This is a genomic window from Streptomyces sp. NPDC004788, assembly GCF_053601115.1.
Map to the genome: position 1 here is coordinate 1 of NZ_JBSGBF010000015.1, position 57671 is coordinate 57671.

50 protein-coding genes are annotated in these 57671 nt (G+C 70.5%); 22 read left to right on the forward strand and 28 right to left on the reverse strand.

The features are described 5' to 3' along the window. Positions 1-107: 107 nt before the first annotated feature. A complete protein-coding gene (locus tag ACWEJX_RS09660) occupies positions 108-1391 on the reverse strand; it encodes an adenylosuccinate synthase (protein WP_451606969.1) in 1284 nt (427 codons plus the stop codon). A gap of 143 nt (positions 1392-1534) precedes the next feature. Between ACWEJX_RS09660 and ACWEJX_RS09665 the strand changes: the two genes are divergently transcribed. Further along, the gene (locus ACWEJX_RS09665; RefSeq protein ID WP_451606970.1) at positions 1535-2350 is read left to right on the forward strand and encodes a diacylglycerol kinase family protein; all 816 of its coding nucleotides are present in this window, start codon (positions 1535-1537) and stop codon (positions 2348-2350) included. A 44-nt stretch (positions 2351-2394) separates the two neighbouring features. Beyond that, a complete protein-coding gene (locus ACWEJX_RS09670) occupies positions 2395-3681 on the forward strand; it encodes a hypothetical protein (protein ID WP_451606971.1) in 1287 nt (428 codons plus the stop codon). 45 nt (positions 3682-3726) lie between these two features. On the opposite strand, the gene ACWEJX_RS09675 is transcribed toward ACWEJX_RS09670, so the two are convergent. Further along, a complete protein-coding gene (locus tag ACWEJX_RS09675) occupies positions 3727-4167 on the reverse strand; it encodes a GbsR/MarR family transcriptional regulator (RefSeq protein ID WP_451607049.1) in 441 nt (146 codons plus the stop codon). Between the two features lie 255 nt (positions 4168-4422). On the opposite strand from ACWEJX_RS09675, the gene ACWEJX_RS09680 reads away from it, so the two are divergent. Both ACWEJX_RS09680 and ACWEJX_RS09685 read left to right on the forward strand, forming a co-directional pair. Continuing rightward, positions 4423-5316, forward strand: a complete 894-nt coding sequence (locus ACWEJX_RS09680) for an ABC transporter ATP-binding protein (protein ID WP_451606972.1) — start codon at positions 4423-4425, stop codon at positions 5314-5316. Next, complete coding sequence (locus ACWEJX_RS09685; protein ID WP_451606973.1) at positions 5313-6905, forward strand: ABC transporter permease; 1593 nt, start codon at positions 5313-5315, stop codon at positions 6903-6905. Before ACWEJX_RS09680 ends, ACWEJX_RS09685 begins: the two co-directional genes overlap by 4 nt. A gap of 68 nt (positions 6906-6973) precedes the next feature. On the opposite strand, the gene ACWEJX_RS09690 is transcribed toward ACWEJX_RS09685, so the two are convergent. Beyond that, positions 6974-7426, reverse strand: coding sequence for a MarR family winged helix-turn-helix transcriptional regulator (locus ACWEJX_RS09690; protein WP_451606974.1), 453 nt, complete (start codon positions 7424-7426; stop codon positions 6974-6976). 129 nt (positions 7427-7555) lie between these two features. Here ACWEJX_RS09690 and ACWEJX_RS09695 point away from each other — a divergent pair, with 129 nt between their 5' ends. Further along, positions 7556-8419 carry an alpha/beta fold hydrolase gene (locus tag ACWEJX_RS09695; protein WP_451606975.1) on the forward strand — a complete coding sequence of 288 codons (864 nt, stop codon included), beginning with the start codon at positions 7556-7558 and terminating at the stop codon, positions 8417-8419. A gap of 20 nt (positions 8420-8439) precedes the next feature. Here the strand turns inward: ACWEJX_RS09695 and ACWEJX_RS09700 are convergent, their stop codons facing one another. The 7 genes from ACWEJX_RS09700 to ACWEJX_RS09730 all read right to left on the reverse strand — a co-directional run bounded on the left by ACWEJX_RS09700 (position 8440) and on the right by ACWEJX_RS09730 (position 15272). Next, positions 8440-9642: a cytochrome P450 gene (locus ACWEJX_RS09700; RefSeq protein WP_451606976.1), complete on the reverse strand. Its 1203-nt coding sequence runs from the start codon at positions 9640-9642 to the stop codon at positions 8440-8442. A 40-nt stretch (positions 9643-9682) separates the two neighbouring features. Next, positions 9683-10345 carry a response regulator gene (locus ACWEJX_RS09705; protein WP_451606977.1) on the reverse strand — a complete coding sequence of 221 codons (663 nt, stop codon included), beginning with the start codon at positions 10343-10345 and terminating at the stop codon, positions 9683-9685. After that, positions 10342-11655 (reverse strand): sensor histidine kinase, encoded by a 1314-nt coding sequence (locus ACWEJX_RS09710; protein WP_451606978.1) that lies wholly within the window; start codon positions 11653-11655, stop codon positions 10342-10344. Before ACWEJX_RS09710 ends, ACWEJX_RS09705 begins: the two co-directional genes overlap by 4 nt. A gap of 180 nt (positions 11656-11835) precedes the next feature. After that, the gene (locus ACWEJX_RS09715) at positions 11836-12705 is read right to left on the reverse strand and encodes an alpha/beta hydrolase family protein (RefSeq protein ID WP_451606979.1); all 870 of its coding nucleotides are present in this window, start codon (positions 12703-12705) and stop codon (positions 11836-11838) included. A 97-nt stretch (positions 12706-12802) separates the two neighbouring features. Further along, the gene (gene kynU / locus ACWEJX_RS09720; RefSeq protein WP_451607050.1) at positions 12803-14071 is read right to left on the reverse strand and encodes a kynureninase; all 1269 of its coding nucleotides are present in this window, start codon (positions 14069-14071) and stop codon (positions 12803-12805) included. Positions 14072-14093: 22 nt separating this feature from the next. After that, complete coding sequence (locus ACWEJX_RS09725; protein ID WP_451606980.1) at positions 14094-14957, reverse strand: tryptophan 2,3-dioxygenase family protein; 864 nt, start codon at positions 14955-14957, stop codon at positions 14094-14096. A 189-nt stretch (positions 14958-15146) separates the two neighbouring features. After that, complete coding sequence (locus ACWEJX_RS09730) at positions 15147-15272, reverse strand: hypothetical protein (RefSeq protein ID WP_451606981.1); 126 nt, start codon at positions 15270-15272, stop codon at positions 15147-15149. A 68-nt stretch (positions 15273-15340) separates the two neighbouring features. On the opposite strand from ACWEJX_RS09730, the gene ACWEJX_RS09735 reads away from it, so the two are divergent. Continuing rightward, positions 15341-15766, forward strand: a complete 426-nt coding sequence (locus ACWEJX_RS09735; RefSeq protein WP_403793972.1) for a DUF3151 domain-containing protein — start codon at positions 15341-15343, stop codon at positions 15764-15766. Between the two features lie 61 nt (positions 15767-15827). Here the strand turns inward: ACWEJX_RS09735 and ACWEJX_RS09740 are convergent, their stop codons facing one another. The 8 genes from ACWEJX_RS09740 to ACWEJX_RS09775 form a co-directional block, all read right to left on the reverse strand. After that, a complete protein-coding gene (locus ACWEJX_RS09740) occupies positions 15828-17285 on the reverse strand; it encodes an MFS transporter (protein ID WP_451607051.1) in 1458 nt (485 codons plus the stop codon). A 182-nt stretch (positions 17286-17467) separates the two neighbouring features. Further along, on the reverse strand, positions 17468-18625 hold the full coding sequence (locus ACWEJX_RS09745) for a MalY/PatB family protein (RefSeq protein WP_451606982.1): 1158 nt from the start codon (positions 18623-18625) through the stop codon (positions 17468-17470). 88 nt (positions 18626-18713) lie between these two features. Further along, a complete protein-coding gene (gene fbaA, locus ACWEJX_RS09750; protein ID WP_451606983.1) occupies positions 18714-19736 on the reverse strand; it encodes a class II fructose-bisphosphate aldolase in 1023 nt (340 codons plus the stop codon). 367 nt (positions 19737-20103) lie between these two features. Further along, entirely contained in the window at positions 20104-20652 is a 549-nt protein-coding gene (pyrE, locus tag ACWEJX_RS09755) for an orotate phosphoribosyltransferase (RefSeq protein WP_403793976.1), read from the reverse strand. A gap of 37 nt (positions 20653-20689) precedes the next feature. Next, positions 20690-21481: an aldose epimerase family protein gene (locus tag ACWEJX_RS09760; protein WP_451606984.1), complete on the reverse strand. Its 792-nt coding sequence runs from the start codon at positions 21479-21481 to the stop codon at positions 20690-20692. A 113-nt stretch (positions 21482-21594) separates the two neighbouring features. Then, positions 21595-22458 (reverse strand): SRPBCC family protein, encoded by an 864-nt coding sequence (locus ACWEJX_RS09765; protein ID WP_451606985.1) that lies wholly within the window; start codon positions 22456-22458, stop codon positions 21595-21597. Positions 22459-22529: 71 nt separating this feature from the next. Beyond that, positions 22530-24272, reverse strand: a complete 1743-nt coding sequence (locus tag ACWEJX_RS09770; protein WP_451606986.1) for a spermidine synthase — start codon at positions 24270-24272, stop codon at positions 22530-22532. Between the two features lie 127 nt (positions 24273-24399). Beyond that, on the reverse strand, positions 24400-24918 hold the full coding sequence (locus ACWEJX_RS09775) for a DUF2617 family protein (RefSeq protein ID WP_451606987.1): 519 nt from the start codon (positions 24916-24918) through the stop codon (positions 24400-24402). 992 nt (positions 24919-25910) lie between these two features. Here ACWEJX_RS09775 and ACWEJX_RS09780 point away from each other — a divergent pair. Both ACWEJX_RS09780 and ACWEJX_RS09785 read left to right on the forward strand, forming a co-directional pair. Further along, entirely contained in the window at positions 25911-27083 is a 1173-nt protein-coding gene (locus tag ACWEJX_RS09780) for a pyridoxal phosphate-dependent aminotransferase (protein WP_451606988.1), read from the forward strand. Positions 27084-27407: 324 nt separating this feature from the next. Further along, a complete protein-coding gene (locus ACWEJX_RS09785; protein ID WP_451607052.1) occupies positions 27408-28619 on the forward strand; it encodes a glycosyltransferase family 39 protein in 1212 nt (403 codons plus the stop codon). Between the two features lie 34 nt (positions 28620-28653). On the opposite strand, the gene ACWEJX_RS09790 is transcribed toward ACWEJX_RS09785, so the two are convergent. Next, complete coding sequence (locus ACWEJX_RS09790; RefSeq protein ID WP_403793992.1) at positions 28654-29196, reverse strand: type III secretion system chaperone family protein; 543 nt, start codon at positions 29194-29196, stop codon at positions 28654-28656. A 104-nt stretch (positions 29197-29300) separates the two neighbouring features. Here ACWEJX_RS09790 and ACWEJX_RS09795 point away from each other — a divergent pair, with 104 nt between their 5' ends. Beyond that, the gene (locus tag ACWEJX_RS09795) at positions 29301-29744 is read left to right on the forward strand and encodes a hypothetical protein (protein ID WP_451606989.1); all 444 of its coding nucleotides are present in this window, start codon (positions 29301-29303) and stop codon (positions 29742-29744) included. Positions 29745-29830: 86 nt separating this feature from the next. Here the strand turns inward: ACWEJX_RS09795 and clpB are convergent, their stop codons facing one another. Next, positions 29831-32443 (reverse strand): ATP-dependent chaperone ClpB, encoded by a 2613-nt coding sequence (gene clpB, locus ACWEJX_RS09800; protein WP_451606990.1) that lies wholly within the window; start codon positions 32441-32443, stop codon positions 29831-29833. A 135-nt stretch (positions 32444-32578) separates the two neighbouring features. On the opposite strand from clpB, the gene ACWEJX_RS09805 reads away from it, so the two are divergent. Beyond that, a complete protein-coding gene (locus tag ACWEJX_RS09805) occupies positions 32579-32992 on the forward strand; it encodes a pyridoxamine 5'-phosphate oxidase family protein (RefSeq protein ID WP_451606991.1) in 414 nt (137 codons plus the stop codon). Between the two features lie 108 nt (positions 32993-33100). Here the strand turns inward: ACWEJX_RS09805 and ACWEJX_RS09810 are convergent, their stop codons facing one another. Next, the gene (locus ACWEJX_RS09810) at positions 33101-33430 is read right to left on the reverse strand and encodes a (2Fe-2S)-binding protein (RefSeq protein ID WP_451606992.1); all 330 of its coding nucleotides are present in this window, start codon (positions 33428-33430) and stop codon (positions 33101-33103) included. A gap of 325 nt (positions 33431-33755) precedes the next feature. Here ACWEJX_RS09810 and ACWEJX_RS09815 point away from each other — a divergent pair, with 325 nt between their 5' ends. After that, positions 33756-34739, forward strand: a complete 984-nt coding sequence (locus ACWEJX_RS09815) for a helix-turn-helix transcriptional regulator (protein WP_451606993.1) — start codon at positions 33756-33758, stop codon at positions 34737-34739. A 102-nt stretch (positions 34740-34841) separates the two neighbouring features. On the opposite strand, the gene ACWEJX_RS09820 is transcribed toward ACWEJX_RS09815, so the two are convergent. Further along, complete coding sequence (locus tag ACWEJX_RS09820; RefSeq protein WP_451606994.1) at positions 34842-35783, reverse strand: helix-turn-helix transcriptional regulator; 942 nt, start codon at positions 35781-35783, stop codon at positions 34842-34844. Between the two features lie 640 nt (positions 35784-36423). On the opposite strand from ACWEJX_RS09820, the gene ACWEJX_RS09825 reads away from it, so the two are divergent. From ACWEJX_RS09825 to ACWEJX_RS09860, 8 genes are all read left to right on the forward strand, one after another. Further along, positions 36424-36900 carry a hypothetical protein gene (locus ACWEJX_RS09825; protein ID WP_451606995.1) on the forward strand — a complete coding sequence of 159 codons (477 nt, stop codon included), beginning with the start codon at positions 36424-36426 and terminating at the stop codon, positions 36898-36900. Continuing rightward, positions 36900-37847 (forward strand): hypothetical protein, encoded by a 948-nt coding sequence (locus ACWEJX_RS09830; RefSeq protein ID WP_451606996.1) that lies wholly within the window; start codon positions 36900-36902, stop codon positions 37845-37847. The genes ACWEJX_RS09825 and ACWEJX_RS09830 overlap by 1 nt, the downstream gene beginning before the upstream one ends. Before the next feature lie 188 nt (positions 37848-38035). Beyond that, entirely contained in the window at positions 38036-38530 is a 495-nt protein-coding gene (locus ACWEJX_RS09835; protein ID WP_451606997.1) for an AMIN-like domain-containing (lipo)protein, read from the forward strand. A gap of 102 nt (positions 38531-38632) precedes the next feature. Continuing rightward, positions 38633-39166: a DUF2690 domain-containing protein gene (locus ACWEJX_RS09840; protein WP_451606998.1), complete on the forward strand. Its 534-nt coding sequence runs from the start codon at positions 38633-38635 to the stop codon at positions 39164-39166. A gap of 26 nt (positions 39167-39192) precedes the next feature. Then, complete coding sequence (locus tag ACWEJX_RS09845; protein WP_451606999.1) at positions 39193-42177, forward strand: hypothetical protein; 2985 nt, start codon at positions 39193-39195, stop codon at positions 42175-42177. 366 nt (positions 42178-42543) lie between these two features. After that, positions 42544-43017, forward strand: a complete 474-nt coding sequence (locus ACWEJX_RS09850; RefSeq protein ID WP_451607000.1) for a hypothetical protein — start codon at positions 42544-42546, stop codon at positions 43015-43017. Positions 43018-43104: 87 nt separating this feature from the next. Further along, entirely contained in the window at positions 43105-47046 is a 3942-nt protein-coding gene (locus tag ACWEJX_RS09855) for an SGNH/GDSL hydrolase family protein (RefSeq protein ID WP_451607001.1), read from the forward strand. A gap of 2 nt (positions 47047-47048) precedes the next feature. Then, complete coding sequence (locus tag ACWEJX_RS09860) at positions 47049-47804, forward strand: hypothetical protein (RefSeq protein ID WP_451607002.1); 756 nt, start codon at positions 47049-47051, stop codon at positions 47802-47804. A gap of 216 nt (positions 47805-48020) precedes the next feature. Here the strand turns inward: ACWEJX_RS09860 and ACWEJX_RS09865 are convergent, their stop codons facing one another. The 4 genes from ACWEJX_RS09865 to dnaK are packed head-to-tail and all read right to left on the reverse strand — an operon-like array spanning position 48021 to position 52175. After that, a complete protein-coding gene (locus ACWEJX_RS09865; protein WP_451607003.1) occupies positions 48021-48476 on the reverse strand; it encodes a heat shock protein transcriptional repressor HspR in 456 nt (151 codons plus the stop codon). Positions 48477-48480: 4 nt separating this feature from the next. Beyond that, positions 48481-49662 carry a molecular chaperone DnaJ gene (gene dnaJ / locus ACWEJX_RS09870; protein ID WP_451607004.1) on the reverse strand — a complete coding sequence of 394 codons (1182 nt, stop codon included), beginning with the start codon at positions 49660-49662 and terminating at the stop codon, positions 48481-48483. Between the two features lie 33 nt (positions 49663-49695). Next, a complete protein-coding gene (grpE, locus tag ACWEJX_RS09875; RefSeq protein ID WP_451607005.1) occupies positions 49696-50331 on the reverse strand; it encodes a nucleotide exchange factor GrpE in 636 nt (211 codons plus the stop codon). Further along, positions 50331-52175 (reverse strand): molecular chaperone DnaK, encoded by a 1845-nt coding sequence (gene dnaK, locus ACWEJX_RS09880; RefSeq protein WP_451607006.1) that lies wholly within the window; start codon positions 52173-52175, stop codon positions 50331-50333. Before dnaK ends, grpE begins: the two co-directional genes overlap by 1 nt. 217 nt (positions 52176-52392) lie before the next feature. Here dnaK and ACWEJX_RS09885 point away from each other — a divergent pair, with 217 nt between their 5' ends. The 3 genes from ACWEJX_RS09885 to ACWEJX_RS09895 all read left to right on the forward strand — a co-directional run bounded on the left by ACWEJX_RS09885 (position 52393) and on the right by ACWEJX_RS09895 (position 56402). Further along, positions 52393-52950 carry a sugar transferase gene (locus tag ACWEJX_RS09885; RefSeq protein WP_451607007.1) on the forward strand — a complete coding sequence of 186 codons (558 nt, stop codon included), beginning with the start codon at positions 52393-52395 and terminating at the stop codon, positions 52948-52950. A gap of 135 nt (positions 52951-53085) precedes the next feature. Then, entirely contained in the window at positions 53086-55350 is a 2265-nt protein-coding gene (locus ACWEJX_RS09890; RefSeq protein ID WP_451607008.1) for a (Fe-S)-binding protein, read from the forward strand. A 167-nt stretch (positions 55351-55517) separates the two neighbouring features. Beyond that, on the forward strand, positions 55518-56402 hold the full coding sequence (locus tag ACWEJX_RS09895) for a Yip1 family protein (protein ID WP_451607009.1): 885 nt from the start codon (positions 55518-55520) through the stop codon (positions 56400-56402). 97 nt (positions 56403-56499) lie between these two features. Here ACWEJX_RS09895 and ACWEJX_RS09900 read toward each other — a convergent pair whose 3' ends face one another. Further along, complete coding sequence (locus ACWEJX_RS09900; protein ID WP_451607010.1) at positions 56500-56997, reverse strand: phosphoribosyltransferase; 498 nt, start codon at positions 56995-56997, stop codon at positions 56500-56502. 13 nt (positions 56998-57010) lie between these two features. Further along, positions 57011-57586, reverse strand: a complete 576-nt coding sequence (gene dcd, locus ACWEJX_RS09905; RefSeq protein WP_403794013.1) for a dCTP deaminase — start codon at positions 57584-57586, stop codon at positions 57011-57013. Positions 57587-57671: the final 85 nt, after the last annotated feature.

Sequence of the window (57671 nt, forward strand, 5' to 3'; positions counted from 1 at the left end):
GGCGACGCAGCCGGAGAGGGCGGCCATCGCCATCCCGGCCACGCCGGCGAGCAGCGTCACTGTGGTTCCGGTTCTTCCGAACCGGGGAGCGGGCCCCTTCCGCGTGCCTACAGGAACGAGTTGATCTCGATCGTCTCGTCGCGGCCCGGGCCCACGCCGATCGCGGAGATCGGGGCGCCGGACATGTCCTCCAGGGCCTTCACGTACGCCTGCGCGTTCTTCGGCAGGTCGGCGAAGGTCTTGGCCTTGGTGATGTCCTCGGACCAGCCCGGGAGCATCTCGTAGATCGGCTTCGCGTGGTGGAAGTCGGTCTGCGAGTACGGCAGCTCCTCGACGCGCTTGCCGTCGATCTCGTACGCGACGCAGACCGGGATCTGCTCCCAGCCGGTCAGCACGTCGAGCTTGGTCAGGAAGAAGTCGGTCAGGCCGTTGACGCGGGTCGCGTAGCGGGCGATGACCGCGTCGAACCAGCCGCAGCGGCGGTCGCGGCCGGTGGTGACACCGCGCTCGCCACCGATGCGGCGCAGGGCCTCGCCGTCCTCGTCGAAGAGCTCGGTCGGGAACGGGCCGGCGCCGACGCGGGTCGTGTACGCCTTGAGGATGCCGATGACGCGGCTGATCTTCGTCGGGCCCACGCCGGCGCCGGTGCAGGCGCCGCCGGCGGTCGGGTTCGAGGAGGTGACGAAGGGGTACGTGCCGTGGTCGACGTCGAGCAGGGTGCCCTGGCCGCCCTCGAAGAGCACGACCTTGTCGTCGTCGAGCGCCTGGTTGAGGATCAGCGTGGTGTCCGCGACGAACGGCTTGATCTGCTCCGCGTACTGGAGCATCTCCTCGACGATCTGCGCGGCCTCGATGGCGCGGCGGTTGTAGAGCTTCGCGAGCAGCTGGTTCTTGCCCTCGAGTGCCGCCTCGACCTTCTGGGTGAGGATCGACTCGTCGTACAGGTCCTGGACCCGGATGCCGACGCGGTTGATCTTGTCGGCGTACGTCGGGCCGATGCCACGGCCGGTCGTGCCGATCTTGCGCTTGCCGAGGAACCGTTCCGTCACCTTGTCGAGGGTGACGTTGTACGGCGTGATCAGGTGGGCGTTGCCGCTGATCAGGAGCTTGGAGGTGTCGACGCCGCGCTCGTTCAGCCCGCTCAGCTCGGAGAGCAGGACCGCCGGGTCGACGACGACGCCGTTTCCGATGACCGGGGTGCATCCCGGGGAGAGGATGCCGGAGGGGAGGAGGTGCAGCGCGTACTTCTGGTCGCCTACGACGACCGTGTGGCCGGCGTTGTTGCCGCCCTGGTAGCGCACCACATAATCAACGGAACCACCGAGCAGGTCGGTGGCCTTTCCCTTGCCCTCGTCACCCCACTGAGCACCGAGCAGCACAAGTGCGGGCACAGGCGTACACCCCTTCCGGGCGGGGCAAGACCAAGGTCAGGGGGCCGACGCCGCCTCACCGGTGTGCCCCGGAATAGACGAAGCCCCTGGCGCAATAGCGCAAGGGGCTCTTGCACAAAGAGACTACCCGAGGAAGGACCGAGGTGTCGGATCACGACCACCTGCTGGTCATCGTCGACCCGGTCGCCCGCCGAATGGACGGCGAGTCCGTACGGATCGCGAAAGATGTGCTGTCCGCGGGCGCGGAAGCGAAGATCTGTCTGCCGGACACCGCGGAGGAATTCTCCCGGGCCCTGTCCAGGCGCGGCTCCCGGCGCCCCGTCGTCCTCGGCGACGACCGCACCCTGCTGCGCACCGTGACCCTCCTCCAGCGCGAGCGGGACCCGAGCGGCGCGGCGTCCACGACCGCCGTCGCGATGGTCCCGATCGGCGCGCCCGAGGGGCTGGAGACGGCCCGCGCGCTGGGCGTGCCGCACGACACGGTCGCCGCCGCCCGGGCGGTCCTCGACGGGACCGTACGCCGCCTCGACCTGCTGGTCGACGACAGCGACGGCGTCGTCCTCACCAGGCTCGACGTGCCCGCCGCCCGGGAGCCGGCGCCCGCGCCGCCCACCGTCTGGGACACCTGCCGCTCCCTCGTCCGCACCCTGGTCCGGCCCGCCCCGACGGCCCTCGCGGTCCGCACCCACCGGCTGCGGATCGAGGCGGACGGCGAGCTGCTCTGCGACGTCGGCACCCCGGTCGAGTGCCTCACGGCCCGCGCCGTGGACGGCCGGGCCGCGCTGACCCTGATCCCGGCCGGCGCCCCGGCCCTGCACACCACCGCCCGCACCCTCACCGTCACCGGCCCCGATTTCCGTTACCGCGCCGACACGGCGGTCGCGGGGCCGGTGCGCCGCCGGACCTGGACGGTACGGGAGGGGGCCTGGGGCCTGACGGTGCCGGCGGAGCGGGTCTAGGCTCCTCCGGGGGGGCTCAGGGGACCGATCTGCAGGGGGATTTCGTGGACGAGGCGGGGGGCGCGAGAGCGCTCGACGTGCCGGCGACGGCGACGGCGCTGGACCGGTACGGGGCGCAGGCGCGCGGCTGGGTGGCCGGCGGGGTCGTCGCGGCCGTGGCCGGGGCAGGGACGGTCGCCGCGTCGGCGGACGGCGTGTGGAGCGAGCAGGTGGGGCCCGGGCTCCTCACGCTCGGCGTGCTCGTCGCCGCCGTCGGTCTCGGCACCCTCGTCACCGCCCGCCGCATGCGCCGCGTCCTGGCCGCCCGGCCCTGGTCCGCCCACCCGGCCGATCTGGTACCTCCGCGCGGGCGGCTGCACCCGACGACCGTGGTCCTGACCGACCCGACCACCGGCGAGACGTGGCCGCTGACCCTGCGCGCGGCCCAGCAGCGCCACTACCTGGCGCAGCCCGGCCCGACCGGCGTGCTCTGGTGGTGCGGCGACCGGGCGCGCGGCGGGGTGCTCGCCCAGCCGGGTGGCGGCACCCTGGTCTGGGCGGTGCCGGTGCTGCGCCGGAACGCCCGGCGCAGCCTCGTCCGGCGCGCGGCCGAAGACGGGCTGCTCGTCCGGCCGGTCCCGTCCCAGCCGCAGGGCGTGACGCCGGTCCCGGTCCCGGTCCCGGTGCGCGCGACGGCCAGGCCCTCCGACCTCACGTACGGCCTGCTCGCCCCGTACGCCTGGACGCCGAAGACCGCCTCCGGGAAGAAGCCCCGGCGCCGCCGCCCCGAGGCGGACGCGCGGAGCGTGCCGTGGTGGCGGGTGCGCAGTCTGCGGAGGCTGTCCGGACTGCCGTCCATCGCGCTGAGTGCGCTGCTGGCGCTCGCCATGGGCGCCCTGTGGTGGGTCCAGCCGACCTTCAAACCCGTGGTGACCGGGGCGATCGCGCTGGTCGGGGTCGGCTGGTACGGCTACCGGTTCCTGACGTCCGGCCGGCACATCGCGGCCCTCTTCGCCCGCGCGGCGGCCGCCCCCGCCCTCGTACCGAAGCGGTACGTGCTCCTGCGCACCCCTCGCGGAAACGGGCCGCTCCTCGTGGTCTTCCCCGCGGGCGGCGGGCCGGACGCCCGTCCCCAGGGGGTGCTGCCGCTGCGGGCGGTGGACGTCCCGGACGCGCCCGTCGGCGAGGTGGAGCTGCGGGGCTGGCTGGACCGGTCCGCCACCGGGCGGCCGGTCGTCGTCCCGTGGGTGGACGGCCGGGCGCTGTGGCCCATGGAGGCGTACCTGGATGCGGAGACGGAGAGGTTCGCCGAGGTGATGGCGCCAACGGCCTCGCTCATTCCGCTGGGATAACCGCCCCGGACGCCTTCGCCTCTCCCCTGTCCGCCGCCCTCTCCATCAGCCTCTGGCCACCCTCTCCGCCGCCTTCTCGGCGTCCTTGTGGGCCCGCCAGCGGTCCATGATCCCGGCCATCTCGCCGTGCAGGAACGCGAAGAACTCGGCCGTCTCGGCGGTGCGGCGGCCCGCCGCGGTGTCGCGGCCCAGGAGCTCGGCGCCCTCGACGAGAACCTTCTCCCAGCGGGTGAGGACCTGGTCGCGGCGGGTGAAGGTCTCGTACCAGAGCTCGTTGTGGAGCACGTACCGCTCGCGGCGGGTGCCGGGGTCGCGTTCCCGGCTGACCATGTTGACCTGCGAGAGGTAGCGGATCGCGCCGGAGACGGCGGCCGGGCTGATCCGGAGCCGTTCGGCGAGCTCGGCCGAGGTCATCGAGGCCGTCTCGGAGGCGAGCAGGGCCGCGAAGACGCGGCTCGCCATGCGCTGCATACCGGCCGCCGTCATCTCGCCCGCGAAGCGCTCGACGAAGCGGGAGACCGCCTCGTCGTCACCGGCCGCGCCGCCACCGGCCCTGCTGTGCCCGCCCCTGCCCCCGGCCCTGCCGGCCTCGGCCCTGCTCTCATCGGGCCTGCTCTCGTCGGGCCTGCTCTCGGGCGTCGTCATCTCGCTCATCCCGTCGCTCGTCCCCTCGCTCACGGGACCAAGTTTATGTCGTTCCTTAACTTCACAAGTTTGTGAAATCAGCGTACGTTCTGAAGCATGACGAAGGCAATCAGCGTCGCCGGACTCCACAAGTCGTTCGGCCGCACCCACGCACTGGACGGCTTGGACCTCACCGTCGAGACCGGTGAGGTCCACGGCTTCCTCGGCCCCAACGGCTCCGGGAAGTCCACCACCATCCGCGTCCTCCTCGGGCTCCTGCGCGCCGACTCCGGGGGCGCCCGCGTCCTCGGCCGGGACCCGTGGGCCGACGCCGTCGAACTGCACCGGCGGATCGCCTACGTCCCCGGTGACGTCACGCTCTGGCGCAACCTCTCCGGCGGCGAGGTGATCGACCTGTACGGGCGGCTGCGCGGCGGCCTCGACCGGGCCCGGCGCGCCGAGCTGATCGAGCGCTTCGAACTGGACCCGACGAAGAAGGGCCGTACGTACTCCAAGGGCAACCGGCAGAAGGTCGCCCTCGTCGCGGCCTTCGCCTCCGACGTCGACCTGCTCGTGCTCGACGAACCGACGTCCGGGCTCGACCCGCTGATGGAGGAGGTGTTCCAGGAGTGCGTCGCCGAGGCGCGCGCCCACGGCCGGACCGTCCTCCTCTCCTCGCACATCCTCAGCGAGGTGGAGACCCTCTGCGACCGGGTCAGCATCATCCGCAAGGGCCGCACCGTCGAGTCCGGCTCGCTCGCCGAGCTGCGCCACCTCACCCGTACGAGCGTGATCGCCGAACTCGCGGGCCCGCCCAACGGCCTGGCCCACCTGCCGGGCGTGCACGGCCTCGACGTACAGGGACAGCGGATCCGTCTCCAGGTCGACACCGACAAGCTCGACGCCGTCCTCCGCTCGCTCACCGAGTCCGGCGTACGGAGCCTCACCAGCACCCCGCCCACCCTGGAGGAGCTGTTCCTCCGCCACTACGCCGCGGAGGAAGTGGCATGAGCGGCGTCACGACTGGGGTCAGCCTCGCGGGCACCGCCACCCTCACCCGGCTCGCCCTGCGCCGCGACCGGCTGATGCTGCCCGTCTGGGCCCTGGTCACCGGCGGCCTGGTGGCGAGCGGCGCGGGCTCGCTGCAGAGCCTCTACGGGACGGCCGCGCAGCGCGCCGAACTCGCCGCGTCGATGACCGCGAACAGTTCGATGCGCTCGCTCTACGGGCCGGTCTTCGACGACTCCCTCGGCGGTCTCGTCGCCTGGCGTTTCGGCACCTTCGCGGCCGTCCTCGCCGCCGTGATGAGCCTGATCATCGTCGTCCGGCACACCCGCGAGGAGGAGGAGACGGGCCGTCAGGAGCTGCTGTCCGCCGGCGCGGTGGGCCGCCGGGCCCCGCTGACGGCCGCGCTGCTCGCCGCGCTCACCGCCAACGCCGCCGTGGTGCTCATCGTCACGGTCGGACTGGCGAAGCAGGGCACGGCCGGCGCCCTCGCGCTCGGCCTGGCCATCGGCGGGACCGGCATGGTCTTCGCGACGACGGCGGCGATCGTCGCCCAGCTCACCGAGAGCGCCCGGCTCGCCAAAGGGCTGACGGCCGGGCTGCTCGGGCTCGCCTTCGTCCTGCGGGCGGCCGGAGACGCGGGCACCGCCGACGGCGACAGCGTCCTCACCTGGCTCTCGCCCGTCGGCTGGGCCGAGAACGTCCGCGCCTTCGACGCGGACGGGGAACGGTGGTGGGTACCGGCGCTGATCGCCGCCGCCGTCCTCGTCCAGACGGCCCTGGCGTACGGGCTGACCGCCCGGCGCGACGTCGGCATGAGCTTCCTGCCCACCCGGCCCGGACCCGCCGACGGACGGCTCGCGACGGCGGGCGCGCTGGCCTGGCGGTTGCAGCGCGGCACGCTGCTCGGCTGGTCCCTCGGCTTCCTGCTCGGCGGACTGGTCTTCGGCGGGATGGTCGAGGGCGCCGCCGACATCGTCGGCGACAACGAGCAGGCCCGGCAGATCTTCGAGCGGATGGGCGGTCAGAGCGTCCTCACCGACGCCTTCCTCGCCACCATGGCCGGGCTCTTCGGCATGGTCGCGGCGCTGTTCGCGGTCGGTTCGGTGCTGCGCCTGCACGGCGAGGAGACCTCGCAGCGCGCCGAACCGCTGCTCGCCGCGCCCGTCGGGCGGCTGCGCTGGGCGGCCGGGCACCTGGTGGTCGCGTTCGCCGGTTCGGCGCTGATCCTGCTCCTGAGCGGGGTCGGACTCGCGCTCTCGTACGGCAGGGAGCTCGGCCCGATCCTGGGCGCGGCGCTCGTCCAGCTCCCGGCCGTGTGGACGCTCGCCGGGCTTGCGGTGCTGCTGTGGGGCGCGGTCCCGAAGGCCGCCCCGGCCGCGTGGGGCGTGGCCGGGGTGTGCCTGGCCCTCGGCTGGATCGGGCCCGCGCTCGACCTGCCGCAGGCCGCCCTGGACCTGTCCCCGTTCGGGCATCTGCCGAAGCTGCCGGGCGGCGGCATGGCGTGGACGCCGGTCCTCGTCCTCACGGCCCTGGCGACGGTGCTCACCGCGGCGGGCCTGGCGGGGCTGCGCCGCCGGGACATGGCGGGCTGAGGTCGTTCCGTACGTCCCGCACGGCCCGGCAACGGGCCTACGCGGGTCAGGAGCGCAGGCCGTACGGCTCAGGAGCGGGCCGGGGACTCGGGCATGAGCGTGCGGGCCAGTACCTCCAGCGCCTGAGTGACCTCACCCAGGCGCTGCGGGTCGTCGGACCCCAGCGCCGCGGCGAGCGCGCCTTCGATCCGGGTGGCCCGCACCTCCGCCACACGCTCGGACGCCTCCGCGGCCGGGCGCACGAGTACCCGGCGCCGGTCGGCGGGGTCCGGCACCGCCTGCACCGATCCGGCCTCCTTCAGCCGGGCCACGGCAGTGGACACCTGGCTCTGCGGCAGACCGGTCCGGGCGGCGATCTCACCGACGGCGCTGTCGGGGTGGGCGGCGATGTCGCCGGCGACGATCAGGACCAACCGGGCGCTGCCGGCGTACCGGCCCTCGCCACCGGGAGGCTCGGGCAGCGCGTCCTCGCCGATCTTCATCAGGAGGCGGCCCAGCAGGAAGAGTTCGGCTCCATTCACCCCGTCAACATACATCGAACTCGATTCATCCCATCCGATACATCGGGGTTGATGTATCGAGTTGGATGGAATAACGTTGACGAGGAGGCCGGCGGGCGCGAAGCCCGCCGCACACGAAGGGGGAGAACCATGACCACGACCGAGGCCATGACCGAGGCCGCGACCACGACCGTCGGCACACTCGACGTTCCTGGGGCGGTGCTGTACTACCAGGTCCGGGGCACCGGCCCGACGCTGCTGATCTCGCAGAGCGGGGAGGGTGACGCCGACCGCAGCACCGACCTCGTCGCCCGGCTCACCCACTCCTACCGCGTGATCACCTACGACCGCCGCGGCCTCTCGCGCAGCCGGCTCGACGCCCCGGAGCGCGGGGCGACGCTCGTCGAGCACGCCGACGACGTCCAGCACCTCCTCGCCGCCCTCACCGACGCGCCCGCCCTCATGCTCGGCTGCAGCCTGGGAGCCGTCATCGGGCTGCACGCAGCCGTGCGCCACCCCGGACTCGTCCACACGCTCGTCGCCCACGAGCCCGTCGCCCCGCGCCTGCTGCCCGACCGGGAGCGCGCCCGGCACGAGCGGGAGCTCACCGCCCTCCAGGATCTGTATCGCCAAGAAGGTCTCGGCGCCGTACTGCCGGAGATCGTCCGGACCCTGGGCATCGACCCCACCGGCGCCGGCGCCGAGCCGGGCCTGACGCCCCAGCCGATGAACGCCCAGCGGATCGCCAACTTCGACCACTTCATCCGCCACGACTTCACTGCGGTCGTCCACGACACGCTCGACACCACCGCACTGGCGAACACCGGCACCCGCATAGTCCCCGCCGTCGGCCGCACGACCCCACACACGGTCTTCGACCACGCCTGCGCGGTCTCCCTCGCCGAGCTCGTCGGCCACAAGCCGGTGGAATTCCCGGGCGGCCACAACGGCAACACGAGCCACCCGAAGGCATACGCGGCCCGCCTCCGCCAGGTCCTGGAGGGGGCGTGCTGAGCCGGTTCGCGCGGCGCCGGTCAGACCTCGACCAGCAGCTCCTCGAAGCCCCGGATCACGTAGCCCGGCTTCCGCACCGGCTCCGCGGCGAGCCGCAGCCGTGGCGCCTGCCTCAGCAACTCACCGAACACAGCGGTGAGTTCGAGGCGGGCGAGCGGGGCGCCGAGGCAGTAGTGGATGCCGGCGCCGAAGCTGATGTGCGGGTTGTCGGGGCGGGCGAGGTCGAGCCTGCCGGCGTCCGGGCCGAAGCGGGCGGGGTCGCGGTTCGCGGAGCCGAAGAGCAGGGCGACCTCGGCGCCGCGCGGGATGACGACGTCGCCGAGCTCGATGTCGTCGAGGACCCAGCGCTCGAACATCTGGAGCGGGGTGTCGTAGCGCAGGAGTTCGTCCACAGCTGTGGACAAAGCCTCGGGAGCCGGATCCGGGCGGACCCCGCGGCTGAGCAGGGCCCACCAGCCGTTGACCGTGGCGTTCACGGTCGCCTCGTGGCCCGCGTTGAGGAGCAGCACGCAGGTGGAGATCATCTCCTGCTCGGTGAGCGCCCCTTCGGCCGACTCCGCGACACCGAGCAGCCCCGAGATCAGATCCTCCCCCGGGTCCTTCCGCCGCCGGGCGATCAACTCCCGCAGGTAGTCGGAGAACTCGATCGAGGCCCGGACGGCCCGACGGGCGGTCTCCTCCGACGGGTTCAGCTCGAACATCCCGCAGATGTCCGCCGACCAGGGCCGCAGCCGCGCCCGTTCCTCGTCGTCCTCCGTCACGCCCAGCATCTCGGCGATCACCGCCACCGGCAGCGGCTCGGCGACCCGCGCGAGCAGATCGCCGCCGCCGTCCGCGACCAGTCCCCCGACCAGCTCGCCGGCCAGGCGCCGTACGGTCGGCGCGAGCCGCTCCACCGTCCTCGGCGTGAACGCCTTCGACACGAGCCGCCGGATCCGGGTGTGGTCGGCGCCCTCCAGGTCGAGCAGCCCGTGGTCGTTGAGCGTGTGGAACGGCTCGTGGGCTGCGTCCGGCGCCGGGCGGCCGAACTCCTCGTGCGTGAAGCGATGGGTGTAGGTACGGCCCAGGCGGCGGTCCCGGAGCAGCGCGGACACGTCCTCGTAGTGCGGGATCAGCCACTGCCGGGTGGGGCCGTACCAGTGGGCTCGGCCGGCGGCACGCAGCCGCGCGTACGCCGGGTAGGGGTCGGCGACGAACTCCGGGGACCACGGGTCGAAATCCATGCCCCTCCCCTACCCGCTGATCACCCGCTGATCACCGCCGCTAGCCGCCGACCTGCACCAGCCTCGCCTCGTACGCGAAGACGGCCGCCTGCGTCCGGTCCCGCAGGCCCAGCTTCACCAGGATCCGGCTCACATGCGTCTTGATCGTCGACTCGGCGACGACGAGGTGGTCGGCGATCTCCTGGTTCGACAGGCCCTGCGCGATGAGCACCAGGACCTCCGTCTCGCGCTCGGTCAGCTCGCCGATCTGCGCCGTCGCGGGCGGTCGCGGCGCGCTCGCCGCCGACTTCGCGAACTCGTTGATCAGCCGCTTCGTCACGGTCGGCGCGAGCAGCGCCTCGCCGGCCGCGACCACCCGCACGCCCTCCGCGAGCTGCCGCGCCGAGGCGTCCTTGAGGAGGAAGCCGGAGGCTCCGGCGCGCAGCGCCTGGTACACGTACTCGTCCAGGTCGAAGGTGGTCAGGACGAGCACCTTCGCGGCGGCGTCGGCGGCGACGATCTCGCGGGTGGCGTCGATGCCGTTCAGCTCCGGCATGCGGATGTCCATCAGGACCACGTCGGGGCGGAGGGCGGCGACCTGGGCGACGGCCTCGCGGCCGTTCACGGCCTCGCCGACGACCTCGATGTCCGGCATGGCGTTCAGGAGGACGGAGAAGCCCTCGCGGACCATCATCTGGTCGTCGACGATCAGGACGCGGATCACGGCTGGGGCTCCTCACGGGGCACGGGGATGAAGACGGTGACCTCGTAGCCGCCGTCGGCGGTCGCCTCGGCGGTCATCTCGCCGTTCAGCATGGTCACCCGCTCCCGCATGCCGGTCAGGCCGTGGCCGGCGCCCGGGGACGGCTTGACCAGACCGCGCGCCGGGCCGTTGGCGATCCGCAGTCCGAGCCCGCCGAGGACGTACGACAGCTCCACCTTCGCGGCGGCGCCCGGCGCGTGCCGCAGCACGTTCGACAGGGCCTCCTGCACGATCCGGTACGCCGACAGCTCCACGCCCTGCGGCAGCTCGCGCACCGCGCCCGTCACCGTCCGCTCCACGTCGAGCCCGGCCTCCCGGACGTTGGCGGCCAGGCCGTCCAGGTCCGCGAGCGTCGGCTGCGGCGCGTCCGGCGCCTCGTAGTCCTCGGCCCGTACGACCCCGAGGATGCGGCGCAGCTCGGTCAGCGCGGCCACCGCGTTCTCACGGATCGTCACGAACGCCTGCTCCAGCTCCGGCGGCGGGTTCTCCACGCGGTACGGGGCGGCCTCGGCCTGGATCGCCACCACCGACATGTGGTGCGCGACGACGTCGTGCAGCTCGCGGGCGATGGTCGTGCGCTCTTCGAGCAGCGTCCGCTTCGACCGCTCGACCGCCGTCACCGACTGCTGCGCGGTGACCTCGCGGGCCGCCTCGCGGCGGACCTGGCGGACCGAGACGGCGAGCAGGAGCAGCGCGGCGACGAAGAGGACCTGCGGGCCGTCGTTGCCGTACGCGGCGCCGGGCGCCCCGGAGGCGAGCACGGCGTACACGGCGGTGACTACCCACATCCACGCGGCGGTGCGCGGGCGGGTGCGCAGGGCGACGAAGACGAGGACGGCGAGGTGCGCGAGGACCGAGTTCGGCGCCCAGGGCCAGCCGTCACCGTACGCGCCCATGTAGGCGATGAAGGGCGCGGTGACGAGCGAGGCCCAGAACGCGAGGACCGGACGGACGAGCGTCAGGAGCACGATCACGGCCGGCACGCACGCGTAGACGAACGCGATCGGGCCGACCCCGTCGAAGACCCGCCGGTAGCCCATCATGAACACGAAGAACGCGGTGAACGCGACGACGGCGTGCGGCAGCAGGCCCGCGTGCGCCCGTATCCGCTCCGGCAGGAAGCGGGTCGGCCCGCGCTCCACGTCCATGCGGGGCAGCGGGCGGTAGGCGAAGGCATCGGTGACGAGGTCCGCGCGCAGACCGCCGAGCGCCGTCAGGGTCAGGCGGAGCTCGGGGCTGCGGCTTGTTTCGGGGGTCCGGGTCGAAGTCACCGGACCACCGTACGGGTGGGGCGCGGGCGGGGGCGTCCGGCTGGATGCGGATCCTCGTGGGTCCGCCTTGAGGACTACCCGAGGCGCCTCGCGTCCGCCGCCAGGTCCGTCACCGAGCCCGCCGCCAGGTTCGTCACGAGCCCGCCACCAGGTCCGTCACCGAGCCCGTCCCCAGCTCCGTCACCAGGCCAGCTGGGCGATCTCCTCCGCCACCACCGCGCACGCGTCCGCCGCCGGGTCGATCAGCGGGAAGTGGCCGACGTCTTCCAGCAGGGTGAAGCCGACGGTCTCGCCGGCCTTCGCCGCCGCGTCCACGTACGCCTCCGCCACGGCCGCCGGGACGACGATGTCGTCACGGCCCTGGACGACGGTCGTGGCGATGCCGGTGGGCAGCAGCACGGCCGGGTCGGCGAGGGCCGCTCGGGCGGCGAACTCGGCGTTTCCGCCCAGGAGTTCGGTCGTCGCGCCGCCGCAGACGTCCAGCTCCACCGCCCGCTCGAAGTGCGCGATCGGGGCGAGGGCGACGACACCGCGCAGGGCCGGCGGGGCCGGCAGACGCCACGGGGAGCCGGCGGGCAGGACATGGCGGGCGGCGGCCCAGAGGGCGAGGTGGCCGCCGGCGGAGTGGCCGGTGAGGACGAGGCGGCGCGGGTCGGCCTGCGGAAGGTGCTCGGCGGCGAGGTCGGCGACCGCGTCCAGCGCGGCGGCCACGTCGTCGAAGGTCTCCGGCCAGCGCCCGGCCACCGGGCCCGTGGCGCCCTGCCGGGGGATGTCGCTGCCGCGCCGGTACTCGACGCTGGCCACGGCGAAGCCGCGCCGGGCGAGGAAGTCCACGAACGGGGTCAGGTGCTGCCGGTCGTACGGCGCGCGCCAGGCGCCGCCGTGCAGCGCGACGACCAGCGGCGCGCGCTCCCGCCCGTCGCGCGGCGCGTAGAAGTCGACCAGCTGGTCGGGGTGCGCGCCGTAGGCGGCGGAGGCGTCCGGGGCGACGGCCGGGTGCGAGAAGGCCGATGCCTCTTCGGCGGCGTCGCGCGCGGCGGGGTCCGGCATGCTGCTTCCAACCTCTCCTGGAACGGGGCCGATTGGCCTGACCTGCGGGGACCGTATCAGGAGTACGGCCCCCGCCGATCAGGCGATCAACCGATGATCATCCGTCCTGGGAAGCGCCCTGGGAAGAGCCCCCGGAAGAGCCCTGCGGGGTGCCTTCGGAAGCGCCCTGGGAAGCGAGGACCTCGGCGAGGACCCGCGCCGCCCGCTCCGCGTCCGCGAAGCCCACGTACAGCGGCGTGAAACCGAACCGCAGGATGTCCGGGCGCCGCAGGTCGCCCACCACGCCGCGCCGGATCAGCTCCGCCATCACGGCCGGCGCCTCGGCGCAGCGCAGCGCGACCTGGCTGCCCCGCTCCGCGTGCGCCTCGGGCGTCACGGACTCGACCAGGCCGGCGGGGACGTAGGCCCGTACGCACTCCAGGAAGAAGTCCGTCAGGGCCAGCGACTTGGCGCGCACGGCCTCGATCTCGACCCCGTCCCAGACCTCCAGGGCCGCCTCCAGGGCCAGCATCGACAGGATGTCGGGCGTGCCGACCCGGCCGCGCAGCGCGCCTTCGGCGGCCCGGTAGCCGGGGGTCATGCCGAACGGGTCGGCGTGCGAGTTCCAGCCGGGCAGCGGCGAGTCGAAGCGGCCCTGGTGGCGCTCGGCGACGTACAGGTACGCGGGCGCGCCGGGGCCGCCGTTGAGGTACTTGTACGTGCAGCCGACGGCCAGGTCCACGCCGTGCGCGTCGAGGCCGACCGGCAGCGCGCCCGCGCTGTGGCACAGGTCCCAGACGGCGAGCGCGCCCGCCTCGTGGAGGGCGGCGGTGAGACCGGGCAGGTCCTGGAGCCGGCCGGTGCGGTAGTCGACATGGTTGACCAGGGCGAGTGCCGTGCGGTCGGTCACGGCGCCGGCCATCTCGGCCGGGTCGAGGGGCACGATCCGGTGACCCGTGAGGCGCGCGGCCGACTCGGCGATGTACCCGTCCGTGGGAAAGGTCGTCGCGTCGACGAGGATCTCGTCACGGCCGTCGCGGGGATCACCGGCCAGCCGGGTGCCCGCCACGACCGCCTTGAAGACGTTCACGCTGGTCGAGTCGCCGACCACGATCTGCCCTGCGGCGGCACCGACCAGCGGGGCGATCCGGTCGCCGATCCGCTCGGGCGCGGTCCACCAGCCGGACTCGTCCCAGGAGCGGATGCGCAGCTCGCCCCACTGCCGGGTGATGACGTCGGCCATCCGGGCGGGTACGTGAGCGGGCAGCGCGCCGAGCGAGTTGCCGTCCAGGTAGACGACCTCGTCGAGGGCGAACTTCTCGCGGTGCTTGGCCAGTTCGTCGGCGGTGTCCAGCGCCTGTGCGCGCTCCGCGTAGCTCTCAGACATGGCCGGCACGGCCGCGTAGCTCTCAGACATGGCTGCGCGCCGTCCACAGCTCGGGGAACACGTTCTTCTGGGCCCGCTTCTCCAGCCAGGCCACGCCCGCGGAGCCGCCGGTGCCGGTCTTGGCGCCCATCGCGCGCCGGGTGGCGACCAGGTGGTCGTTGCGCCAGCGCCACACCAGCTCGGCTACGTCGCTCAACGCCTCGCCGAGCCGCACGAGTTCGGCGTTCTGGTCGGGGTCGGCGTAGATCCCGGCCCAGATCCGCTCGACCTCCGCGGAGGGCTCGTAGCGCAGCGCCGGATCGCGGTCGAGGACCTCGGCCGGGACGGGCAGCCCGCGGCGGGCGAGCAGCCGCAGCGTCTCGTCGTACAGGCTGGGCTCCTGGAGCGCCTTCTCCAGCTCGGAGTGGACGCGCGGCGCGCCGCGGTGCGGCACCAGCATGGACGCCGACTTCTCGCCGAGCAGGAACTCCATCCGCCGGTACATCGCCGACTGGAAGCCGGAGCCCTCGCCGAGCGCGCCGCGGTAGGCGTTGAACTGGGCGGGGGTGAGCTGGGCGAGCGGCCGCCAGGAGTGGTTGAGGGCTTCGAGCTCGCGCACGGAGCGCTTGAGCGCGTCCATGGCCACGGGCAGGTCGTCCCGGCGCAGGGCGCGGCTCGCGGTCTCCCACTCGTGGACGATCACGGTGAACCACAGCTCCATGACCTGGGTGGTGACCAGGAAGACCATCTCGCCCGGGTCGTCGGAGCGGAGGTGCTGGAGGTGGGTCAGGACGTCCGCCTGGACGTAGTCCTCGTACGGCGTCGTACCCGCGAAGTCGAGGTTCGGCGCGTCGGCGACTGCGTCGGCGACCGTACCGGCTCCGGGGGCATCGGGGAAGGTGGACATTTCTGTCTCCTCGATACGTAACACCGGGTAGCGGTCCGCTCCTCTCCTCCGGCTCGTCCGGCACGGGAGCCCCGGTCCCCTCGGGAGGCGGGCTTCGTCGCACGCACTCCCAAGCGCATCATGACACGACCGGACCCGAGATGTAGATCCCGTCTTCGTCATACGGAAACGCGTTCGAATGACAGTCGTTCAGGCCCTTGAGTGGTGTCCCCGCTCCCGGTAGGGGACGGCCGCCGCCGCGCAGCCGAGCACCACCACGACCAGGACCAGGACCAGGACCAAGACCAGGACCAGGACCAGGACCAGGAGCGGCACCGGCCACCCGCGCCGCCGTCCCGCTCCGTGGAAGCCGGCTTGCGCCGGTCCGGTGGCAGACTGCCCTCATGACGACGCACACCCACCAGAACCTGCTCGGCGGCCCCGGCCCGACGCTCCTGCCCGAGAACGAGGACGCCTACCGCCTCCTCGCCGAGGAGTCCCTGGCCCCCGCGGAGGTCGCCCGCAAGCACCCCACCTTCTCCCTCGCGTGGGCCATGCTCGCCGACGACGCCTACGAGTCCGGCCGCGTCATCGAGTCGTACGCCTACGCCCGCACCGGCTACCACCGGGGCCTCGACGCCCTCCGCCGCGCCGGCTGGAAGGGCCACGGCCCCGTCCCGTGGTCCCACCGCCCCAACCGCGGCTTCCTCCGCTGCCTCGCGGCCCTGGCCCGCGCGGCGGGCGACATCGCCGAGAAGGACGAGCAGGAGCGCTGCTGGCAGTTCCTGCGCGACAGCAGCGAAGAGGCGTACACGGAGCTGCACCGGTAGGACCTCCCACCGGCCCGCGGCCGCCGCGGCGAGCGCCCGCACGCGCGCCCCGGGCCGGGGCTCAGTCCCGTGCCTTCCCCTCCGCCCCGGGATCCAGTGGCGGCGCCCCCACCCCGCAGTGGACCCGGCACTCGGGGTGGCACGCGGCGGTCCGCGCCGCGGCCGGGGCGCGCAGGGTGAACCAGGCGAGGGCCGCGCCCACCACCAGCACGCCCGCGAGGATCGGCATCGCACGGCGGAAGGTGGCGTCGAACTCCGTCTCCGAACGGTACGCCTCCGGGCCCATCCCCACGAGCAGCGGCAGCGCGGCCACCGCGATGAGCCCCGCCGCGCGGGCGGCCGCGTTGTTGATGCCGCTGGCCAGGCCCGCGCGGGAGACGTCGACGGAGGCGAGCACCGTGGCCGTGAGGGGCGCGACCAGAGTCGTCATGCCGAGGCCGAGGACGAGCATCGCGGGCAGGACGTCCGCCAGATACGAGGGGTCCTCGCCGACCCGCAGCATCAGCAGCATCCCGGCCGCGCACAGCAGCGGCCCGACCGTCAGCGGCAGCCGCGGCCCGGTCTTCTCGCCCAGCTCGCCGGACTTCGCCGAGAGCAGCAGCATCAGGACGGTGGTCGGCAGCAGCGCCGTCCCCGCGGCGAGCGCCGAATAGCCGGAGACCACCTGGAGCTGGAGCGCGGCGAGGAAGAAGAAGCCGCTGAACGCCGCGTACACGCACAGGGTCACCACGTTGACCGCGGTGAACTGCCGCGACCGGAAGATCGACAGCGGCACCATCGCCCGCTCGCCCCGCCGCCGCTCCACCCACACGAACCCCGCGCCGACCACCACGCCCGCCGCGCCCGCCCACCACACCTGCGCGATCAGCGCGTACGTGACGAGCGCGAGCGCCAGCGCGCCGAGCACCGCGCCGAGCACGTCGAAGCGCCCGTGCGCGACGACGTCGCGGGACTCGGGGACGTGGCGCAGAGCGACGGGCACGCAGACGAGCGCGAGCGGCACGTTCAGCAGGAACACCCACCGCCAGCCGGGCCCGTCCACCAGCCACCCGCCCACGAACGGCCCGATCGCCGCGCCCACGCCGCCGAACCCGGACCAGAGCCCGACCGCCCGGGCCCGGTCGTCCTGGTGGAAGCTGGCCTGGATCAGCGCGAGCGAGCCGGGTGTGAGCAGCGCGCCGCCGACGCCCTGGAAGGCGCGGGCGGCGACGAGGATGCCGGCGTTCGGCGCGAGCCCGCAGAGCAGCGAGGCCACCGCGAACCAGGCCACGCCGATCACGAAGACCCGCCGCCGCCCGTACCGGTCGCCGAGCGACCCGCCGAGCAGGATCAGCCCGGCGAGCGTGACCATGTAGGCGTTGACGGTCCACTGGAGGGCGCCCAGGTCGGCGCCGAGGTCCTCGCCGATGTGCGGCAGGGCGACGTTGACGACGGTCGAGTCGAGCAGCGCCATGCCGGAGCCGAGCACGGTGGTGAACACGATCCACCGCCCGGTCCCGGAGGCGAGCCTGATCCCCATGCCCGGCGCCGCGGCGCCCGCCGTATCGGCCATGCCTGCATGGTCCCGCGAACGCCCCGCCTCCGCAGCCGCGCGGCCCCGCAGCCGCTCGGTCCGGCAGCAGCCGCCCAGCCCGGCAGCCGCTCAACCCGCGACCGCCCGGTCCCGCGACGGTAACGGTGCCGCTCGGTAACGGTGCCCGCTCAGCTCCGCAGCCGGGCCGCCGCCCGTACCAGCGCGTCCACGCCCCGTTCGGCCTTCGTCCGGGGGCAGCCGAGGTTGAGGCGGACGAAGCCGGGGGTGCCGTACACCCCACCCGGCATGATCGCGACCTTCTCCTTGGTGACGAGCTCCTCCTGGAGGGCGGTCTCGTCGACGCCGAGCGGGCGCAGGTCGATCCAGGCGAGGTAGCCGGCCTGCGGCGGGGTCCAGGCGAGGCCCGGGAGGCCGGAGGCGAGCCGCTCGGCGGCCATGGCCATCGTCCCGGCGACATAGCCGCGCAGCGCGTCGAGCCAGGGCGCGCCGTGCCGATACGCGGCGATGTGCGCGGTCAGCGAGAGCACGGCCGGCGAGGCCAGCCCCTCGCCGGTCTCCATGCGCCGGACGAACTCCGCGCGCTCCTCGGGGTCGCCGAGGAACCCGTACGAACCGGAGAGCGCGGGAAAATTGAAGGCCTTGGTGCCGGAGGTGACCAGCGCCCAGCGGCGCCCCCGCCCGGGCTCGGCGACCGCCGTCCACGGCACGTGGCGGTGGCCGGCGCCCGTCAGGTCGGCGTGGATCTCGTCGCTGACGACGGCGGCGCCGTGCCGTTCGGCGAGCCGGGCGAACTCCGTCAGCTCGTCCTCGCGCCACACCCGGCCGGTCGGGTTGTGCGGGGAGCAGAGCAGCAGCATCCGGCTGCCGGGCCGGGCCAGCTCCCGTTCCAGGGCCTCGGTGTCCCCGAGGGGGACGCCGCGCAGCTCGCGGCCGAGGCCGGTGACGGCCTTGCGGAAGCCGTCGTACGTCGGGGTGTGGACGACGATGCCGTCGCCGGGCTCGGTCCACATCTGGAGCAGCTGGGAGAGCTGGGAGAGCACGGAGGGCGCGTAGACCATGGCCTCCGGGTCGACCTCGGCCCCGTACCGGCTCGCGTACCAGTCCCGTACGGCCTCCCGGAACTCGCCGAGCCGCCAGTCGGTGTAGCCGAAGACGCCGTGGTCGACGCGTGCGTGCAGGGCGTCGAGGACAGCCGGCGGGGAGGCGAAGTCCATGTCGGAGATCGTGAAGGGCAGCAGGTCGGAGACGCCGAAGCGGCCGGATATGCCGTCCCACTGGACCGACCAGGTGCCGCGCCGGTCTATCTCGCGGTCGAACTCGAACACCGACACCTCATACCTCCAGGAACGGGAACGACGAACGGGCCCGGCACCACTCTCGTGGCGCCGGGCCCGTCCTACAACGCCGAGGCGCTTACTTCAGCTTCGTACCGGTCGAGCGCAGGGCCGCGCACGCCTCGGTCACGCGCGTGGCCATGCCCGCCTCGGCGAGCTTGCCCCAGGTGCGCGGGTCGTAGGTGGACTTCTTGCCGACCTCGCCGTCGACCTTCAGGACACCGTCGTAGTTCTTGAACATGTGGTCCGCCACCGGACGCGTGAAGGCGTACTGGGTGTCGGTGTCGAGGTTCATCTTCACCACGCCGTTGTCGAGGGCGGTGGCGATCTCCTCGGCGGTCGAGCCGGAGCCGCCGTGGAAGACGAAGTCGAACGGGGAGGCCTTGCCGAACTTCTCGGCGACGCCGGCCTGGAGGTCCTTGAGCAGCTCGGGGCGGAGCACGACGTTGCCCGGCTTGTAGACGCCGTGGACGTTGCCGAAGGACGCGGCCAGCAGGTAGCGGCCCTTCTCGCCCAGGCCCAGGGCCTCGGCGGTGCGGATGGCGTCGTCGACGGAGGTGTACAGCTCGTCGTTGATCTCGTGGCTGACGCCGTCCTCCTCGCCACCGGTCGGGGTGATCTCGACCTCAAGGATGATCTTGGCGGCGGCGGCCTTGGCGAGCAGCTCCTGGCCGATGGCCAGGTTGTCGGCGAGGGTCTCGGCGGAGCCGTCCCACATGTGCGACTGGAAGAGCGGGTTGCGGCCGGCCTTGACGCGCTCGGCGGAGATGGCGAGCAGCGGGCGGACGTAGCCGTCCAGCTTGTCCTTCGGGCAGTGGTCGGTGTGCAGCGCGACCGTGATGTCGTACTTCGCGGCGACGATGTGCGCGAACTCGGCCAGGGCGACGGCGCCCGTGACCATGTCCTTGTTGTACTGGCCGCCCAGGAACTCGGCGCCACCGGTCGAGATCTGGATGATGCCGTCGCTCTCGGCCTCCGCGAAACCGCGCAGGGCGGCGTGGAGGGTCTGGGACGAGGTGACGTTGATCGCCGGGTAGGCGAACTTGCCTGCCTTCGCCCGGTCGAGCATCTCGTTGTAGACCTCGGGGGTTGCGATGGGCATACGTCCGCTCCTTGTGATGTGCGGGTAGGTGCGTTGCTTGTCCCTGACCTGGGGGCGACGTCATCGTCGCCCCCATCCTTCCAGACTCCTGCGGAAGGTCCCACGGGCGCGGCAGAGGAAGGGGCGGGGTGTTTCACGTGAAACACCCCGCCCCTTTGCAAAACCGCAGGTCAGAGCCGGTTCACACCGGTCCCGGACGCTAAGTCACGACTTCGCGGCGATTCAGCCGTGAAGGTCAGCCGTGAAGTCGGCCATGAAGGTCAGCCGTGAAGTCGGCCATGACGGTCAGCGGCGAAGCCGGGCACGAACGTCAGCCGCGAAGTCGGCCATGACGGTCAGCGGCGAAGGTCGGCCGTGAAGGCCGGCGTCAGCCCAGGCCCAGCTCGTCCAGCGCGTACGCGTAGAGGTACGGCACGCCCGCCGTGTCGGCGATCTTCTCGCCCGCGCCCGTCGCCCGGTCCACGATCGTCGCGACGGCGACGACCTCGGCGCCGGCCGCGCGGGCCGCCTCGACGGCGGTCAGCGGCGAGCCGCCGGTGGTCGAGGTGTCCTCGACGATCAGGACCCGGCGGCCCTTGATGTCCGGGCCCTCGACCTGGCGCTGCATGCCGTGCGCCTTCGCGGCCTTGCGGACCACGAAGGCGTCCAGACGCTCACCGCGCGCGGCGGAGGCGTGCAGCATCGAGGTGGCGACCGGGTCGGCGCCCAGGGTCAGACCGCCGACGGCGTCGAACTCCAGCTCCTTGGTCAGCTCCAGCATGACCTGGCCGACGAGCGGCGCGGCCGCGCCGTCGAGCGTGATCCGGCGAAGGTCCACGTAGTAGTCGGCCTCAAGACCCGAGGAGAGGGTCACCTTGCCGTGCACCACGGCCTTGTCCTTGATCTGCTGGAGCAGCTCAGCGCGTACGTCAGTCATGCTCATGAGCTTAGGGCCTGTCCTCAGGGCCGCCCGCTCACAGCCGGCGCCAGGTCCAGGTCGTCGAGACCTCCAGCGGGTCGATGGGCGTGACCAGGCGCGGGAGGGTGTTGAGGCCGTTCGGCGGGCCGGACTGGGGCTCGACGCAGACGGCGTCCTCGGGCTCGTCGTAGACGACGACGTACTCGGTCCGGCTGGTGACGCGCAGCTCCAGCTGCCCCGGCCAGGTCAGGGTGACGTCGACGCCGTCCGGCATGCCGAAGCAGTCGTCCCAGGGGCGCGGGGTCGGGTCGATGCGGCGGCCGGTCGGGATGTGGTTCGCGCCGCGCTCCTCCTGCCAGGCCGGGTGGAAGCCGAGCTCGACGTCCGCGCCGCCGAGCGAGCGCCGGAACCAGGGATGCCAGCCGGCCTGCGCCGGGAAGGAGTCGGACGCGGTCTCGACGCCGAGCGTGAGCGTGAGGGAGCCCTCGCCCAGCTCGACGATCTGGGTGACCTTCCCCGCGTACGGCCAGGGCTCGCCGAGTTCGGTCGTGAACGCGGCCGTGGACTCGGTGACCTGGGCGGTCTTCCACGGGACGTCGCGGACGGTGCCGTGGATGGCGTGCGGGGCGGCGTGCGCGCTGACGGGGAGCTGGTGGACGGTGGCGCCGTTGCGGAAGCGGGCGTTCTCGGTCCGGCCCGCCCAGGGCGCCATCACGAAGCAGCCGAAGTGTGCGCCCTGGAGCAGCAGTTCGGTGTCCCCGATGCGCAGGCCGGTGATGCGGCAGCCGTGCTCGGGATCGATGGTCAACTCGGCGTCACCGGCCGTCAGTCGCGTCAGATTGCTCACGCTCCGACCCTAGGCGATGACCGGGCCGGCGGAAGCGTTTCAGCGTTTCAGCGACTCGGCGACGCCGGCTGCTCGGTGGCTCAGCGGCCCGGTGCCGCCGACTGCTCGGTGGCTCAGCGGCGGCGGCGCAGGGCGCGGCTCACCACGACGGCGGAGGCGAGGGCGAGCGCGGCGGCGGGGGCGATCCAGCGCAGACTCGCGCCGGCGCCGGAGGCCTCGACGGCGGGCACGGGGGCGTACCGGCCGCGCGGCGGGGCGTGGTCGACCTCCTCGGCGCTGCGGCCGATCATGGTGCGCCGGGCGTGCGCGGCCTCGGCGGGCTGACCGGTGCCGGGCGACTCGTACTCCTCCTCGTCGGCGAGCGGGTCGAGGGACGGCGGCGGCACCGGCGTGTCGAAGACGGACGTGCGCCCGTCCGTTTCCGCCGCCGCGTCGTCCCCGTCCCCTTCCTCGTACGCGTCCTCGACCTCTCCCGCGTCCTCGACCTCTTCCGCGTCCTTGGCCTTCGCCCTGCTCTCGCTCTCGGCGGCCATCTCGGCCTCCACGTCCGCCACCGCGACCAGCGCCTCCGCGAACCGGTCGAGCAGTCGGGCGCCCGCCGCGCCTCGGGCGTCCGCGTCGGCGTCGGCGAGCCGCCCGGCCGCCGTCACCTCGCCGGTGAAGCCGATCGTGGTGCCCTCGGCCAGCGGAGTGAGGGTCAGCGTCAGCGCGAGCGACGCCGTGCCCTTGCCGCGGACCTCGGCGCCCTCGCCCTCGACGGCGAAGCCTCCGCCGCCGTCCCGCTCGGCGATCCGGAACGTGCCGCGGTAGGTGATGGTGTTGCCGCCGACCCGGACCTTCAGCCGGCCCGTGAGGGGCCCGGTCGCCGCGTCGGCGTCCTGCTGGAAGCCAGGCACGCAGCGCGCGACCCGCGCCGGGTCCGTCAGCGTGGCACGCAGGACCTCGGCCGGGACCGGGACGAACACCTCATGCTCCATGGGAGCCGAGCCTACTCAGCCGGGGCCCGCCCGTCGCCTGTTTGCGCGCCCCCGGGCGCCGCGGCCGCGCGTCAGTAGCGCGGATGCACCAGCGTCGACGGCGGCAGGCCGCCCGCGCCTCCGGTGCGGGTGCGCTCCACGCGGCTCTCCGCCTCGGTGAGGGTGGCGGCGGTGAGGGAACGCAGCCGGGGCGCGTCGGGCGCGAGGCCGAGGACCGGCGGCCTGCCGCCCCGGGTCGCGAGCAGGAAGCCCCACTCCGCGCCCCCGCTCCCCTCCCCGCCCCGGGCCCCCTCGCCCTCCCTTTCCGCGTCCCTGTTCCCGTCGCTTTCCCCGTCCCCCTCCCCGTTCCCGCGCGCGGTCGCGGCATACGGGCGGGTGGTGAAGCCGGCGGCGCGGAGGGTGGCGTCGACGGTCCAGTACGTGCGGGGGCGGCCGGTCGCGGGGCCGGCGTGGACCACGAGGCGGCCGCCGTCGGCGAGGACGCCGGCGGCGAGTCCGTAGAACTCCTCGGAGTAGTGCATCGCGCCCGCGGTGTCGCCGGGCCCGGGGTCGGGCAGGTCGGAGATCACCACGTCGTACCGTTCCTGCGGAGAGCGGTGGAGGCGCAGCCAGCGGAACGAGTCCCCGTACGCGACGGTCACCCGCGGGTCGCGGAACGCCTGTCCGTTGAGCACGGCCAGGTCGGGGTCGGTACGGGCGATCCGGGCGACTCCCGGGTCGAGCTCGACGACGGTGACGGCGCGCACGTCGTCGTAGCGGAGCACCTCGCGGGCGGCGAGCCCGTCGCCGCCGCCCAGGATCAGCACGCGCGTGTGCCGGCCGTTCATCGCGGGGTGCACCAGGGCCTCGTGGTAGCGGTACTCGTCGCGCCCACCGACCCGCAGCCGCCCGTCCAGGAAGAGGTCGGGCGGGCCGCCGCGCTCACCGGTGACCACCACCTCCTGGACGTCGGTGCGCACGGCGATCCGCACGCTGTCGCCGTACACGGCCCGGCGCGCCGCCTGTTCGAAGTCGTCGGCGAGGACGGTCGCGGTGGCGAGGACGGCGAGCACGGCGAGGTTCGCGCCGATGAGCAGCCTCCGCGAACGGCCCGTCAGGTCGTGCCGGAACAGGCACAGGACGAGCGCGCCGCCGGCGACCGCGTTGACCGTGCCGGTGACCAGCGCGCCGGTGAGCTGGCCGAGCCAGGGCAGCAGCAGGAACGGGAAGGCGAGCCCGCCGACCAGCGCGCCCACGTAGTCGGCGGCGAACAGGTCAGCGACGGTCCCGGCGGCGTCGTACGGGCCCCGCTGGGCGCGGGTCCGGCCGCGCCGGGTGCCGCCCGGGACGACCCCGGCGACCGGCCGCGCCGGCGAACGCGCCGACTCCGCCCGCTGGATGAGCGTCATCAGGAGCGGGATCTCCGCCCCGATCAGCACGCCGATGGCCAGCGAGAAGGCGACGAGCACCCACTGCGCCTGACCGAGCCAGGCGAAGGCCGCGTACAGCACCATCGCCGAGCAGCCGCCGATCAGCGCGAGCCCGCCCTCGACCAGGCCGAAGCCGACGGCGGCGCGGCAGCGCAGCCGCTTGGCGAGCAGCGAGCCGACGCCCATCGCGAAGACCATGACGGACAGCACGACGGACGCCTGGGTGACCGAGTCACCGATCAAGTAGGTGGCGAGCGCCACCAGTTCGAGCTCGTAGACCAGGCCGCAGGCGGCGCAGACGAAGACCGTCACCAGGACCGGATACCGCACCGCGCTCGGCCGGACTGGCCGCCGCACCGCCGGTTTGGGCGGCAGGGGCAGCGTGGTCACGGGCGGGTCGATCATGCCCGTAACGCTACGTCACACCTGTTCCGCACAGTGTCACCCGCGCGAGTGCATCCGAGGCATATGTGCGGCGGCGCCGTGAACGCGCGGCTACGCCGGCGGTCCGGAGCGCGGCTCAGGGCGCGGCTCAGAGCGCGGCCGGCATCCGCGCGCCGATCTGCGTCCTCGTCACCACCAACTGCCCTTCCTGCGGGTAGGCGTGCCAGGTACGCCAGCGCACCTGGCCCTCGTGGCGCTGCGCCAGCATCGCCGTGAAGGCGTGCGGCGAGCCGGGGAACGTCCCCGCGAGGCCGTGCGGATGGTCGGCGACGAGTGCGAGCAACTCCTGCGCGCGGCCCGCGAAGGAACCCTGGGTGAGGGTCTCGACGCGGGCGGCGAACTCGTACTCCCACTCGCCGACCCGCTTGGACACGCCCAGCGGCAGCGGGGTGCTGCTGCCGGGCATGCAGGCGACGGTCTCCGAGCAACTGCGGTCCTCCTCCCGGAGGAGTACCTGATGGGAGGCGCCGAGCAGCCGCAACTGCAGCTTGGCGCCGGCGAGTTCGAGATCGAGTACGGCGAGCGCGGGCAGCGGGTCGCGCCCCAGCGCCCAGGCCAGATCGGCCGCGCGCGTATCGGTGTAGGAGGTTTTCAGGGTCGTGAGCATGGATCGGCTCCGCAAACACGGTTGGCGGGTGGGCCGGAGGCGTCCCGGTGAAGGGTTTCGACCGGGAGTGGGGATCGCCGGCTCGGGTCCACACACGGTCCGAGGGCTGGATGTTCTCAACAACGAGGGAATCATGAACCGTGGGCGAGTCGCAGCGTTTTTGCCCAACTTGGCGTGGTTTCCATCCCCTCGGGGGCCCCACGGTTCAACTGTTCAATCGGAATCGATCGCGTGATTCCCACAATCGCTCAACAGAGTGGTCGCAGACGCGTGTTGTTCCCCGTTTTCCCCGCCGGCCCAGTCAGCTGCCCCCGCCACAGCCGCCCCCGCAGCCCGATCCGCACCCCGAGGACCCGCAGCCCGAGGAGCCGCCGCACGAGGACGACGAGCCGCAGCCGCCACCCCCCGAGGACGACGAAGAGGAAGAAGAGGAAGAAGAGGAACCGCCGCCCGCCCAGCCACTCCGGCGCTTGCGCCGCTTGCGGGACCGGCTGCCACTGGTCGCCGCGACGAATCCGACGACCACAAGAATGATGAGTCCGATGACGATGAAACCGCCCATGGAGTCCCCCGTACGTTCGAGCTTTCGCGTCAGCCAGAGTGGCTGTGCGAGGGGGATTCCCGCCCCGGCCGGGCCCGAAGCGCGCAGAGCGCGCACTTGAGCAAGTCCAGAGCTTCACCCCGGGGCGGTCGGCACCGGCCGGCTCAGGAGCCTTCTGGCGCCTCGGGCGTAGGGCTCCGGGGCCTCCGGCTTCGGGCTCACGCGGCTTGGCTCCCGCGGCTTCGGGCGCCGGGGGGGTGGGCGCCGGGGCTGGGGGGCTGGGGCGGGCGAGAGACCGGGGCGGGCGAGGGACCGGGGGCCGGGGCGGGCGAGGGACCGGGGGCCCGGGGGCCGGGGCGGGCGAGGGGTGCCCGGGTCGCCTGCTTGTCCGTCGCTCGCCCGCCGTCAGAGGATGACCCCGACGACGAGTCGCGAGGAGCGAGGAGCATTGATGGGTACCAGGCCGCTGCTGAACCGCCGGCTCGCCGAGTTCGGGACGACGATCTTCGCCGAGATGTCCGCGCTCGCCACCGCCACCGGCTCGATCAACCTGGGCCAGGGCTTCCCCGACACGGACGGCCCCGAGGAGATCCGCGAGGCCGCCGTGCGCGCCCTGCGCGAGGGCCGCGGCAACCAGTACCCGCCCGGCCCCGGCGTGCCCGAGCTGCGCGCCGCGATCGCCGAGCACCAGCAGCGCCGCTACGGCCTCGCGTACGACCCCGACAGCGAGGTGCTGGTCACCGCGGGCGCCACCGAGGCCATCGCCGCCGCGCTGCTCGCGCTGGTCGAGCCGGGCGACGAGGTCATCGCCCTGGAGCCGTACTACGACTCGTACGCCGCCTGCATCGCCATGGCCGGCGGCACCCGTGTCCCGGTCACCCTCCGTCCGCACGACGGGGCCTTCGCCCTCGACCTCGACGAGCTGCGCGCCGCGGTCACCGACCGGACCCGGCTGATCCTGCTCAACACCCCGCACAACCCCACCGGCACCGTCCTCAGCCGCGCCGAGCTGACCGCCGTCGCCGAACTCGCCCAGGAGCGCGACCTGCTGGTCGTCACCGACGAGGTGTACGAACACCTGGTCTTCGACGGCGCCGCCCACCTGCCGATCGCCTCGCTGCCCGGCATGCGCGAGCGCACCGTCACCATCGGCTCGGCCGGCAAGACGTACTCCTTCACCGGCTGGAAGGTCGGCTGGATCACCGCGACGCCCGAACTGACCAGCGCGGTCCGGTCCGCGAAGCAGTTCCTCACGTACGTGTCGTCCGGTCCGTTCCAGTACGCGGTCGCCGAGGCGCTGCGGCTGCCCGACACGTACACCGACGCCCTGCGCGCCGAACTCCAGGCCAAGCGCGACCTGCTGAGCGCGGGCCTGACGGCGGCCGGCTTCGGCGTCCACCGCCCCGCCGGCACGTACTTCGTCACCACCGACATCCGTCCCCTCGGCGAGACCGACGGCTTCGCCTTCTGCCGCGCGCTGCCGGAGCGGGCCGGGGTCGTCGCCATCCCCAACGCGGTCTTCTACGACCACCGCGAGGAGGGCGCGCCGTTCGTGCGGTTCGCGTTCTGCAAGAAGACTGAGGTTCTGGAGGAGGCGGTGGAGCGGCTGAAGAAGCTGGCGTAAGGCTGAGGGGCGGCTTCGGGCGCGGGTCGGGCCCATCCCGCGCGGCGAGCGGCACAGCCACGAACACAGACACGGGCACGGCCACGGGCACGGGCACGGACACGGGCACGGACACGGCCACGGGCACGGGCACGTTCACGTACACGGCCACGGCCACGGCCACGGCCACAGGCACGTTCACGTACACGGACAATCCGGGGAAAATCCCACGGTTCCGACGGGCGCGCCCCCTCCGCGGCGCGCCGCTTGTCGGGTAAACCGACTGTCGGGAAATGCCCGACCGGACTCCCGCGCGCACGGAGGTGCCCCCTGTCCGCCGAGACGATCGACCGCCCGCCGGCCGACGCCGCCCCCGCACCCACCGCCGCGCCCGCCCGGCGCCGCCTCCCGCGCCTGCGCGCCTCGCTGCGCCGGGCGGCGCCCGCGCTCGGCCTCTTCGCCGCCGCGCGGCTGACCGGGACGCTGGTGTTCGCGCTCTGGGCGTGGCACATCGGGCGCTCGCCGCGGGCACTGCTCGCGAAGTCGTGGGACTCGGACTGGTACCTGCGGATCGCGGCCAACGGCTACGGCCGCACGCTCCACTGGCCGGACGGGGCGCCCATGTCCGACCTGGCGTTCTTCCCGCTCTACCCGGGGCTGATCCGGGCCGTCGCCGGCGTGCTGCCGATCGCCTACGGGACGGCCGGACTGCTGCTTTCGTGGCTGGCGGCCGGGGCGGCCGCGTGGGGCGTCTTCCTGGTCGCGGAGCGCCTGTGCGGGCGACGCGTCGCGGTGTTCACGGTGCTGCTGTGGGGGTTGCTGCCGACGTCGTTCGTGCTGACGATGGCGTACACGGAGCCGGTCATGACCGCCTTCGCCGCCTGGGCGCTCTACGCGGTGCTGACCCGCCGCTGGTTGTGGGCGGGATCCCTGGCCGCGCTGGCCGGACTCTCCCGCCCCAACGGCGTCGCCGTCGCCGCCGCAGTCCTCGCCGCCGCGACCCTGGAACTGTGGCGGCGGCGGGGGCGGGCGAGCCGAGGCGGACGGGCCGGCTGGGAGGTGTGGGCGGGGGCCGGGGTCGCGCCGCTCGGCTGGGTCTCGTACCTGCTGTGGGTCGGCGCCCGGCGCGGCGATCTGCTCGGCGGCTACTTCGCCGTCCAGGACGGCTGGACCAGCCGCTTCGACTTCGGCGAGGGCGCGGCGCGCTTCGTGAGGGACATGCTGAAGGGGCCGACGCAGTTCGGGTACGTGATGGCCCTGGCCGTCACCGCGGTGGGCGCGCTGCTCTTCGTACTGCTCCTGCTCGACCCGGACGAGCGGCCGCCGCTGCCGGTGCTCGTCTACACCGGCATGCTCGTGCTGATCACCGTCGGCGGCTCCGGCTTCTTCGAGTCGAAGCCGCGCTTCCTGCTGCCCGCGTTCCCGCTGCTGCTGCCGTCGGCCCGGGCACTGGCAAGAGCCCGGCCACGCGCCGCGATCACGGTGATCGCGGGCCTGGCCGGGCTCTCGTTCGCCTACGCGCCGTACGCGCTGACGCTGGCGCGGATGGCGCTGTGACCGCTCGGCGGTCACAGCGGGACCGTTCGGCTGACTACTCGGCGGAGCCGTCGCCGTCGCCGGACGCCTTGTCCTCCGGGGACTCCAGGCCGAACTGCTCGACGATCCACTTGTCGAACTCGATCGACGCGCGCACCCAGCTGACCGTCGACGACACGAAGTGCTCCAGGGCGACGCCGGTGCCGATCAGCATCTGCGCCTCACCGATGAGGCGGAGGGTGGCGGAGCCGTCCTCCTCCTCGTGCAGGTGGGTGTAGACCTTGGGCCACAGCGTGCGGCGGTTCCAGTCGTCGATCGCGTCGAGGATCTTCGCGCGGTCGTCCGCGGCGTGCGGGCGGTCGTAGAACGTCCGCACCGAGAAGACCTGCTGCTCCGCCTCGCCGCGGAACATGAAGTACGTGCGGAAGTCCTCCCACGGCGCCGCGAGGTCACCCTCGTCGTCGACGACGTACTTGAGCTCCATCTGCTCGAGGAGCTGCTTGACCAGATCCTGGTCGGGAACGACGGGGCCCGCCGGTCCTGCCTGCGGCTGGGGCTGGGCCCCGAAATTAGGAATCGAGGACGGGTCGATGCTCACCGGGTTCTTCCCTTCGTACGGATGCCGCCATCCTCCCCCATGGCGGGCGGGGGGTGGCAAGTCCCCACGGCGCGATCAGCTGCGGGCTGACATGATCTCGCCCCATGGGGGATGCGAAGCGGGTCAGCTGGAAGTGGATCGGGATCACGGTGGGCCTGACGGCCCTGCTGTTCCTTCCCGTGGGCTGCGTCGTGCTGACCGGGACATTCTTCGACGACGTGGACGAACCCCACCCGACCGACTGCGCGAAGGCGATGTCCTGGGCCGGGGCGACCCTGCCGAGGAGCGCCGAAGGCGCCCGCTGCACCGAGGCTACCTGGATGGACACCACCGTCGAGGCAGAGTTCCGGACGCCGAGCACGGAGGTCGCCGGGTGGCTGGCCGGCACGTATCCGGCGGTGCCGGCCGAGGTGACGCCCGGCGGACTGCGTCTGCACCTCGACTACGACGACACGGCCGGGGCGAGCGGCGCGTACGACGTCCTGGTCGAGGTGCGGTACGAGGACGGGGACACCGCCCTCGTACATCTCACGGCTGGCGACTACTGAGCCCCGGCCCGGCCTGCTCCGTACGGGCTGCTCCGCCACGGCCTGCTCCGTACGGCCCACTCCGCCACAGCCCACTCCACGGCGGCCTACTCCGCCCTCCCCACGATCAGCCCGTCCTCGAAGCGGTCCACCCGGACCGTGTCGCCGTCGCGGACCTCGCCCGCCAGGATCTCGCGCGCGAGGCGGTCGCCGATGGCCGTCTGGATCAGGCGGCGCAGCGGGCGGGCGCCGTACGCCGGGTCGTTGCCCTCCTCGGCGAGCCAGGCGAGGGCCTCGGGGGTGACGTCGAGGGTGAGCCGGCGGTCGGCGAGGCGGCGGGCCAGGCGGTCGATCTGGAGCTTGGCGATCCGGGCCAGCTCGTCGCCCTTCAGGGCGGAGAAGACCACGATCTCGTCGAGCCGGTTCAGGAACTCGGGCTTGAAGCTCGCCCGGACGACCTCCAGGACCTGCTGCCGCTTCTCCTCCTCGCTGGTCAGCGGCTCCATGAGGAAGTGGCTGCCCAGGTTCGAGGTGAGGATCAGGATCGTGTTGCGGAAGTCGACCGTCCGGCCCTGGCCGTCGGTGAGCCGGCCGTCGTCGAGGACCTGGAGCAGGATGTCGAAGACCTCGGGGTGGGCCTTCTCCACCTCGTCCAGGAGCACGACGCTGTACGGACGGCGGCGCACGGCCTCCGTCAGCTGGCCGCCCTCCTCGTAGCCGACGTAGCCGGGGGGCGCGCCGACGAGACGGGCGACGGAGTGCTTCTCGCCGTACTCCGACATGTCGATGCGGACCATGGCCCGCTCGTCGTCGAAGAGGAAGTCGGCGAGCGCCTTCGCCAGCTCGGTCTTGCCGACACCGGTCGGGCCGAGGAAGAGGAAGGAGCCGGTGGGCCGGTCGGGGTCGGCGATGCCGGCCCGGGTGCGGCGCACCGCGTCGGAGACGGCCCGCACGGCCTCGCTCTGGCCGATGAGCCGCTTGCCGAGCTCGTCCTCCATGCGCAGCAGCTTCTGCGTCTCGCCCTCCAGGAGCCGGCCGGCGGGGATGCCGGTCCAGGAGCCGACGACGTCCGCGATGTCGTCCGGACCGACCTGGTCCTTGACCATGCTGTCCTTCGCGTCCTGCCGGGCCTCCTGCTCGGCCTCGGCCTCGGCCTCGGCCTCGCTGGCGGCCTCCAGCTCCCGCTCCAGCGCCGGGATCTCCCCGTAGAGCAGCTTGGACGCGGTGTCGAAGTCGCCGTCGCGCTGCGCGCGCTCCGCGCGGCCGCGCAGCTCGTCGAGCCGCTCCTTCAGCTCACCGACCCGGTTGAGGGACTGCTTCTCCTTCTCCCAGCGGGCGGTGAGGCCACGCAGCTCCTCCTCGCGGTCGGCGAGGTCGCGGCGCAGCTTCTCCAGGCGCTGCAGGCTGGCCTCGTCGGTCTCCTTGGAGAGGGCCAGCTCCTCCATCTTCAGCCGGTCGACGGAGCGCTGGAGCTCGTCGATCTCGACCGGCGAGGAGTCGATCTCCATCCGGAGCCGGGACGCGGCCTCGTCGACGAGGTCGATGGCCTTGTCGGGCAGGAAGCGGGAGGTGATGTAGCGGTCGGAGAGGGTCGCGGCGGCGACCAGCGCGGAGTCGTTGATCCGCACCTTGTGGTGCGCCTCGTAGCGGCCCTTGAGTCCGCGCAGGATGGCGATGGTGTCCTCGACAGACGGCTCGGCGACCAGGACCTGCTGGAAGCGGCGCTCCAGGGCGGGGTCCTTCTCGATCCGCTCGCGGTACTCGTCGAGGGTCGTCGCGCCGACCATGCGCAGCTCGCCGCGGGCCAGCATGGGCTTGAGCATGTTGCCCGCGTCCATGGCGGAGTCGCCGCCGGCGCCCGCGCCGACGACGGTGTGCAGCTCGTCGATGAAGGTGATGATCCGGCCGTCGCTCTCCTTGATCTCGGAGAGGACGGTCTTCAGCCGCTCCTCGAACTCGCCGCGGTACTTCGCGCCGGCGACCATCGCGCCGAGGTCGAGCGAGACCAGCCGCTTGTCGCGCAGCGACTCGGGGACGTCGCCCTTCACGATCCGCTGGGCGAGGCCCTCGACGACGGCGGTCTTGCCGACGCCGGGCTCGCCGATGAGGACCGGGTTGTTCTTGGTGCGCCGGGAGAGGACCTGGACGACGCGCCGGATCTCGTGGTCGCGGCCGATGACCGGGTCCAGCTTGCCCTCGCGGGCGGCGGCGGTGAAGTCGGTGCCGAACTTCTCCAGGGCCTTGTACGAGCCCTCCGGGTCGGCGGTGGTGACGCGGCGGGCGCCGCGCGCCTTCTCGAAGGCGTCCTGGAGCCGGCGGGCGGTGGCGCCCTGCTGGTCGAGGACCTGGCCGGCCCGGCCGCCCTTGGCGGCGATGCCGATCAGCAGGTGCTCGGTGGACAGGTACTCGTCGCCGAGCTTCTTCGCGCGCGCGTCGGCGTCGGCGATGACGGCGAGCAGCTCGCGGTCGGGCTGCGGGGGCGCGACCGTGGACCCGGTGACGCTGGGCAGGGCGGCGAGCAGCCGCTCCGCGCCGGAGCGCACGGCGGCCTGGTCGGCCTCGACGGCGGCGAGCAGGTCGGTGATGTTCTCGTTGTCCTGACCCGCGAGCAGCGCAAGCAGAAGGTGCGCGGGGGTCAGATCGGCGTGCCCCTGGGACACGGCGCGGCTGCTCGCCGCGTTCAGCGCGTCCCGGCTCCTGTTGGTCAGTTCGGCGTCCACGTGCGGGGTCTCCTCCTGCGTCTTCGACTGCGGCTTCGGGTGCGACAGCTCCTATGACTCATCCAACGTACACAAAGTTGAGCCTATTCCGCTCAAGGTATCGGACGCAGCCCTCCCCGGAGTAGTTTCCGAAGCATGGCCATCGACCCGAGCAAGCCCAGCGACTCGTACCTCAGCTTCTGGCGCGAGTACCACATGTGCACCCTGACCACCCCGCGCCCGGACGGCACCCCGCACGTGGTGGCGGTGGGCGTCACCTACGACCCGGAGGGCGGCGAGAAGGGCATCGCCCGGGTCATCACCAACAAGCACAGCCGCAAGGTCGCCAACGTCCTGGCGGCGGGCCCGGACGGCGCGCGGGTGGCGGTCTGCCAGGTGGACAAGGGGCGCTGGGCGACGCTGGAGGGCGTGGCGCGGATCCGCACCGAGGCCGAGGTCGTCGCCGACGCGGTCGACCGCTACGCGGCCCGCTACAACCGGGTGCCGACCCCGAACCCGGACCGCGTCGTCATCGAGATCGCGCTCACCCGCGCGATGGGCCGGGCCTGACCCGTAGAACAGCGGGAAAAGCACAGCGGCGCCATCGCGTTTCAGGTCCGCGATGGCGCCGCTGTGTGGGGGAAGCGCCCGAACGATCTACAACGACGGGGGAATCGTTCAGGCACTGCGGGGGGTGGCGGTGATGGTCTCCGTGTCGATCAGCTGGGGCTCCAGCAGCTGATGGTCACGCTGATCGAGGTTGACGAAGATCATGCCGTACCGGATGGCACAGCGAACGGGCTGCGGCGCACCGCGCGGGCGGCGCAGACACCGATAGGCACGGACGTCCTCGTCCTGTTCGCGGGCGACGACGATCGGCTCTCCGAAGAGGGTCACCATCAAGGAGTCACCACGGTGGGGGATGGCCGTGACGAGATCGATGAAGTGCCACCCGGAGCGGTAGGCCGATGCCATCTCACGCCGGAACCTGGAGTCATCGGGAGTCATGCGCCGACGGAGCTCCATCCGGGGTCATCCGCCACGGACGGCTCCGACAGACTCCAACCCGGGTCGTTGGGCACGGCGAGCACGCTGGCCGGGGCGGAGCTCCACCCGGGGTCCTGGGTCACCCCCACGGCGCCGACCGTTGCAGCCGCGATGAAGGCGACTACGGCCACCGCGCGTATGAGCTTCTTCTTCATCACCGAGCAACCTCACTTGAAGGAAACGAGATTTCCAACCCCCGCGAGTAAGACGATGGCTTACTCTCTACGCCCGCACCACCAAACCCAGGCATCATGTTCCTGAGATGCAGGAGCATGGGGGTGTACATATGCGGAAAGAAACGTACGAAACCGGGCACCCTCATTCGCACGCAGAGCTGTGCAAAGCGGGTTCCGCGCTCTACGCAGCCGCGTTGCGAGCAGGGCGAATACCCCGGTCAGAGGTAGCGGAGGCACCCTGCCTTCTCGATCTGTCGCTCCTGCACCCGGATCCGGACGACCCTCGATGGCTGCGGCCCGTATCGCCGTCCGCCGCCCTGGCGCAACTCGTCCAGCCCATCGAACGGGAGATCCTCGACCGCCGGCGGCTCACCGTCGCTCTTTCGGACACGTTCGCGCCCTTCATGGCGATCAGCCCTCATGACTCGCCGTCGACGCACGCCATCTCCGTGCTCGAAGGCATCGACCGGATCAACGCGACTCTCGACCGCGTCGTCGCCAACTGCCGCGAGGAACTGCTGACCGTCCAGCCCGGCGGCGGCCGCCCCGCGCACGCTCTCAGCGAGGCACTGCGCCGGGTCAGTCCGCTCCTGGGGCGCGGAATCCAGATGCGCACCCTCTACCAGCACACGGCCCGGCACACCGAAGTCACCCTCACCTACCTGGAACACGTCGGTCCCGAAGTCCAGGTCCGCACCCTCGAAGAGATCATCGACCGGCTGATCATCGTCGACCGTGAGGTCGCCTTCATCCCGGCCCGCCAGGACCGGCAGGTGGCGCTCGAACTCCGCCACCCCGGCCTGGTCGCCTACCTCGTCGGGGTCTTCGACCAGTTCTGGCAACTCGCCGTCCCCATCAGGGAAGAGATCCCCTACGACCTCAAGACGGACGGCATCACCGGCGTTCAGCGCTCCATCGCCCGCCTCCTCGTCGAAGGCCACGTCGACGAGGCCATCGCCCGCCGCCTCGGCATGAATGTCCGCACCTGCCGCGCCCACATCGCCAAACTCGCCGCCGCCCTCGGCAGCGGCAGCCGCGCCCAGCTCGGCTATCTCATCGCCCAGTCCGGCATCCTGGAGCAGGGGAACGACTGACCTGCGCCCTCGGCATCGTCCTGGCCGGGCCGGCGCCCTGCGCGTCTCGGGCAGGAACTGCCCTCCGTGGTTCTCGACGGGCCCCGGCACTGATCCCGATGACTACTCGGCGGTGCCCACCGCCCGTTGACAGCCGATCCGGTACATCAGCTGCTCGTTCGTCCTGACGTCGTATCGGTCGCGCAGCGCGGCCATGTAGTTGGTGTACGTTCGCGGGCTGATCTCCAGGGCGCGGCAGATCGACTCCCGGGTTCGGCCCTCGGAGAGCATCTGGAGGATGTCGCGCTCGATCAGCTCACGGTCGGTGGGCCCGTCCGCCGGAGCGGGGAACCAGGGATCGGACGCCTCCCACTGGCGCTGGTACACCTCCCGGAGCCAGGCGAGCAGCGCGGGGTCCCGGACGATGATGGCGGGCTCGCCGGCCCCTTCGCCCACGCGGATGTCCGAGATCAGTGCGACCGTGTCAGTGAGGATCATCCGGGAGAAGTTCCTTGCGGACGTCCTGCTTTCGGAGCGCCCGGTTTCGGCCGTGCGTCGCGCGTACTCCGTCTCGGCCGGCCTCGTGCGTGCGCTTGTCGGGTAGAGGGTGCGGTATCGCACACCTCCCCTCTCCAGAAGGACGACGTCGCGGTCAGCGGACTTCGCCAGTCTTTCCAGCGTCCGTGGGCGGGTCTGGGACGACCAGACGATGCTGGAATGCTCGATGGCGCTGTGGATCACGGCGTTGATGGCCCTCTTGTCCTCGAGGACCTGGAGGACGTTGGTGCCCGCCGAGGTTTCGCTCCCGCAGGCCGCCTGGCCCAGGGCATCCAGGATCGGTCCGATCTGCCTCATGCGCTGAACACGAAGGCGGATCTCGTCGAGCTCGTTGGCATAGAAGTCCCGCTCGGCCTGCGACAGACTTCTCGCACTGGGCCTGTTTGAGAGGGGCTCGTTGAAGACGACTCCGATGCTCCGGAGGTTCTCCAATCGAGGATCGTCCGCGGAGACTTCGGCGCTCTCACCGACGACCTCGCTGAAGAGCTTCACGTCTTCCTCGGACAAGCTCAGCTCCCCAGCCCCCGACATCGTTTCGCGGCCTTCGTCCACAGTCTCCCCCTGCCCCTTCAGGCAGTGCGCCCATGGGCAACCTTCAGGGCTTGCACCGCCAAAGCTGTCACGAAACCCTAACCGTCAGTGAACCGCGGAGCCATGCCGAGAGCCCACGGGAAGGCGTGTACACCGCGCTGTGCCTGTACTGATTCAACCGGAGGAGCTCGTTTCATGAAGAACGCGAACGGGAGCACAAGCAGGCTCGCCGGAGTCGCTCTGATAAGCGCCGTGACCCTCGGGTGGGTGGCAGTCCTGCGGCACTCCGGCGGGAACGGGCCACAGCCACGAAGCCGGACGGAGGCGCCTCGGCGTCGACCCGCCCGCCAGGACTGCCAGTGCCGGGGGCGACCACGACCGAGTGCACGCCACATCAGCACCACCGGCGACGGACGAGATTCCTGACCGACCCGGACCCGGCACGCCTGAACATGTCATGGACACTTCATTTTTCGCGCTTGCCGATCGAGGTCCTCACTGGTCGATTTCAATCTCGCCCCGCCGAATCGCCATAACCCGCACCCCGAAACGAATGCACAGGTCAAAACACATTCCGCTACCGGAGCAGACAATCCAGATGTCTCGAATCACGCGAGTGGCTCTTGCCGCCGCCCTGGCCATAGCCGGCGTCGCCGTCGCCGAGGCGCCCGCCAATGCCACGACAGTATACAGCTCCGACGAGTGTTCTTCCTCCACCAGATGCTTCGCACTCTTCTATAACAGCATGCAGAACATCGGCATCTTCTATTCGTCGTGCTTCATCACCAACAAGAGCGAGTACTCCCACCAGGGGTACAGCATGGCCACACCCAGTGGCCTCTATACGGTTAACTACCAGTTCGATTTCCGAGACTTCGATTTCCACGATGCCGGAAGTCAATGCCACCCCGGCGACGGAGCCGGCTACAGCTTGAAGAATGACGCAGCAGGCGGCGTAAACGAGGACTCCGCGTCCCATCGCGTCTACTACAACACCGGATACGGAGGCACCTATCAGACTTTTTACCCGGGTGACAGCAAGAACCTGATTTCCGCACTCAAGAACAACAACGCCAGCAGTCAGAGGCTCTGATGACGAAGAACAAGCTGATCACGCTCACCCTGTTCAGTCTGACGCTCCTCACGGCTTGCGGTCAGGAACAGCGGACTCCGACATCGGCCGGAGACGTCCCCCCGGTCAAGTCGACTGCCGGCTGGACGCAGGTGAAGCGGGACGGGTGGCCGGAAGCGGTACCCCGTAAGGGACTCGCTGAGGGCTTCACGCTTCCGATCGAGCAGTACCTCGTCTCCTACTCCGACGAGATTACGTTCCGCGAGGGGCGTGGCAACGCGGAGATCAAGTGCATGCGGTCCCTCGGGTTCCCCGACTGGCGCACGGAAACACTGGGAGCCCATCCGCCGTCCTCGGGCAGCTCGTCGAACATGGAGCGACGGTACGGCCTCACGATCCGCAGCGAAGCGGAGAAGACCGGCTATCACGATGCCCACGCGTCCGCGGGAAGCACAAGCGAGCTCTCCGGACAGGAGACGCCGCAAGCGGTCATCGCCCTCAAGGGAAACAAAGACGGCCAAGAAATCAAGTTGCTCAACGGCAAGCCCCTGCCCGAAGGCGGTTGCCTAGGAGAGTCGCAGCGCCAGGTGCCAAGCCCTGACGTAACCCTGGCCGAGGAACTCGCAGGACAGAGTTTCACCGCGTCACAGGAGACTCCCGTGGTCAAGGCCGCCATGTCCGCGTGGTCCACCTGCATGAAGGGCCGCGGATACCAGGTCACCACCGTGTGGGACGCCGCAAACCTCGCCGACCCCACCTCCTCGTCAGTTACAGATGAGGAAAAGGCGATCGCCCTCGGAGAGATCGACTGCAAGCAGAAGACCGGTCTCGTCTCCATCTGGTTCAAGGCTGAGCGAAAGATCCAAGAAGAACTCATCGCCGAGAACCGAGGTGCTCTGGACAAGGCACGGGCCAGCACTGCCGCCAGCCTCAAGGCGGCACAGCAGGTCACCGCCGCCACCCACTGACCGCCTCAGCCTTACACCAAAGCCTGTACATGTCCGCGAGCCCAAGCGCCGCTGCGCAGTTCCGGCCCCATGCCTGACGCGACGAGGACGTGCGCGACGCCAGTGACCTGCGGGGAGAAGAGCGTCAACGCCCCCTACCCGCGAACCGTGCGACGGCTCGACCAACCCTCACACGACGAGGAACACGCATGCGTAAGGCGACACTCGTCTCCCTGACGTGGGCCGCGGCCCTCGCGCTCACCCTGCTCGGCACCACCTCGGCCGTGGCCGCCGCTCCCACGTGCGCCGACATCTGCATCCTCGACATCCGGACGGCGACACACGACACCTACGACCGTCTCGTCATCGACCTCGGCGAAGGAACCATCCCCGGGTGGACCACCGGTGAGCAGACCACACCGCTCTACTGGGGCGAGGAAGGCTCGCAGACTCAGGTGCCGATCAAGGGCGACTCCTACTTGAAGGTCTCCCTCATGCCGGCCGAGACGTTCGACGGGAACTACCAGCCCACCTACACCAGCCCGAGGTCCGAGTCCTACGCCTACCCGAGCCTCAAGGGCCAGGCATTTGTCTACAGCTTCGAGGACAGCAACACCTTCGGACTCGCGCTGGGACCGCACTCCTCCTACAAGGTCTTCAAGCTGACCGCGCCCAACCGGATCGTCATAGACATCAACCACTGACGCCCGAACCTCATCCCTCGGCCGTCGGCTCATGCTCGACGGCCGGCGGGCGCTGCTGCCCCTTTGACGAGGTAGCCCCGCCTTCAACCGCAAAGGATGCTCATGCTGACACGAAGATCCCCGTCTTCCTGCACCCGGTCCCGATCCTCACAGACCTTTGGTGCTCTCAGGTCCTCGTTAACCGCGCTTGTTCTGGCCAGTGGCTGTGTCTTCGCGGTCCCCGCCCCGGCATCTGCCGACAGCTGCAAGGCGTCAACCTGCACGGGCCAGAGTCCAGTGACGTTCGGCTGTGCTGGGGATGCCCGGCTTCTTGAGGAGGTTGATGAGACCGGCACATCTCTGAGGTTCTACTACTCGCCCATGTGCGACGCCTCGTGGGCGAAGGTGACCGTCGACCCGGCGTCCGACCTCTGGCCGCGCGCGGCGAACATCTTCTACGTGTCGCAGCTCGGTGGGAGCGAGCAGGGGTACTCGGCTGGATACGTGAACCAAGACGATGTCGCCAAACCCACGCCGATGGTTGGCGGCAAGGCCATGGCGAAAGGCTGCTCGACAAGCGCAGGGCCGGGATACGACCCAGCCCCGGAGACCTGGAAGCAGGCTGGGACCACGGGAGTGTGCACGCAATGGCATTGAGAGGAAGGCACGCTTTTCGTAGTCGCATGCGTATCGATCGTCAGTCGACGAGAGTTGCCCTTCTCTCCTGCGTCACCCTGGCAGCGGGGCTGCTGCCGGCCGCACAGGCGACTGCGGTAACTGACCATCCGTCATATGAGCGGGGCCCGGCACGCACCGGCGGAACGCTCTTCGAAACACCTGACAGGGCACTGGGCAAAGCTTGGAGGACTTCCTCCGACAGCGCGGTTGTCGGAGCAGGCGACTCCAAGGGCTTCCACATTCTGGTAGCCAACGAATCCCAGTCGTTCCGGTACCGCGAGGTCGCCAACCTCAACGAGTCCGGTCTCGACGGCATCGGCCTATGGACTGGATATGTCTGCACCACAGGCTCCGGCCGGTATGCCGCCGCCGTTTACGCTCCGTCCGTAGCGGCCAACAAGCCCACTCTCATGGAGCATGGTGCGTTCGCGGCGGTAGTGGACGTGGCGACCGGGAGGGTCACCAAGTCCGTCGCGGGGGTCCAGCTCGCGTACTTCTCCCCCGCTTGTGGTCAGGGCGACACCGTCACCTTCACACGCAGCGCTGTCGACGACTCGGGGCACGGCTCCACCCAGCTCTTCGACGTCGACGCCAAGACCGGCAAAACGGTCAGCACCACCACCGTCAAGGGGCAGCTCACCAACCCCCTGCCAATCGAAAGCGGAGACATCGGCGCGCTCGGCGATCGGCTCGTCAAGGTCCACCCTGACGGTCGGACGACTGCGCTCACCAAGATCCCAGGGCGCTTGTTCGCACTGGCCCCATCCACAGACGGGGCCGTCGACCTGGCCGTCGTCGCGGACGGAAAAGACGTCGTGCACCGCTGGGACGGCCAGAAGCTGACGAAACTGGGCACCGCACCGCTGGGCAGGCTCGGCCTCTTCAACCGCCACGGCGGTGACCTGGTCGCAGGGCAGGTGTCCGAAATCAGCACCGCCAAGGCCCCGGGGCTGGCCAAGGCGGACGCTCCGGCCAAGCCGATCGCCGTGTCTCGTGAGGGCCACCTGCTGACCACCTCGGCGGTATCGGAAGAGCTGAAGGGCATCACCTCGAAGGTCGGCTCCTCCAGTGAAGAAGGGGCCGGTCTCATCAATGTCGCGGCTCTCGCCACGGCAACAGACACCGCTTCGGCGACACAGGTCATCACGGCGGCAGCGGCAGCCGGCACGGCCGATGACGTGGAGCCCATCATTGACGGCCAACCGGAGAAGGCCGCTCTCGCACAATTGGGACTGACCCCAGGCGAACCCAGTCCCCAGTCCCACTACTCCAACTGCCTGGTCAAGCGGGGCGACCCACACGCGCAGGCGTTGCAGCCGAGTCCCAACATGGTGGAGTGGGCGGTCGATCAGGCCGTGCACGGAAACCTGAACATCACCCGTCCGGCGAACTACCTGGGCACCGGAAGTCAGTCCTACAGCCCTCAGAGCCTGTTCCCCCGCGTGTCGCTGACCGGCGGTGGAGCAGTGCCGGCGCAGGTCATGCTGGGCGTCCTCGCCCAGGAGTCGAACTTCAAACAGGCGTCCTGGCACTCGGTGCCCGGTGATGGAGGCAACCCGCTCCTCGGTGACTACTACGGGAACGCGGGGAGCATCCACTACTACCCGAACAGCGGTGCCGCTGACTGCGGTTACGGCATCGCACAGGTCACCGCGGGGATGAACGAGGCCAAGCCGAACCCCTACAACCCGACCGAGGCATATGCCATCGCCACCGACTACGCTGCCAACATCGCCGCCGGCGTACAGATCCTCAGCAAGACGTGGAACCAGCTCAAGGCGCTCGGGATGAACGTCAACACGGGTAACTCCTCATACGTGGAGAACTGGTTCACGGCGTTGTGGGGATACAACAGCGGCGTCTACACCGACTCGTCGCAGAACGGCGGCCACACGGGGCTCGGGTGGTTCAACAACCCGGCCAACCCGAGATATCCGGCGGACCGCGCGCCGTTCCTGCGCACCTCGTACGACGACGCCGCGCATCCGGCCAACTGGCCGTACGAGGAGAAGATCATGGGCTGGGTGGAGACGCCCCAGCTCACCTACAACGCCAAGCCGTCCTATTCCCTGCCCCTGTTCCCCGTGGGCGGGACGGGCCTTGCAGGCAAGCTCAACCTCAACACGAACTATCGGAGTTACTGCCTCAGTTCCAACAACTGCAACCCCGGGGCCGGCTCCGGCACGGATCCGTGTCCCGCCGAGAACGAGACCTGTTGGTTCAACGGATCGGTCTCCTGGGGAGCGGGAAGCGACAGCACCAACGGCTCCAGCGAGAACCTCGTCTACTCCCTGGGCAGCGGCGAACCCGCGCTGAACCGGCAGTACGCGGCGGGTCCGTGCAACAACGCCCCCGCTGGCCTCCTGATCGACGACCTTCCCAACCCGAACGACAACACACAGGGGTGCAAAGAAACCCGTTCCAGCGACGGAAAATTCAACCTGCAACTCGGCGACAACTTCACCTCCAACCGCAGTGACGGCACCTGGCGGGCGACCGGCGACATAGCGCCGATCGACCTGCACCAGCTCGGCGCGGGTTACGACGGGCATGCCTGGTTCACCCACGGCTACAAGGGCGGCTCCGGAAGTGAGGCCGACCTGTGGCACAAGGTCTCCGCGACCTGGACACCGAACCCGGGCTACATGTCCGAACCGAACACCAGCGGTCTGCTGTACGACATCTACGTGCACCTGCCCAACCACGGAGCTCAAGCCGTCGTCCCGTATCACGTCAACGTCGGTAACAACACCGCCGGAGTCACGGCAACGCGCACCTGCAACGTCAACCAGGGGACCCGAAGCAACGGCAAGGACGTGTGGGTCGAGCTGGGCACACTCCGCATGTGGCAGGGCGGCAACCTCCAAGCCGACAACACCAGCCGCACCGACTACACCGGCGACTTGGACGTCGCCTTTGACGCGGTGGTCTTCGCAGCCACCCCGACGCCCTCCAGCACCGGCATCTGCTTCCACGACGCGATGCCCTGATCCATCCACCCGTTGAAGTCGGCGGTGCGCCCGCCGGTCCCTCTCCAACCGGACGGATCGTGAGGCGCACCGCCTTCCACTCGCGTGCCGCGCATTGGAGCCCCCCACATGAAGCCCCTACCCCTCCGCGCCCGATACCTCGCCATCGTTCTGGTTGCTTGCGCATTCCTCGGTGGCTGCACCACGTCGCATCACCCGCCCTCACCAGGCATCGACTCCGCGGCACCGGGGCCGGGGGAAGGCGAGGTCGTACCCTCCGCCACGACGCCTCCATCCCCCTCCCCGACAACCGAACCCGATCTGAAGAACTGGCCGAAACACCCGGCATCGGCAGACAGATTTCCTCACAGCATCCGCAGCACCGTCGTGGCCAAGGGCTATACCGGAACAGCGTTCCTGCAGCACCTGACCCGGCAATGGCACATCACCCTGAGCCCCAGGCAGAAGTACGACTTCAAGAAGGACGACGGCCAGCCCGCCGTGTGGCTCTCCACAGGCGCCGCGCACCCGTCTGCCGGCACCGAGCTCAGTGTCGCGGTCGTGTGGAACCTCTCGGGCGACATCGAATCCCTTGCCTGTTCCGCGGACCGGAAAGCTCCGGGACACACCGACTTCCTCCGGGACTGCATCAAGCTGGATCACCCCGGCTCGAATCCGATCGATGCCACCCACTGGCTCGACGAGATGATCCCGGAAACCGACAAGGCGCAGGCACGGGCAAAAGGGCCGGTCGGCAGCCCGTTGTACCGAGCAGGCCGGGCGGCTTCCTTCCTTCAGGAATACGACAACGGGGCGGAAGGAGTGAAATACACGGTCCGCATCATCGGTACGTCCTCGTGAGCATTCCGGGGGCAGGGAATCGGCTTTGCGGGACACCGTACGCCCTCAACAAGAACACAAGGAGACTCATTGAGACTCGGAAGACAGATGCGCGTACCACTGTTCATCCTGGCTGCATGCACAGTCCTTGCTGGCGGTCTCCTACAGGTCGTACCCGCCGCTGCCGCGACCACCGTTGCCGGTTCCACACCAGGCCCGGACCTCGGACACGCCGAAGCACCGATACCCCCCGACCGGGAGGACGACCTGGACGAGAGGCTCGGTAGAGGCTGGAGGACCTCCAAGGACCGCGCGGTCACCGGTGCGGCCGACGCCGGCGGCTACCGGATCCTTGTCGCCGACAGTGCCAAGGCGTACGAGTGGAACACGGTGGCCGTTCTCTCCGAGCCAGGCATGCCGGCAGACGCATGGATCGGCAATCAGTGCGCCATGGACCGGGACCATGTCGCTGTCGTCTACGCACCGCGGGCGTTCACCAACAAACCGGACCTCATGCAGGGCGGCGCGTTCGCCGCGGTCGTCGACCTGAGCACCGGCACGGCGAAGAAACTCCCGTTCACGGTGTCGCTGGCCTACTTCGACCCGTCGTGCAATCCGAACACGAAGACGGCAGTGTTCAGCGCGTTCCGCGAGGACAGGACTCGTCTCGTCACGGTCGGCACTTCTGGTGCCATCGAGGCGGACACGACCGCACGAGGACAGGTGTCGTCCGCTGTTCCCGTCCGGGACGGTGTGGTCGCGGCCCGAGGCAGCCGCCTCGTGCATGTCAGCCGGCCCGGAGCAGTGAGGGATCTGGCGGAATCCGACAGCGCACCGTTCGACATCCGGGTGACTGGCCACGGCGACATAGCCTTCCTCGACCATAGCCACGGCACCGCCCGTGCACACCTTTGGAGAGGAAACGGACGCCTTTCGTCCCTTGCTTCGGGGAAGGCCGGAGACCTGGCCCTGAAGCAGGGTGGCGCACCCCAGGTGTTTCTCACCGGGCACCCTGTTGGTGAGCGTCGTCTGCACGGTACGGGCGTCAGCCCTCTCGCTGTGTCGGCTGACGCCGATGTCTCCAGCGAGGGCCGTATTGCCGTCGACCCGGTCCTGTCGCCCGCCGTCCGCGCCGGGCTGGAGCGGATCAAGGGCGCGGGCCGGGACTTCACCAGGTCCGAACCGGCGCCTCGAGATCACGATTGGCTGCCTCCGCAGACGGGTGGTTCGGAGCCGCTGTCGGTGACCGCGACGGTGTCCGTGACCGGGAAGAAGATCACGCGTACAGCTCAAGGGCAGGACGGCGGGTCGGGCAACGCCATCGCCTCGCCGGCCCTTGCCTCATCCGGCGCTGGAGATTCCGGCCCGACGTCGCTGACAGCCACGGCAACTTCCCTCGCCAACGACCCTGTCGACACGGACCGTTGGTGTTCGGTGCCACGGAACGATGTGAACAGCCAGGCATTGCAGCCCACGCCGAATCAGGTCGAGTGGGCCGTCGACATGGCCGTACGTGGTCAGTTGCGCGCCAACTGGATCGCCCAGGGCGGGTGGCGGTCCCAGATCGGTCTGGGCACGATCGACCCTCAGGGCCTCTTCCCGCCCCCGGCACTGAACGGTGGCGGACGCATCCCCGCACAAGTGCTCCTCGGCGTTCTCGCCCAGGAGTCGAATCTCTGGCAGGCCGAACCGGGAGCGATACCCGGCCAGATGGGAAGCCCCCTCGCCGCTGTAGCCGGCTTCTACGGCCACAAGGGCGACGACGCCGACTCGTACTGGAAGATCCACTGGGAGAACTCCGACTGCGGCTACGGAGTCGGACAGGTCACCGACGGCATGCGGCTACCCGGCCACGACCAGACCTCCCTGCCACCGGAGAAACAGCGGGCCGTCGCCCTCGACTACACGGCGAACATCGCAGCATCGATGTACATCCTCGCCGACAAGTGGAACGAGCTCCACACCGACGGCCAGAAGATCACCGTCAACAACGACGACCCGGCCAAACCCGAGAACTGGTTCGCCGCTCTGTGGAACTACAACCTCGGCTTCAACGCACCCAGCAGCGCACCCGACCAGCCATGGGGTCTGGGCTGGTACAACAACCCGGCCAACCCCATGTACCCGCCGGACCGCAAGGCGTTCATGGACACCAGCCTCGACCCCCAAGCCACCAAGGACGCGGCACACCCGGAACGCTGGCCTTACGAAGAGAAGGTGATGGGCTGGGCGGCCTGGTCCATCGACACCGGCCACTCCTACTCCACCGACGGCCGGCAGGACTGGCCCGGTGAGACCGGCTTCTCCTCGGCAGGATTCCGCCCTGCCTGGTGGGTCAGCGACACCGAACGCAGCCTGGTGAAGCCGCCGCTGAGCGCCTTCTGCAACACCAACAACAACTGCGACCCGAACAACCCGCCGCACTGCGACACCGAAGGCTGCTACACCCAGTTCTGGTACCACTCACCCAACGTCACCTGGAAAGCGCTCTGCGCCAACACCTGCGGCAACGAGAACATCAAATACCAAACGCTCCGTAGCGAGCCCGGTCGCGGCTACCGCCTCCAATACGGCACGCCGTCGTGCACCACCACGGGACTCATACCCAGTGGGGCTCTCGTCGTGGAGGCAGAACCGAACGGGACACAGACATGGAGCAGCTGCGGCGCGGTAAAGTCAGCCGGCAGCTTCGGATTCGAGTTCTACCCCGACACGGATGGGCTGTACGAGGCGAAGGGTGACCTGCACCAAATCGGCGGCGGCTATGGTGGTCACTTCTGGTACGCCCACACCCGGGATGCCGCACACCTTGGTGGCTACGGCGGTCGGATGACCGTGACCGGCACTTGGACCCTCGGCCAGAATCTAGGGCAATGGGCCCGTGTCCTCGCACACATGCCGGACACCGGTGCGCACACCCAGCAAGCCCATTACGTGATCAAGGGCGTCGCCGGCGGCGACCGCGACCGCTACGTCAACACCTACTTCCAGAGCAATCACTGGGTCGACCTGGGCGCCTTCAACTTCACCGGATCACCGAAGGTGGAACTGTCGAACTCCACCGACGACGGAACCGCCGACGATGACGTGGCCTGGGACGCCGTGGCGTTCCAACCAATCTCAGGCAAGCCGAAGCATATGATCGTCGCCATGGGCGACTCCTACTCATCAGGAGAAGGCGCCGGAAACTACTCGCCCGAGTCGAACACCTCCCACGGGACAAGCCGTTGGAACGCCTGTCGGCGCAGCGCCAACTCCTGGGCGCGCAAGGTCATCCTGCCCTTCCAGAGCACCAGCGTCGGCGCACTCTCCGACGGCTTCAGCTCCGCCGTCGAATTCCAGAACGTGACGTGCTCCGGGGCGAAGACCTTTCAGCTGACCACAGGAGACCCGAACGTCTGGGGCGCCATGGGCAACTATCACGAGAAGACCCAGATCGACTCCGGCGTTCTGAGCAACGACACCACCCTGGTCATGCTGACTATTGGGGGAAACGACGGCAACGCCTTCACCGAGGCCGTCACGAACTGCTACGTCATCGCTGGGGTCTGCGAGAGTGGCGACTACACCGGGAGGATCGACCAAGCGGTCACAGATACCGGAAACCTCATCCGGCAGATCTCTCAGCATGCAGCCAATGCCCGGATCGTCCTCATGAGCTACCCGCGCATCGCGAGCGAGACGCAATGCCAAGCAGCCAACGCCGGCGTGCTCAACGGACTGGCCGACTACGTCCGGGACAAGCAGAAGAGCATGGTCGAGGGACTGAAGCAGGGTGGGATCAAGGTTTCCTTCGCCGACGCCATCCCCGCCTTCCAGGGACACGCTGTCTGTGACAGTGAAGAGTGGATCAACGGCATCGTGGCCGGGCCGAACGGTGACGGCGACTTCCATGACGGAGATCCGGCCAACCAAGCCCCCTGCCTGCCGTCGCCCGGCGAGAACGTCTGCGCCAGCCTCGAGTCCTTCCACCCCAAGGATCGAGGCACCACGGCCTACGCTCAGGTCATGGACCAGACACTCGCCGACATCGGATACACGGGCGGCTGAGGATGGCAATCGGCCAGAGCGGCAGCACGTCGGCCGCGGGGCGGGGCAACCGCTTCGCGGCCGGCGGCTGCCTGACCATCCTCGGGGTACTGACAGTGGTCTGCGCGATCGTCCTCTCCTGGTTGTGGTACCGGGCCGGGCACGACGAGCAGGTCTCCCACGAGAGCCGCCAGAAGGCCCTAGCGGGTCTCGAACGGCGAGCCGAACGCGCGAAGGACGAGTCCCTTCAGTCGCTCCGAGAGCGTGGCACCGCAGATGCCGAAACGCTCACGGGAGTGATCGCGCAGCATACGGGTGCTCCGGTGATCAGGTACGACGCGGCTCACCGCCGATTCACTGCCACCGTAGAAGAGACAGCAGACTACGAGAAGATCAACATATTGCGTCCAGGAGCTGACAGGGTAAAACGCTGCGTCGCTTTCACGTTCAGCCGTGGGCCTGACGGGCTCTGGACAGGGCGGACGGAGCAACGAGACGGGCGGGTGTGTCAGCCGGTGCAGGAGATCGGAGACCAGGCGCGGTACCTGCGCTCGCGCCTCGCCCGCTTGGCGGACGGGGATCTGACGTCGGCCGGCGTGAAGGAACTCCTGAAGGCAAAGAGCGTGGTCGTCGAAGGCGGAACGGTACGCGCGGTGACGGTCGTATTCAGCTACGACAAGGCCCTGGGCCAGTGCTACCGATTCACTCGCCCTTTCGCTGACGGAGCGGCCGATGAGCTGGACGCCGCGACCAGGGCTGTGCCCGTACCGGATTGCTAGGAGCGAGTCTCTGTGGCCAGCAACTCGACCGCCAGGACGCGAAGCAGCGGATGACCGAATCCAACCTGTTCTTCGTCAGCTGCGTTCCGTCCAAAGAACCGGGCCCGCTTACCTGTTGCGGTCGCCCTGCTGGTCGCGAAGGCCGGGGCACCCGTCACGAGCGAGAAACTCGACCACTGCCCCGTCTGAGCCTGGATGACGCCGAAGCGTCCACGATCACGAGGAAACGTCGCCGCGCTTGTGCCCCGGGCGCCACACCACCAGGGCGCTCGCCTGCTGCACATCGGTGTACGGGACCAGGTCGCGCCGGTACGAGGCGTGGACCTGGGCCTCGCGCTGGCGCATCGCCTGGGCCGCGCCCTCGACCGCCGTCGAGAGCTCGGCCACGCGGGCCTGGAGGGCCGCGACCTGGTTCTCCAGCTCGATGATGCGCTTGATGCCGGCCAGGTTGATGCCCTCGTCCTGCGACAGCTGCTGGACGGTGCGCAGCAGTTCGATGTCGCGGGCCGAGTAGCGGCGGCCCCGGCCCGCCGTGCGGTCCGGGGAGACCAGACCGAGGCGGTCGTACTGACGGAGCGTCTGCGGGTGCAGACCGGACAGCTGGGCCGCCACCGAGATGACGTACACCGGGGTCTCGTCCGTCAGTTCGTAAGGGTTGCGGCGACGGTCCATCTGCTCATGCTCCCTTCGCGGCCTGGAACAGCTCTGCCCTGGGGTCCTCGCCCGCCGTTGCCTCGCGGAACGTCTCCAGGGCCTCACGCGCCTTGTCGTCGAGGTCCGTGGGCACCGCGACCTCGACCGTGATCAGCAGGTCGCCGCGAGTGCCGTCCTTGCGGACGGCGCCCTTGCCGCGGGCGCGCATGGTGCGGCCGTTGGGGGTGCCCGCGGGCAGCTTCAGCGTCACCGCGGGGCCGCCCAGCGTCGGCACCCTGATCTCGCCGCCGAGCGCCGCCTCGTCGAACGTGACGGGCACCGTGACGGTGAGGTTGTCGTCCTTGCGGCCGAACACCGGGTGGGCGTCGACGTGCACGACGACGTACAGGTCGCCGTTCGGCCCGCCGCGCTCGCCCGGCGCGCCCTTGCCGCGCAGCCGGATCTTCTGGTTGTCGGACACGCCCGCCGGGATCCGCACCTGCATGGTGCGGGACGACTTGGCGCGGCCGCTGCCGTGGCAGACCTCGCAGGGGTTCTCGGCGATGAGGCCGCGGCCCTTGCAGTCCCGGCACGGGTCGGTCAGCGAGAAGCCGCCGCCGCTGCCGCGCGAGACCTGTCCGGTGCCGACGCAGGTCGGGCACACCCGCGGGGTGCCGTTCTTGTCGCCGGTGCCCGAACACGCCTTGCAGGGCTGCTGGCTGGACATCCGCAGCGGGACGGTGGCGCCCTCGATGGCCTCGGTGAAGCTGAGCGTCACCTCGGACTCGATGTCCTGGCCGCGCCGCGGCTGCGTGCGCGCGCCCGCGCCGCCGCCCCGGTTGAACAGGCCGCCGAAGACGTCCCCGAGACCGCCGCCGCCGAAGCCACCGGCTCCGCCGGCCCCGCCCTGGGCGCCGCCGAAGAGGTCGCCCAGGTCGAAGTTGAACGAGCCGCCCGCACCGCCGGGTCCGGCGCGGAAGCCGCCGTTGCCGAAGAGCGCACGCGCGTCGTCGTACTCCTTGCGCTTCTTCGGGTCACCGAGGACGTCGGCCGCCTCGGAGATCTCCTTGAAGCGCTCCTCGGCCTTGGCGTCGTTCTTGTTGGCGTCCGGGTGGTTCTCGCGGGCGAGCTTCCGGTACGCCTTCTTGATCTCGGCGTCGGTCGCGTCCTTGGGGACGCCGAGAACCTTGTAGTAGTCCTTCTCGACGAAGTCCTTCGTGCTCATCGACGTCCCTCCTCCCGCTCCCGGGTACGGCTCTTAATCGTTGTCCTTCTCGGAGTCGTCCGACTCCTCCGCCTTGCCGACGGCCGGAGCCGCGCCCGGCTGCGGCTCGGCGACGGCCACCCGCGCGGGGCGGATGGTGCGCTCCCCGATCCGGTACCCCGGCTGCAGGATCGCCACGCAGGTCGTCTCGGTGACGTCCGGCGCGTACGAGTGCATCAGGGCCTCGTGGATCGTCGGGTCGAAGGGCTCGCCCTCCTTGCCGAACTGCTGGAGGCCCATCTTGGCGGCGACGGTCTCCAGGGACTCGGCGACCGACTTGAACCCGCCCACGAGCTCGCCGTGGTCCCGGGCCCGGCCGATGTCGTCGAGCACGGGCAGGAGTTCGGTCAGGAGGTTCGCGACGGCGATCTCCTTGACCGTGACCCGGTCCCGCTCCACACGGCGGCGGTAGTTCTGGTACTCGGCCTGGAGCCGCTGGAGGTCACCGGTGCGCTCACCGAGCGCCGTACGGGCCTGGTCCAGCTGCGCCAGCAGGGCTACGTCCGTAGCGTCCCCGGCCGGGGCCGCCCCCTCCGCCTTCGCGGCGGAGTCGGCGGCCTTCGGCTCCTCGGGCGTGCCGTCGGCGGGGACGTCGGGCTTCTCCTCGAAGCCCGGGGTCTCCTCCGACATCAGGCAGCGCCGCCCTTCGGCTTGTCCTCGTCGACGATCTCGGCGTCGACGACGTCGTCGTCGGCCTGGGCCTGCTGGGCACCCTCGGCGCCGGCGGCACCCGCGGCGCCCTGGGCGTCGGCGTACATGGCCTGGCCGAGCTTCTGGGAGACGGCCGCGACCTTCTCGGTGGCGGTGCGGATCTCGGCGGTGTCCTCGCCCTTGAGCTTCTCCTTCAGCTCGGCGATCGCGGTCTCGACCTCGGTCTTGACCTCGGCCGGGACCTTCTCCGCGTTGTCCGCGAGGAACTTCTCCGTCTGGTAGACGAGCTGCTCGCCCTGGTTGCGGGTCTCGGCGGCCTCGCGGCGGCGGTGGTCCTCCTCCGCGTACTGCTCGGCCTCCTGGCGCATCCGGTCGACCTCGTCCTTCGGCAGCGAGGAGCCGCCGGTGACGGTCATCTTCTGCTCCTTGCCCGTGCCCAGGTCCTTCGCGGTCACGTGCATGATGCCGTTGGCGTCGATGTCGAAGGCGACCTCGATCTGCGGGACGCCACGCGGGGCCGGCGGCAGACCGGTCAGCTCGAACATGCCGAGCTTCTTGTTGTACGCCGCGATCTCGCGCTCGCCCTGGTAGACCTGGATCTGCACGGACGGCTGGTTGTCCTCGGCCGTGGTGAAGATCTCGGAGCGCTTGGTCGGGATCGTGGTGTTGCGCTCGATCAGCTTGGTCATGATGCCGCCCTTGGTCTCGATGCCGAGGGACAGCGGGGTCACGTCGAGGAGCAGGACGTCCTTGACCTCACCCTTGAGGACACCGGCCTGGAGGGTGGCGCCGATGGCGACGACCTCGTCCGGGTTCACACCCTTGTTGGCCTCCTTGCCGCCGGTCAGCTCCTTGACGAGCTCGGCGACGGCCGGCATGCGGGTGGAGCCACCGACGAGAACGACGTGGTCGATCTCGGAGAGCTGGATGCCCGCGTCCTTGATGACGTTGTGGAACGGGGTCTTGCAGCGCTCGAGCAGGTCGGCGGTCAGCTGCTGGAACTGGGCGCGGGTGAGCTTCTCGTCCAGGTGCAGCGGGCCCTCGGCGGACGCCGTGATGTAGGGCAGGTTGATCGTGGTCTCCGTGGAGGAGGACAGCTCGATCTTCGCCTTCTCGGCGGCCTCGCGCAGACGCTGCAGGGCCATCTTGTCCTTGGACAGGTCGACGCCGTGGCCGTTGGCGAACTGCTTCACCAGGTAGTCGACGACGCGCTGGTCCCAGTCGTCACCACCGAGGTGGTTGTCACCGTTGGTGGCCTTCACCTCGACGACGCCGTCGCCGATCTCCAGGAGGGACACGTCGAAGGTGCCGCCACCGAGGTCGAAGACGAGGATGGTCTGGTCGTCCTTGTCGAGGCCGTACGCCAGGGCGGCGGCGGTCGGCTCGTTGACGATGCGCAGGACGTTGAGGCCCGCGATCTCGCCGGCCTCCTTGGTGGCCTGGCGCTCGGAGTCGTTGAAGTACGCCGGGACGGTGATGACCGCGTCGGTCACCTTCTCGCCCAGGTACGCCTCGGCGTCGCGCTTCAGCTTCTGGAGGATGAAGGCGGACATCTGCTGCGGGTTGAAGCTCTTCCCGTCCAGCTCGATCTTCCAGTCGGTGCCCATGTGGCGCTTCACGGACCGGATGGTCCGGTCGACGTTGGTGACCGCCTGACGCTTGGCGACCTCGCCGACGAGCACCTCGCCGTTCTTGGCGAAGGCGACGACGGACGGCGTGGTCCTGGCGCCCTCGGCGTTGGTGATGACGGTGGGCTCGCCGCCTTCCAGAACGCTGACGACGGAGTTAGTCGTACCCAGGTCGATGCCGACCGCACGTGCCATTTCGATTCCTCCAGCTGACTGACTTGAGTGGAACTGACTCAAGGATGCACGAGGGAGGAGTGGGAGTCAACAGACCTGAGTGGAGCCGACTCAACTCTTCGCTCTGGGATCCACTCAACAGGGGGTGGACGCGCGTCATTCCCCGCCACCGGGACCCGCCCGTGAGAAGGTCCGGACATATCCCATGTTCTCGCCCGGAACCGGAAAGTGTGGATGGATGACGGCGAAGCGCGCGCTGGACGTCAGGCGCACAGTGGACGTCAAGCGCGTCCTGGACGTCACCGTCGGGCTCGCGCTTCTCGTCCTGCTGTCCCCGCTGATCGCCGCCGTCGCCCTGTCCCTGACCCTGGGCGCCGGGGACACCGGCGCGGTGCTGCGCCGCCGCCCGGTCGCGGGCCGCGGCGGGACCACGTTCACGCTGCTGACCTTCCGCACGAAGAGCCCGCTGGCCTCACTGCCGCTGCTGCTCCACGTCGTACGGGGCCGGATGTCGCTGGTCGGGCCGTGCCCGCTGGCCCCCGGCCACCGGGAGTCCACCGGCGACGGGCGGCGCCGGCTCTCCGTACGGCCCGGAATGACCGGATTGTGGCAGATCAGCGGGCGCTCGGAGCTACCGTGGGAGGAGCGCGAGCTCCTGGATCTCCACTATGTGGACCATCACTGGCTGGGGATGGACCTGGCGATCCTGGCGCGTACGCTGCCAGCAGTCCGTAGACGTCGCAGGGCAGGCGGCACGGCGGGCCGGAGACCGGCCCGCACGGCAAGGGTTGCCTGAGCGACACAGATCACCGCAAGCTCCGCTACAGTGCGGCGCCCCCAACGGGTAATCTCAGCACGGACTCAATAAGTTACCGCTTAGTAGGCCCAGGCTTAGAAGGCCCCGAGCTGAGGCCCGCCCGAGGAGCCCCACATGCAACTCGCCGCGATCGTCGTGTCGATCGTCATCACGGTGGTAGCCGTCGCGCTGTTCGGCCGCGCCATCGCGCAGATCTACCGCTTCGTGCGGCTCGGTCAGCCGGTGCCCGCGGGCACGCGCACCGGCGACCCCAAGCAGCGCACCGTCACGCTGGTCAAGGAGTTCCTCGGCCACACCAGGATGAACCGGTGGGGCGTCGTCGGTGTGGCGCACTGGTTCGTGGCGGTGGGCTTCTTCTCGCTGCTGCTCACGATCGTCAACGCCTTCGGCCAGCTCTTCCAGGCCGACTGGCTCATCCCGATCATCGGCGACTGGCTGCCGTACGAGATCTTCACCGAGTTCCTCGGCCTGATGACCGTCCTCGGCATCGTCACGCTCATCGTGATCCGCCAGCTCAGCAAGCCGACCCGGGCCGGCCGCAAGTCCCGCTTCGCCGGTTCCAAGACCGGCCAGGCGTACTTCGTCGAGGCCGTCATCCTCATCGTCGGCGTCTGCATCATGACGCTGCGCGCGCTCGAGGGCGTCCAGCACCACGTGACCAGCTGGGAGCCGGGCTTCTTCGCCTCGTACCCGCTGATCAGCGCGCTCGACGGCGCCGACCTGAGCACGATCCAGAACCTCACGTACTTCTTCGCGGCGCTCAAGATCGTCACGTCCTTCACCTGGATGATCACGGTCTCGCTCAACACCAACATGGGTGTCGCCTGGCACCGCTTCCTCGGCTTCCCGAACATCTGGTTCAAGCGCAACTCCGACGGCTCCACCGCCCTCGGCCCGCTGCAGCCGATGACGTCGGGCGGCAAGCCGATCGACTTCGAGGACCCGGGCGAGGACGACGTCTACGGCGTCTCCCAGGTCGAGCAGTTCTCCTGGAAGGGCATCCTCGACTTCTCCACCTGCACCGAGTGCGGCCGCTGCCAGTCGCAGTGCCCGGCCTGGAACACCGGCAAGCCGCTCTCGCCGAAGCTCCTCATCATGTCGCTGCGCGACCACGCCCACGCCAAGGCGCCCTACCTGCTCGCGGGTGGCGGCAAGACCATGGAGGGCGACGAGAAGGCGACCGCCGAGCAGCTCGCCTCGGTGCCGCAGGCCGCGCTGGACGAGGCCGAGCGCCCGCTGATCGGCACCGCCGAGGAGAACGGCGTCATCGACCCGGACGTCCTGTGGTCCTGCACCACCTGCGGCGCCTGCGTCGAGCAGTGCCCGGTCGACATCGAGCACATCGACCACATCGTCGACATGCGCCGCTACCAGGTCATGATCGAGTCCGCGTTCCCGTCCGAGGCGGGCACGATGCTCAAGAACCTGGAGAAGAAGGGCAACCCCTGGGGTCTCGCCAAGAAGCAGCGCGTCGAGTGGACCAAGGAGGTCGACTTCGAGGTCCCGATCGTCGGCAAGGACGTCGAGGACCTCACCGAGGTCGACTACCTCTACTGGGTCGGCTGCGCCGGCGCCCTGGAGGACCGCGCCAAGAAGACCACCAAGGCCTTCGCCGAGCTGCTGCACATCGCGGGCGTCAAGTTCGCGATCATGGGCGGCGAGGAGAAGTGCACCGGTGACTCCCCGCGCCGTCTGGGCAACGAGCCGCTGTTCCAGCAGCTCGGCCAGGAGAACGTCGCGATGCTGAACATGGCGTTCGGCGAGGACGACGAGGACGAGACGACCAAGAAGCCGAAGTCGGCGAAGAAGATCGTCTCCACCTGCCCGCACTGCTTCAACACGATCGCCAACGAGTACCCGCAGCTCGGCGGCGACTACGAGGTCATCCACCACACCCAGCTGCTCCAGCACCTCATCGACGAGGGCAAGCTGATCCCGGTGACCCCGGTCGAGGGCCTCATCACCTACCACGACCCGTGCTACCTGGGCCGCCACAACAAGGTCTACACGCCCCCGCGCGAGATCATGGACAAGGTCCCGGGCCTGCGCCAGCAGGAGATGCACCGCCACAAGGAGCGCGGCTTCTGCTGCGGCGCCGGCGGCGCCCGGATGTGGATGGAGGAGCGGATCGGCAAGCGCATCAACAACGAGCGCGTCGACGAGGCCCTCTCCCTCAACCCGGACATCGTCTCCACCGCCTGCCCGTTCTGCCTCGTCATGCTGACCGACTCGGTCAACGGCAAGAAGAACGAGGGCAAGGCCAAGGAGTCCGTGACGGTCGTGGACGTGGCGCAGCTGCTGCTCGACTCGGTGAAGACGCCGGCGGAGCCGGAGGAGCCGGCGGCGGAGCCCGAGCCGGAGCCGGAGCCCGCGGCGTAGTCGCGGTCGGTACGCGCAGTACGTGTACGTGACGGAGGGCCGTCCCGCGCGATGCGGGGCGGCCCTTCGCCGTCCGTCCCCTAGGGGATGTCACAGCTCTGCCGCACTCTCCGCGTAGTCCCCCCGGAGGAGGCGAGACACCGTCAGGACCGGGTACGTTCATGGACGTGGCTGGATTCAGGAACGGACGCGGCCGGGCCGGTGGCCCCCCGCAACAACAACCGCAGCAGGCGCCGTACGGGTACCAGGCGCCCCCGCCGGGGTACCCGCAGCAGCAGCAGCGCCGACCGCGGCAGCAGGCACCGCGGCAGCAGGCACCGCAGCAGCAGTGGTCGCAGCAGCAGGCGTACGGGGAGCCGGAGTACTTCGGCGAGCCGCACGCGCCGCAGGGCCAGTACCCGCAGCAGCACTACGCCGCGAACAACCCCGGCCACACCCAGGTCTTCAGCGTCCACGACGACCCGTACGACCCGTACGGGGCCCAGGGCGCCCCTGCCCCCGTACCGAGCGGCCCGCGGCTGCCCTGGAAGGCCCTCCTGAGCGGCATCGTGCTGCGCCCGGCGGACACGTTCCTGCGGACGCGGGACCACGCCGTGTGGGGCCCGGCGCTGATCGTCACGTTCCTCTACGGCGCGCTCGCGATCTTCGGCTTCGACCAGGCCCGCGAGGAGGCGATCCACGCGACGCTGTCGGCCGCCGTCCCGTACGTCCTGCTGACCGGCGTCGGCTTCGTCATCGGCGGCCTGATCCTGGGCGCCGTCACCCACACCGTGGCCCGCCAGCTCGGCGGCGACGGCGCCTGGCAGCCGACCGTCGGCCTGTCCATGCTGATCATGTCGATCACGGACGCCCCGCGCCTCCTCTTCGCCCTCTTCCTGGGCGGCGAGAACGGCCTCGTCCAGGTCGTCGGCTGGCTGACCTGGCTGGCGGCGGGCGCGCTCTTCACGGTGATGGTGAGCCGCTCGCACGACCTGCCGTGGCCGAAGGCCCTGGGCGCGTCGGCGATCCAGCTGGTGGCGCTGGTGAGCCTGATCAAGCTGGGCACGCTGTAGTCACGCACGGACGTACGAGAGGGCCCCGCAGGCGCGAAGCCTGCGGGGCCCTCTCGTACGTCTTCTGTTGTCTTCTGCCGTCTCCCGTTGTGACGCCTCAGGCGTCGAGGACCTGGCCCTCGCGCTGGACGACCGGCGGCTCGACGCTCCACGGGAAGTTGATCCAGTCGTCCGTCTTCTTCCAGACGTACTCGCACTTCACGAGCGAGTGCGACTTCTCGTAGATGACCGCGGAACGGACCTCGGCGACGTGGTCGACGCAGAAGTCGTGCACGAGCTTGAGGGTCTTGCCGGTGTCGGCGACGTCATCGGCGATCAGGACCTTCTTGTCGGAGAAGTCGATCGCGTTCGGGACGGGCGCGAGCATGACCGGCATCTCGAGCGTGGTGCCCACCCCGGTGTAGAACTCGACGTTGACCAGGTGGATGTTCTTGCAGTCCAGCGCGTAGGCCAGACCGCCGGCGACGAAGACACCGCCACGGGCGATGGACAGCACGATGTCGGGCTCGTAGCCGTCGTCGGCGATCGTCTGGGCCAGCTCGCGGATGGCGCGGCCGAAGCCCTCGTACGTCAGGTTCTCGCGTACTTCACTCATGCCCGCTGCCGCCTCACACCTGGGTCCGATGGAAATTCACGAACGAACGGGAGGCCGTCGGCCCCCGCTGGCCCTGGTACCGGGAGCCGTAGCGCTCGCTCCCGTACGGGAACTCGGCCGGCGAGCTCAGCCGGAACATGCACAGCTGCCCGATCTTCATCCCCGGCCACAGCTTGATCGGCAGGGTGGCGAGGTTCGACAGCTCCAGGGTGACGTGCCCCGAGAAACCGGGGTCGATGAAGCCGGCGGTCGAGTGCGTGACGAGCCCGAGCCGTCCGAGGGAGCTCTTGCCCTCCAAGCGGGACGCGATGTCGTCGGGCAGCGTGATGACCTCGTACGTCGAGGCCAGCACGAACTCGCCCGGGTGCAGGATGAAGGCCTCGTCGCCCTCCGGCTCGACCTCGCGGGTCAGGTCCGCCTGCTCGACGGCGGGGTCGATGTGCGGGTAGCGGTGGTTCTCGAACACCCGGAAGAAGCGGTCAAGCCTCACGTCGATGCTCGAGGGCTGCACCATGGATTCTTCGTACGGGTCGATGCGCACCCGTCCGGCGTCGAGCTCGGCCCGGATGTCCTTGTCTGAGAGAAGCACCCTCCCACGATACGCAGAGGGCGCGAAGCTCCCCCAATCGGGAGACCTCCGCGCCCGCAGCCCTCAGCGCTGCTGGTGCTCCACG

Coding starts and splice junctions, on each gene's coding strand:
- ACWEJX_RS09675 (WP_451607049.1), bottom strand. CDS start 4,167: ATGACGGCGGCCGGTATGCAGCGCATGGCGAGCCGCGTCTTCGCGGCC.
- ACWEJX_RS09680 (WP_451606972.1), top strand. CDS start 4,423: ATGACGAAGGCAATCAGCGTCGCCGGACTCCACAAGTCGTTCGGCCGC.
- ACWEJX_RS09685 (WP_451606973.1), top strand. CDS start 5,313: ATGAGCGGCGTCACGACTGGGGTCAGCCTCGCGGGCACCGCCACCCTC.
- ACWEJX_RS09695 (WP_451606975.1), top strand. CDS start 7,556: ATGACCACGACCGAGGCCATGACCGAGGCCGCGACCACGACCGTCGGC.
- ACWEJX_RS09700 (WP_451606976.1), bottom strand. CDS start 9,642: ATGGATTTCGACCCGTGGTCCCCGGAGTTCGTCGCCGACCCCTACCCG.
- ACWEJX_RS09715 (WP_451606979.1), bottom strand. CDS start 12,705: ATGCCGGACCCCGCCGCGCGCGACGCCGCCGAAGAGGCATCGGCCTTC.
- kynU (WP_451607050.1), bottom strand. CDS start 14,071: ATGTCTGAGAGCTACGCGGAGCGCGCACAGGCGCTGGACACCGCCGAC.
- ACWEJX_RS09725 (WP_451606980.1), bottom strand. CDS start 14,957: ATGTCCACCTTCCCCGATGCCCCCGGAGCCGGTACGGTCGCCGACGCA.
- ACWEJX_RS09735 (WP_403793972.1), top strand. CDS start 15,341: ATGACGACGCACACCCACCAGAACCTGCTCGGCGGCCCCGGCCCGACG.
- ACWEJX_RS09740 (WP_451607051.1), bottom strand. CDS start 17,285: ATGGGGATCAGGCTCGCCTCCGGGACCGGGCGGTGGATCGTGTTCACC.
- fbaA (WP_451606983.1), bottom strand. CDS start 19,736: ATGCCCATCGCAACCCCCGAGGTCTACAACGAGATGCTCGACCGGGCG.
- pyrE (WP_403793976.1), bottom strand. CDS start 20,652: ATGACTGACGTACGCGCTGAGCTGCTCCAGCAGATCAAGGACAAGGCC.
- ACWEJX_RS09765 (WP_451606985.1), bottom strand. CDS start 22,458: ATGGAGCATGAGGTGTTCGTCCCGGTCCCGGCCGAGGTCCTGCGTGCC.
- ACWEJX_RS09770 (WP_451606986.1), bottom strand. CDS start 24,272: ATGATCGACCCGCCCGTGACCACGCTGCCCCTGCCGCCCAAACCGGCG.
- ACWEJX_RS09775 (WP_451606987.1), bottom strand. CDS start 24,918: ATGCTCACGACCCTGAAAACCTCCTACACCGATACGCGCGCGGCCGAT.
- ACWEJX_RS09780 (WP_451606988.1), top strand. CDS start 25,911: ATGGGTACCAGGCCGCTGCTGAACCGCCGGCTCGCCGAGTTCGGGACG.
- ACWEJX_RS09795 (WP_451606989.1), top strand. CDS start 29,301: ATGGGGGATGCGAAGCGGGTCAGCTGGAAGTGGATCGGGATCACGGTG.
- ACWEJX_RS09805 (WP_451606991.1), top strand. CDS start 32,579: ATGGCCATCGACCCGAGCAAGCCCAGCGACTCGTACCTCAGCTTCTGG.
- ACWEJX_RS09810 (WP_451606992.1), bottom strand. CDS start 33,430: ATGACTCCCGATGACTCCAGGTTCCGGCGTGAGATGGCATCGGCCTAC.
- ACWEJX_RS09815 (WP_451606993.1), top strand. CDS start 33,756: ATGCGGAAAGAAACGTACGAAACCGGGCACCCTCATTCGCACGCAGAG.
- ACWEJX_RS09830 (WP_451606996.1), top strand. CDS start 36,900: ATGACGAAGAACAAGCTGATCACGCTCACCCTGTTCAGTCTGACGCTC.
- ACWEJX_RS09835 (WP_451606997.1), top strand. CDS start 38,036: ATGCGTAAGGCGACACTCGTCTCCCTGACGTGGGCCGCGGCCCTCGCG.
- ACWEJX_RS09840 (WP_451606998.1), top strand. CDS start 38,633: ATGCTGACACGAAGATCCCCGTCTTCCTGCACCCGGTCCCGATCCTCA.
- ACWEJX_RS09845 (WP_451606999.1), top strand. CDS start 39,193: ATGCGTATCGATCGTCAGTCGACGAGAGTTGCCCTTCTCTCCTGCGTC.
- ACWEJX_RS09855 (WP_451607001.1), top strand. CDS start 43,105: ATGCGCGTACCACTGTTCATCCTGGCTGCATGCACAGTCCTTGCTGGC.
- ACWEJX_RS09860 (WP_451607002.1), top strand. CDS start 47,049: ATGGCAATCGGCCAGAGCGGCAGCACGTCGGCCGCGGGGCGGGGCAAC.
- ACWEJX_RS09865 (WP_451607003.1), bottom strand. CDS start 48,476: ATGGACCGTCGCCGCAACCCTTACGAACTGACGGACGAGACCCCGGTG.
- dnaJ (WP_451607004.1), bottom strand. CDS start 49,662: ATGAGCACGAAGGACTTCGTCGAGAAGGACTACTACAAGGTTCTCGGC.
- grpE (WP_451607005.1), bottom strand. CDS start 50,331: ATGTCGGAGGAGACCCCGGGCTTCGAGGAGAAGCCCGACGTCCCCGCC.
- dnaK (WP_451607006.1), bottom strand. CDS start 52,175: ATGGCACGTGCGGTCGGCATCGACCTGGGTACGACTAACTCCGTCGTC.
- ACWEJX_RS09885 (WP_451607007.1), top strand. CDS start 52,393: ATGACGGCGAAGCGCGCGCTGGACGTCAGGCGCACAGTGGACGTCAAG.
- ACWEJX_RS09890 (WP_451607008.1), top strand. CDS start 53,086: ATGCAACTCGCCGCGATCGTCGTGTCGATCGTCATCACGGTGGTAGCC.
- ACWEJX_RS09900 (WP_451607010.1), bottom strand. CDS start 56,997: ATGAGTGAAGTACGCGAGAACCTGACGTACGAGGGCTTCGGCCGCGCC.